This is a genomic window from Mesorhizobium sp. M0954, from assembly GCF_040319155.1.
GTDB lineage: Bacteria > Pseudomonadota > Alphaproteobacteria > Rhizobiales > Rhizobiaceae > Mesorhizobium.
Genome location: NZ_JAMYNR010000023.1, coordinates 55,903 through 97,326 on the forward strand (window position 1 = coordinate 55,903; position 41,424 = coordinate 97,326).

A 41,424-nucleotide genomic window follows, 5' to 3' on the forward strand; every position below is an offset into this window, starting at 1 on the left:
TCCAGCGCGCCGGGCTGGCGGTAGGTCAGCGGTGTGCCGCAGCGGGCGCAGAAGCCGCGATCGATGTTGACCGACGACTGAAAGTAACTCGGCTCCTCGCGCACCCATTCGACGCCGTCGCTCGGCACTGTCACCAGCGCGCCGAAAAACGACCCGAACTGTTTCTGGCACATGCGGCAATGACAAATGGACGGGCGGCCGAGCGCCCCGTGGATGCGAAAGCGCACGGCGCCGCACTGGCAGCCGCCGGTACGAACGGTTTCGGTCATGATTTTTCCTCCGGCGGCCATTGTTCGGTGTCGTGGTCGGGATGTTGGTAGGAGACGAGATCGGCGAGATAGGAGGCCGACGAGACGTCGGCCATCGTTTCCTCACCTGGCAATTCGTGGACGTGATCCACGTACGGGAGCTTGGCTTCGACACCCCATTGGATGGTCGGCGCAATCTCCTCGGGGTGGTCGAATGTGGCGATGGCGAGGGCCACCCCGTCGGGCGCTTCGAAGGTCAGCGGCGTGCCGCATTCGGCACAGAAACCGCGCAAAGCCGCGTTGGACGAGCGGAAGCGTTTGGGCTCACCGCGCGTCCAGTCCAGCCTTGCGCCGCGCACCGAGACCAGCGGCAGGTAGAAATTGCCGCTCGCCTTCTGGCACATGCGGCAATGGCATACGGAAGCATCGCCGAGAGCTCCTTCGACGCGGAAGCGCACCGCGCCGCACTGGCAGCCGCCTGTATAGACTGGTCTGTTGTCGAGGCTCATCGCGCACTACTCCGGGGCATGGCAAACCGCCTCGACATTGTTGCCGTCGGGATCGAAAACAAAAGCGCCATAATAGTTCGGATGGTAGTGCGGGCGCAGGCCCGGCCGGCCATTGTCCTTGCCGCCGGCGGCAATCGCCGCGGCGTGAAAGGCATCGACCTCGGCGCGGCTGCGAGCCGTGAAGGCGACATGCTGATGATCCTTCGGCTTGTCCTTGCCGGCATGCAGCCAAAACACTGGCCGGTCGCGGCCGTAGCCGCCGACCTTGGCGCCGCCGGTATATTCCTGCGGCACCATGTAGAGCAGCGAGGCGCCGAGCGGCGCCATCGCCTTGTCGTAAAAAGCCTTCGACGCGTCGAAATCCGAAACGGTGATGCCGAGATGATCGATCATCTTTTTACCTCCCAGGTGGTGATGCGTTCGCCGGTGACGGGGTCCTTGCCGTCCTTCAACTGGATGCCTTGCGTCAGCAACTCGTCGCGGATGCGATCGGCCTCGGCCCAGTTCTTGGCGGCGATCAGCGCGAGGCGTTTGGCGATCGCCTTGGCAATGGCGTCTTCATCCACCTTGGCTGTTGCGATGTCGAAGCCGAGGAACAGAAGCGATGCCTTCAGTGAAGCGGCAGCATCGTTGTCTTCGGCGGCTGCGTTGCCGCTACCTGCGTTGAAATCAACAGCATCACCAGCCAACTGCGTCAGCAACTGGAATGCGGCGTAGGTGGCAAGGTCATCCGACAGCGCTTCGATCACATCCGCCGGCACCGGCTTTGCCGTCGGCGGCGCCAGATCGGCCGCCCGCTTCCATTTGCGCAGCGTATTCTCCGCCTCTTCCAGCTTGCGCACGGAAAAGTCGATCGGCTCGCGATAGTGCGTCATCAGCATCGCCAGCCTGAGCACCTCGCCCGGCCATTTGCGGCCGCCAAAGGTATCCGTCTCCAGCAATTCGGTGATCGAATAGAAATTGCCCAGGCTCTTGGACATCTTCTGGCCCTCGACCTGCAGGAAACCGTTGTGCATCCAAATCTTGGCCATCGTTTCGGTGCCGTGGGCGCAACGCGATTGCGCGATCTCGTTCTCGTGGTGCGGAAAGATCAGGTCGAGACCACCGCCATGGATATCGAACACCTCGCCGAGATAGGCGGCCGACATCGCCGAGCACTCGATGTGCCAGCCCGGCCGACCCCTGCCCCACGGGCTGTCCCAGCCCGGCTCCTCGGGCGAAGACAATTTCCACAGCACGAAATCCTGCGGGTTCTTCTTGTGCTCATCGACGGCGACGCGGGCGCCGGCCTGCTGCTCATCGAGATTGCGCTTCGACAACTGCCCATAATCCGGCATGGAAGCGGTGTCGAACAAGACTTCTCCAGCCGCGACATAGGCATGGCCGCGTTCGATCAAGCGTTGAATCAAGAAGATCATGTCGACCTTGCCGTCGGGCCTGGGCTCGACGAACTCGGTGGCGCGCGGCTCGACCGTCGGTTCCAGGCAACCGAGCGCCGCAACGTCCTTGTGGAACTGACCGGCGGTCTTTTCGGTGACCCGCCTGATCGCTTCGTTCAGCGACAGCTTGCCCGATGCAATTTCGCCGCCGAAATCGCGCAGCGCGCGAGCGTTGATCTTGTCGTCGACGTCCGTAATGTTGCGGACGTAAGTGACGTGCGCTTGCCCGTAGAGATGGCGCAGCAAGCGGAACAGCACGTCGAAGACGATCACCGGCCGCGCATTGCCGATATGGGCGAAGTCATAGACCGTCGGGCCGCAGACATACATGCGCACGTTGCGCGGATCGATCGGGAAGAAATCCTCCTTGCTCCGCGTTAGCGTGTTGTAGAGGCGCAGGCTCTTCGATGCGTCAGACATACGTGCGTTCCCGGTGTGTTACTTTGGCATGACCTTTTGGGATCGTGCCTGGATGGAGTCGGTTACGCCGAGGCGCGAATCGGCTCCAGCCTGCTGGCCGGGGCGTTTGTCCAATCTGGGAGGAGATGAGGCGAAAACGTCCAGGACCAGCGCGAGGCTAGCCAATAATGCAAATGCCACAAATGGCGAAAGACGTTCTCATGGCCGGCTTTATCGCCTTGCCCGGTGTTGCCGTCAAGTCGCTACCTTCGCCAAAAATATCGTTGGCTCACAGGAATTGAGCCACTGAAACATTTTATTAAACAGGTCGGCACTGTGATGAAACATTCGCCGGCTAGATCAGCAAGCGTCACGATTTGGTCGGATTCGGCCAGCAAACGCAGACACGAAGACGTTACCAGGGAAGAGAACAATGCCTAAGCAAGAATCCAACCGCGCCAAGCAACCGGCGCTCGCCAGCCATTACCGGGCGATCGGCCCGGCAGCAATCGTCGCAGCTCTTCTGCACACCGCGAAGAAGAAGAAGCCGGCGCAAAAAATCGTTTCGCCGCGCGCTGCCTGAGAATGCCGTCGAGAAAGATTGAGGCGCTCACGGCGAACCAGTAATAGTAGCTTTTGCTAAAATAAACTCATCTGACTGTCGTTCGCGCCGGACTTCCGGCGCTTGACCTTGTCGGGCTCAAGCTCGACGACGCCCTTCTCCTGAATCTTCGGCCCGGTATTGGCGACCTTGTTGACGAGGTCGGAAATCGGGATCGCTTCGAAGAAATCGAGCTGGGCGGGTCTCAGCAGATCGGCCACGTCGCGCGGCTCGAGCGTGCGGCAATCCAGCCAGCGCGCGAAATCTTCGGGATGGATCACCACCGGCATGCGGTCGTGGATATGGGCAGTGTCGGCATTGGCGTGGGCGGTCAGAATGGCGCCGGTGTCCATTTCCGAGCCGCCCGGCTCGGCATAGGTCTCAATCAGCCCGGCGAAGGCGACAAGCCCGCCACCCCTTGGCCGCACCCAATAGGGCTGCCCTCTTCTGCCACCGGTTTGGTGCCATTCGTAGAATCCCGAAGCCGGTACCAGGGCGCGCCGATGGCGCATGGCAGCGCGAAACGACGCCTTTTCCGAAGCCCCCTCAGAACGCGCGTTGAACAGCAGCGGGAAGTTACGCGTATCCTTGACCCAGGCCGGGATCAGGCCCCAGCGCACCAGCATCGAGCGGCGGTCGGGCAGGTTCGAGCCCGGCGCCTGTGGCAATCCGGCGAACGCCATCAGCACCGGCTGCGTCGGCGCGATGTTGTAGCGGGCCGGAAACTCCTCAAGTTCCGCTAGGCTGAGAAAGGCGGCGGTCTGGTCCGGAGTGGCCGTCAAAGCAAAGCGTCCGCACATGAATTCAGCTCTCGAATTGGTGGCATGTGAAAGTGGCCATGGAATCCGCCTTTCGCAACCGCTAAAGCTGTTCGCCGGCGGCCGGTCCACAACGGGCTATGCCAATCGAGCGATCCGAAGCCCATGGAAGCACGCAAGATCATTCCGGCAGTCTCGGTCTGCGTCGTGCGCGAGAACACGGTGCTGCTGGTCAAGCGGGCCAGGCCGCCCTCGCAAGGTCTCCATGCCTTTCCCGGCGGCAAGGTCGAAGCCGGCGAGACGCTGGAACAGGCAGCACGGCGCGAATTGCTGGAAGAGACCGGATTGCAGGCGCGCAGCTACCGGCCGCTGCGGGAAATCCACATCGACGGCAGCGGCGACGGGCATCCGGTCGACTACTGGCTGACGGTGTTTGGGGCCGAGTATGCTGGCGGCGAGGCGGTGGCCAGCGACGACGCCGAGACCGCGGCTTTCTATACGCTGCCCGAAATGACAGCGATGCCGCTCGCCGATGCAGTGTTTGAAATTGCCGACGATCTACTCGGTCCCGACAAAGACGGCGAGATCTGAGCCAAAGAATCGCCTTGCAGGCGACAAATTGTTTCAGCACAAGGACCCATGAGCCGCACGTCTTCGTTTCTCGCCGCATGCCTCGCCGTCAGTGTGGTTGTCGGTGCGCGCCCGGCGATTGCCGCCGAAGCACCGTTCGAGCCCGGGCTGATGCGGCTGGCGGAAGTGCTCGGCTCGCTGCATTTCCTGCGTAATCTGTGTGGCGAGAAGGGCGATCGGTGGCGAGCCGAGATGGAAAAACTGATCGCATCGGAAAATCCGACCCCGGAGCGGCGCGCCCGCTTCATCGCCAGCTTCAACCGCGGTTACCGGTCGTTCGGCGGCACTTATACGCAATGCACCGCCTCGGCGACGGAAGCCATCAGCCGCTACATGAAGGAAGGCGAGACGCTGTCTCGCGACATCGCCTCGCGCTACGGAAACTGACGGCGGCAGCCGCTTTGCGGAAAAGCCGCATCAAGGGTCGGCGCCGTTGCGGCGGACGCGTTCGACGCTTCTCCGCTTGCCTCGAGTGAGGTCTTGGTGCAAACCTGATGTTGCACTTTTGCAACTATGTTAATGAAACGTTAGCGCGCAGATGTGAAATTAACTCAAACTGAAGGTTTCCGTCCCCTTGGCCTGCCTAATCGGCTAAGTTTGAAACGGATCGGACGCAGGTTTGCTGGACGCGACGGAATTTGTAGACGACGACCAAAAAAATGTCGCATTTACAAATACTTACTGCGCCTGCGTGTAAAGGGACAACTCAAGCTTGATCCCTGTCCAACGGATCACCGCTTGAAAGGGTGGACATCGCAATGGAACATGGCGTCAACGACATCGACGCGCTGGTCAGGGAAGAAAAGCGCCTGACCGCCGTGGAAAGCCACAGCGAAGCCTGGGCAGAAGGATTGTCGGCCGGGATCGAGCCGGAAATCATCGCCGAGGCAGCCCTCGAAACGGCATTCGGCGAAATGCTGCGCACCAATGGCGAGACCTCGGCGCTTGCCCTGCTCGATCGCATGCGTGAAAAGGTGATTGCCGGGGCCTTCGAGCCCGAAAGACTGCGGCACTGACCCCGGTTCTTTGACGACGGCGCGCCGCCGGACATCATGTCCGGGCACATGGATGGGCTGGAACCAGGGAGTAGCAGGCGGTGAATTTTTCGATATCAGGCAAGCCGCGCGGCCTGGTCCTCAGCATTTGGTTCACCGCTTCCTGCGCGATGATTCCTTCTGCACTGTTTCTTGCAAGCAGTCCCTCTCAGGCCCTCAGCGAGATCAAGCGCGAAGACCTTCCCTCACCGGTCACGCCGCCGCCCGACGCTGACATGTCGCCGCCCGGAAGTACCGTGCCGATGCCCGGCCCGCTCGGCACGACGCCACCACCGGCCAGCCAGCCGACGCCATCCGACGAGCCGGAACAAACCGAACCGAAAGGGCCGGCCAACGATGGCGGCATGGCCAATCCGCATGTCGATCCGGACGCGCCCGTGCCCGAAGTCGTCTACGACCTGGCCAAGTTGCCGGAACCGGTCAGGCGCATGCACGATCTGATAGTCGAGGCCTGCAAAAGCGGCGACATCGAAAAACTTCGGCCGCTGATCGGCAAGGGCGACACGATGACCCAATTGTCGCTGGGGGACATCGAGGGCGACCCGATCGCCTTCCTGAAGGGCCTTTCGGGCGATACGGAAGGCCAGGAGATCCTCGCCATCCTGGAAGAAGTGCTCAGTGCCGGTTTTGTCCATGTCGATGCCGGCACGCCGCAGGATCTCTATGTCTGGCCCTATTTCTTCGCCCTGCCACTGGACAAGCTCGACGCCAGACAACGGGTCGAGCTGTTCAAGATCGTCACCGCCAGCGACTATGACGACATGAAGCAGTTCGGTGCCTACATTTTCTACCGCGTCGGCATCACGCCGACCGGACAATGGACGTTCTTCGTCGCCGGCGACTAGCGCGCCAGCGCCTCGGAAAATTCCACCGCCCTGCCCTGGCTTGGCGTGACGATCTCGCCTTCCCACATCACGCGCCGGCCGCGCACGATGGTGCCGACGGGCCAGCCGGTCACCTGCCTACCGTCATAAGGCGTCCAGCCGGCCTTGGAGCCTTGCTGGGCGTTGGCGATGGTGTCGCGGCGCTTCAGATCGACGATGGTCAGATCGGCATCGTAGCCGGCGGCAATACGGCCTTTCCTGGCGATGCCGAAAATACGCTGCGGGCCGTGGCTGGTCAGGTCGACAAAGCGCTGCAACGTCAGCCGGCCGGCGTTGACATGATCCAACATGATCGGCACCAACGTCTGCACCCCGGTCATGCCGGACGGCGACGCCGGATAAGGCTTTGCCTTCTCGGCCAGCGTGTGCGGCGCATGGTCGGAGCCGAGCACATCAACGATGCCTTGCGCAACGCCGTACCAGACCCCGTCGCGATGGCGCGTGGCGCGCACCGGCGGGTTCATCTGGATCAGGGTGCCCAACTGCGCATAATCGTCGGCGCTCAGCGTCAGATGATGCGGCGTCGCCTCGCAGGTCGCGACATCCTTGTGCTGTTCGAGGAAGCCTATCTCCTCGGCGGTCGAGATGTGCAGCACATGGATCCGGGCGCTGACCTGGCGCGCGATTCGCACAAGGCGCTCCGTGCAGCGCAACGCAGCGATCTCGTCGCGCCACACCGGATGTGAGGACGGATCGCCCGCGATGCGCTCGCCAAGCCGCTCGCGCAGCCGGAACTCGTCCTCGGAGTGAAAGGCGGCGCGGCGGCGTGTGTTCCTCAGGATCGAGGCAACGCCTTCGTCGTCCTCGACCAGCAGGTCGCCGGTGGACGAGCCCATGAAAACTTTTATGCCGGCCGCACCAGGCAGCCGCTCGAGATCGCCAGCGTCTTTTGCATTGTCGCGGGTCCCGCCAACCCAGAAGGCAAAGTCGCAATGCATGCGGCCGGTGGCACGCCGCACCTTGTCGGCAAGGGTTGCCTCACTGGTGGTCAGCGGATTGGTGTTCGGCATCTCGAAGACGGCGGTGACGCCGCCGAGCACCGCTGCCCGCGAGCCCGTCTCCAGATCTTCCTTGTGCTCCAGGCCCGGCTCGCGGAAATGCACCTGGCTGTCGACGACGCCCGGCAGGATGTGCAGCCCGCGGCAGTCGATCGTCTCACCGGCCGACGCCTGGCGGAGGTCGCCGATCGCAGCGATGCGCCCACCATTGATGCCGACGTCGCGAAAACCCTGGCCGTCGTGATTGACCACGGTGCCGCCTGTCAGGATGAGATCGTAGAGGGGGGCCATACGGATCCGGTCTCTTGCGGGGGGAGTGCCAGCGGCTTACGTAATGGCCGATAGTTTTGCAAGATCAGGCTCGTTTTCCCACCATGCCCTTTGCCCCGCTCAGAGATCGCGCACTCGTTTCCGTGTCCGGGCCGGATGCCGAGCACTTTTTACAGAACATCCTGACCACCGACCTCGACGTGCTCGGCAGCAGCGAAGCAAAGCCCGGCGCGCTGCTAACGCCGCAAGGCAAGATCCTTTTCGACTTCCTGATCTCGCGCGCCGGCGAAAATGCTTTCCGACTTGAATGCCGTACCGAGACCGCCGATGATTTCATGCGCCGGCTGACGCTCTACAAATTGCGCGCCAAAGTCGAAATTGCCAAGCTGGATCAGCCGGTTGTGGCCGTCGCATGGGGAAGCGATTCAACCACTTCGCAATTTGAATCAGCACCGTTTGCTGATGCGCGGTTTGTCGATACTGCCGTCAAGCGCTTCTACGATGACACCGCAGATGGCGGCGACCTTGCCGCATGGCAAGCCTTTCGCATCGCCCATGGCATTGCCGAAAGCGGTGCGGACTACCAGCTCGGCGACGCTTTTCCGCATGACGTGTTGCTCGACGAGATCGGCGGTGTCGGCTTCAAGAAGGGCTGCTACGTCGGCCAGGAGGTCGTCTCGCGCATGCAGCATCGCGGCACTGCCAGGCGTCGGGTGTTGATTGTCTCGGCCGAACGCACCCTGCCCACTTCGCGCGCAGAGTTGACCGTGGAGGGGCGACCGGTCGGGCAGCTTGGCTCGACCGCGGCCAGGACAGGCCTTGCCATTGCCCGCATCGACCGGGTCAAGGCAGCGCTCGACGCCGGCCTGCCGATCCTTGCGGAGGACGTCGCCGTGTCGCTCGCTATCCCGTCCTGGGCGAAATTCAGCTTTCCGCGGGAAGCCATCGGCGCGGAGGACGCCTGATGGCTGCCGATCGCGCCGGGGCGCCGCCGCGCGCCTGGCAGCGCATGCTGTCCGGCCGACGGCTCGATCTGCTCGATCCCTCGCCGCTCGACATCGAGATCTCCGATATTGCCCATGGCCTTGCCCGCGTCGCACGCTGGAACGGCCAGACCAGAGGCGAGCACGCCTTTTCTGTCGCCCAGCATTCGCTGCTGGTCGAAACGCTTGTCGGCGAGCTGATGCCGGATGCCGACGCCGACGCGCGGTTGGCGGCGCTGCTGCACGACGCGCCGGAATATGTCATCGGCGACATGATCTCGCCGTTCAAATCCGTGATGGGCGGCAGCTACAGGGATTGCGAGATCAGGCTGCAGCGCGCCATCCATCTGCGCTTTTCACTGCCGGCCGAACTCGACGCGGGACTGCGCAAGGAGATCAAGCGAGCGGATCAGATCGCCGCTTATTTCGAAGCAACGCTGCTTGCGGGTTTTTCGACGGCAGAGGCGACGGAGTTCTTCGGCCGGCCGCGCGGCTTCAATGCCGAGCGCTTCGACGTCACGCCGCGCTCGGTGACTTGGGCGCAGAATGCCTTTCTCAAACGCTTTGCGGCGATCGAAAAGTCGCGACGCCAGACTGCCGTTCCAGCCGGCTGAAAACGGTAAATTAACCGGCAGGGACAACAGTGCCATGGTTAACCATGGTCCATAGGCTTGCCTCATGCCCGTTGCCGGTATCAAGGCTGGTTCGTCCGTCCGCCGACAGAGGGCCAAAGGCGTTGGTCAGCCGCAACCTATTGAAGACGAGCTGCGCGAACAGAACGAGCGTTTTTCGGCAGCGGTCGAGAACATGTCGCATGGCCTGTGCATGTTCGATGCCGATGAACGGATGATCATCTGCAACAGGAACTACATCAGTATCTTTCGCCTCGACGCCGAAGTGGTGCGGCCCGGCATCCGGTTTTTCGACATCCTCCAGCACAGCGTGGATATCGGCATCGCCTCGCAAAGCGCTGAGCAACTCTATGCCATCCGCAAGCCCTATATCGACCAGGCAAAACCTTCCACCTATGAGGAAACGCTTGCAGACGGGCGTATCGTCAACATTTCGCACCGGCCGCTGGCGTCAGGCGGTTGGGTATCGATCTACGAGGACATCACCGAGCAACGGCGCGCCGAGCAGGAGTTGAAGGAGCAGCACCGCCGTTTCGACGCGGCACTTGCCAACATGTCGCAAGGCCTTTTGATGTACGATGCGGATGGCAAGCTGATCGTGCGCAACGAACGTTTCCTGGAACTTTATCATGTCAGCCCGGCCGACTTCCCGCTTGGTATGAGCCACCGTGATGCGTTCAAGCGGCTGCTGGAACTGGGCATTTATACAAAGCTCGACCCCGACAGCGAAATCTCGCAAATCGAAGCCTGCCTGCGGGCGGGGAAAACACACGTAACGCATCGCCATCTCGCTGATGGCAGAACGCTGCTGGTTGCGCGCCGGCCGATGAGCGGCGGCGGCTGGGTCGCGACGTTCGACGACGTGACCGAGCGCAGGCGCGTGGAAGAGCGCATGACCCATCTTGCGCACCACGACACACTGACCAACCTGCCCAATCGCTCGATGCTTCGCGAACGGCTCGACCAAGCCCTGAGTGAGACGAGAGACGGATCGCTGGCGATATTCTCGCTCGACCTCGATCACTTCAAGGCAGTCAACGACACTTGGGGCCATCCTTCCGGCGACTGGCTGCTGAAATGCGTGGCCGAACGGCTGCAACGGTGCCTGCGCAATGAAACGGACGTTGTCTCCCGCTTCGGCGGCGACGAATTCGTCATCATCCAGTTCAATCTCAAAAGCCCGGGCGACGCGGAAAAGCTGGCCAAACGCATCGTCGAGATCATCGGAAAGCCGTTTCGCGACAAAAGACACGACATGCGTGTCGGCATCAGTCTCGGCATCGCGCTGTTTCCGAATGACGGCAAGGACGCCGACACTTTGCTGAAAAATGCCGATATGGCGCTCTATCGGGCAAAGAGCGAAGGGCGCAACCTGTACCGCTTCTTCGAACCAGCCATGGACGCGATGGTGCGGGCACGCCGGGCGCTCGAAATCGATCTCAGGGCAGCGCTGTCGCGCCGGGAATTCGAGCTGGATTTCCAGCCGATCATGAACATCGCCTCCGGCGAAATCGTCGGTGCCGAAGCCTTGATGCGCTGGCGTTCGCCGGTGCGCGGCCTGGTACGGCCGGACGACTTCATTCCGGCCGCCGAGGAGACCGGGCTGATCGTGCCGCTTGGAGAATGGGCGCTGCGAAAAGCCTGCACGACCGCGGCAGGCTGGGCGGCTTGGCGCATCGCCGTCAATGTCTCCGCCGTACAGATCAAAAGCGGTACCTTTGCCCGCAGCGTTATCTCGGCCCTGGCGTTCTCGGGCGTGCCGGCCAACCGGCTTGAACTGGAAATCACCGAAACGGTGCTGATGGACGAGAGCGATCTGGTGCTCAAGACACTCAGGCAGCTACGCGATCTGGGCGTCCGCATCGCGCTGGATGATTTCGGCACCGGCTATTCGTCGCTGGGCTACCTCAGGCGCTTTCCCGTCGACAAGATCAAGATCGATCGCTCTTTCACCCGTGACATCGACAGTCACGATACCGCGGCGATCGTGCGCACCATCATCGGGCTTGGCGCACAGCTGGGCATCACCGTCACCGCCGAAGGTGTCGAGACCGAAGCGCAGCTTGAATTCCTGCAAAAGGAGGGTTGTGTCGAGGCCCAGGGCTATTTGATCGGGGTGCCGTCAAAGGCGTCGGACATTAATCGGCTGCTGAAGTCGAGCGCGACGATCCGGCAGTCCGGCTAAGTGCGACAGTCTCGCGGAAGCGCGGGCAACCGGCTTAGATCTCCTTGGGATGACACTCGATCCGCGTGTTAATTCCTTGATAGAAGAAGGCGGCATTCAGCTGTGGCGAACCAGGAGGTTCCCAACGGGTCAGAGATGTCCGCTCAATGCCTCCACCATATCCTTGTTCGTCGCCACGGGAACGATCTCGAATTCGACCAGATCCGCCCATTCGATGACCCACCGCTGCAGGAGTGTGACGTCATCGGCCTCCACCACCAGGAAGCAGCGGCTCATATCCGCTGCGATCCAGCTGTGGTGCACGAGAAGCGCGTCCGGCTTCAGGCGGCCCTGGTCGCGGAAACGGCGGTAGATCTCCTTGCGGTCGCAGCCGCGAAAATCCTCGGTTACGGAGAACAGCATCTTTTTCCCCTCAGTTCGGATATTATCGCCCCGGCCGGTCCAGCCGCTCCAGGAACCACTGCGTCAGCCGCACCCAGACCTCGTCTTTTTCGCCGGAGTCTTCCCAGCCGTGGTCGAGGTTGGGGTTGTCGTTGACCTCGATGACGAAGACGCCGTCCCTGGTTTCCTTGAGGTCGACGCCGTAGAGGCCGTCGCCAATGCAGCGCGCCGCGCTCACCGCCGTCTCGACGACATGGGCCGGTGCTTCCTTCAGGGTGAAGGTCTTGATGCCGCCCTGGTCGGGCTTGCCGTTGGCCTTATGATTGACGATCTGCCAATGTTTCTTGGCCATCAGATAATGGACGGCGAACAAGGGCTGGCCGCCGAGGACACCGACGCGCCAGTCATATTCCGTCGGAATGAATTTTTGCGCGATCAGGAGGTCGGAATCCTCCAGCCATTCGGTTGCGAGCGTCTTCAACTCTTCAAAGGTGCCGCATTTCTTGACGCCGCGCGAAAACGAGGAGTCCGGGATCTTTAGCACCAGCGGGAAGCCCAGCGTCTGCGCCGCAACTTCCAGGTCCGAAGTGCCAGCAATCATCACCGTCGGCGGCACCGGTACCTTGTTGTAGGTCATCAGCTCGTTGAGATAGACCTTGTTGGTGCAGCGGATCATCGACAGCGGATCGTCGATGACCGGCATGCCTTCCTGCTGGGCGCGGCGGGCAAAGCGGTAGGTGTGGTTGGAGATCGAAGTGGTCTCCCGGATGAACAGCGCGTCGTAGTTGGCGAGCTTGGCCAGATCCCGCTTGGTGATCGGCTCGATTTCGACGCCCATCTTTTCAGCGATCTTGGCCCAGTGGCGCAGCGACGAAATCTCCGACGGCGGCAGTTCCTCATGCGGATCGACCAGCGTTGCGAAAGTGTAGCGCGCCGGCGTGCGGCCCTTGGTGTCGCGCCACTCGCGGTTGGTGTAGGTCTCCAGGCACTGGAGAAAGTGCGTTTCCTCGTCCTCGGTCATCCTGGCCAGGGGATGGAAGCCAATCTTGCGGATCGAGGCCCATTCGGCGCTGTCCCTGATGTGAACCTCAAGCGCCGGGGCACGGAACCAGTCGAACAGAAGTTTTGCGAAGCGGTCCCAGATCCTGGATGGTCCGATGCCGAAGAAGATGCAAACCTTCTGCGGAAAAGCGCCGCCCAGGTCCTTGCGGCACTTGTTGAGTGCGAGTTCGAGTTCCGGCAACGCGTGCTCATAGAGCTTGCGTTCTGACAGGTCGATCATCGTTTCGACCGTCGGGATGACCTTATGGCCGCGCGAACCGGCAAGCAGCGACGCGTAATAGCCGCGGCTCTGGTAGCCGTAATTGTTCGACAGGTTGATGACCTTCGGCCGCTGACCGCGAAACAGTGCCGGATGGGCAAGGTAGTCGCGATTGGTGATGATCTTGTGCGGCGTCGCCACTTGGTCGAGATCGTTCTGTCGGCCGGTAAGGATGACCCAGGTCATTGGCTGTCGCGCTTTCCGAGAGTGATGGCGGCGCGCAATCCGTCGCGGCCGAATTGCGCCATGTTCATGAAGATGCCGTAAGGCACGGGAATGTTGGCAGCATCGAGGATCGTCTCCTGCCGCTCGTCCTCGACCCAAGGGTCGTGGATCAGGATATGATCGCCGTCGTCACCGATGGCCAATACCCAGTGCGGAACCTTCTTGCCGAACATCAGGAAGCCGCTGATCAGGACCAGTACCAGTTTTCCCTCTGCGATCGCGGTGCGAATGTCGTCAAGCCCGAATGAACGGTAATTCACCGGGATGCCGTAAAGTTCCGCGCGGCGGCGAAAGTCGACCTGCGCCAGCTCCATCACCCGGCGCTTGTCCTCGCTGCGAACCGACTGCAGGAACAGCGCGCCGTAGAAGGAGACATAGATCTCAGCAGCAAGCCCGCTCTCATAGCCAGCGACGGCCAGCCCGAACGGTTCGCAGCCGCCCGGCCCCGACATCATGAAAACGGTCGTCGCCTCACGCCACAGCCTGATTTCCATAACCGGATCCGGCACGAATCCGGGGTCGAAGTTAGCCATCGCCATCATCAGGCAGCATGGTCCGCAGGTGAATTCGCAAGTCTGCTGATAAAACGGCACTTCGGTGGCGACCGGAATGTCGCCGCGCAAGGTCTTTTCATAGCGCAGCGCAGTGGCGCCATCCTCATAGTAGTCCGGTTCACGACCGATCTTGCGGTAGCCGCTCTGCTCGTAGATCTGGATGGCGCGCGGGTTGTCCTCGCGGACTTCCAAACGAAGCATCATGCGGCCATGCTCGAAAGCGGCGGCTTCAGCCTGTTCCAGCAGCAGGCGGCCAACGCCACGGCCGCCGAAAAATGGACCGACGGCGATCGAATAAAGCCGCGCGACGCCGCTGCCCTTGCGAAACAGCACGACCGCATAGCCGGCGACGTGGCCATCGTTCTCCCCAACCAGCAGTTCGGCGGTGTCGCGTTCGATCAGTTGGCGAAAAGAGCGGCGAGAAATGCGGTCGCTCGAGAAAACAGCTTTTTCGATGGCGGCGAGGTCATCGACGTCGGACGCGCGGGCCTTGCGAATCTCGGCAGGCATGCGGGCTCAGAAAACCTCGATTGGGTTGTGGAAACTGCCCTAGTCTAAACATCGGTCACACCAGCCGAAGTGCCAGCATTCAGCAAGCGCTATCGCACCTCGATTAGGGCCGAATTGTGACAGTTTTCAAGGCAGGCAGGTCGCGCAAAGGCTTTGAAACGACCTTCGTGTTTCGGCATCGGCGCGGCTCCGGAAAAACGAGATCCTGCTCAGCTTTTCAAGCCCGCCAGAAGCTGGCCATAGGCGCTCTTGGCCACTGCGGCCAGCTGCTCGCGCGGCAGCGATCCGACGACGGCGCAGCCATAACCCTTGTCCAGCCAGTAGACGGCCTCAGGACCATCTTCTTCCCCATAAGTGCCCTTGGCCTTGGCTGCCGATTCGGCGATGACGAAGAGCGAAATGCGCTCGCCCTTGTCGTCCTCGTAAAGCAGCATCGCGGCCTTGCCCTGGCCGGCAGGCAGCAGCCGGCCACCGACCAGTTGGAAACCTTGCGCCGCCAGATCCGGTGCGACGAGCTTCAAACCCACCTGGTTCGACAACCAGCTCTGCAAATGATCCTTATCGCTTGCCGGCACTTCCACCGCATGCCGCTTTTCGGCGGCATAGATGACATGGGCGGCGATCGCCTCTTCTGCAAGCTGGTCTTCGGCCGTGTTTTCCAGGCCGAGGCGGCCGATGCCGGCAAGGTAGCCGCCAGCGCCGCCAATCACCAGGATGGCAGCAGCGGCGGCCGCAAGCCACCAACGCGAGCGCGATGGCGACATTCTGACCACCGGCGCCTCGCCAAGCACCACCTTGGTCAGCCGCACCGGGACGGGCTCGTCCAGCACGCCGTTAAAGGCTGCGCGCAACGCTGCCCGGTCGGCGGCGTAGCGTGCGCTCCTGGCCTTCATCTCGGCATTGGCCTCGAGCCATGCCTCATAGGCCGTCCGCTCATCGCCCGGCAACTCGCCATCGAGAGCCATGTGGATGTCGCGTTCGGAGAAATCGCGTCGGCTCATTTCTCGACGATCCTTATCGACCGGCGGCGCGCGGTATCATCAAGCAGCGCGCGCAGTTCCTCGCGCCCGCGCGCGATGCGCGACATCAAGGTGCCGGCGGGAACCCCAAGGATGTTGGCGGCTTCGGCGTAGGAAAACCCTTCGATGGCGACCATCACAAGTGCCGCGCGCCGGTCAGGGCTGATCGCCTGCAGCGCGTTGACGATCTCGCGCGAGGCGATGCTCTCGACCTGCTCGGCGGGTGCTGCCTGCGCCTCGCTCGCCTCGAGCGGCAGCATCGCTGCCTCGCCGCGCCGGTTCACCTTGCGCATCTGGTCGATGAACAAATGATGCATGATCGTAAACAGCCACCTCCTGGGGCTTTCTCCTGTCTGCCAATTGTCGAGCCGCACAAGTGCCCGCTCGAGACAATCCTGGACGAGATCGTCAGCGGAATCGCGGTCGCGCAACAGCGAGCGTGCATAGCGGCGCAGACGCGGTATTTCACCAAGGATTGCTGCCTTCTTTTCGTCCATGACCGCTGGTTCTGGGGGGCCCTGTCCGTGGTGATTGAACGCGCCTTTGCAGCGCGGCGCAAGCGGCCAGCGCGAAGCGGTCCGCCGCCCCGGTCACCCAAGCAACTGAATAACGCTGCCAGTGGCAGGTTTATTCCCGGCCAAATTGAAATCGTCAGCTATTGCTCGTCTCGAGCTTTGCTTTCGCGGCCCTTGTCAGCAGCCGCTGATAGAACAGGCCGATGCCGATGAGCACCGCGCCGAGGCCGATGAAGGACAGCGCCCGCAACACGCCTTCCAGTTCCGACATGTCGAAGATGAAGACTTTGAGCACGGCGATCGAGATCAGCGCCGCCGACGCTATGCGAAGTACCTGCGACTTCAGCCAGACACCGGCGGTGAGCAGCGCCACGCCGATGACCAGCCACAGTGCCGAATAGGTATAGGTCTCGAGCTGGCCGAGACCGCTCCACAGCCCGATGAACTCGCCCTTGAACAGGCGCCTGACCGACAGCGTGGCATAGGCGAAGCCGAGCACCGCCGCCACCATCGCCAGCATCGCTGCATACCATTTCGGTCGTTTGTCGCGGGCATAGAGCGCCAGTGCGCCGGCCGCAACCGCCGGCAAGAGGTAGGCGAGGAACAGAAGGTTGAACACCGGAATGCTGCCGGTCGATTCATCCGTCAGCAGCGGGTTCAGCGCCAGAAAATGCTGGAGGACGATGAACACGACCGAGACCACGCCCGCTGCAATCGAGCCGTAGCGCAGCACCGAACTTGGCGAGCGCATGTCGATGGCGACCAGGATGGCACCGGCACCGATGGCGATCAGCGTGTAGATCGCCTGTTCGGCAAGCGTCGCAGCAGCCGTATCGATGACGCCGCCATGCATGGCATGGCGTACCAGCATGGCGACGGTGAGCAGGGCAAACAGCGCGGCGCCGGCCTCCATTGCGAGGCGCGGTCGGCCGTTGGTGGTTCGGGCAAGCTGCCAGGCGGCAAAACCGAAAGCGAGCGCCGGCACGCCATATCCAAGCAGCAGCCAGTTGAACACCGGCGTCTTCGACAGGAACTCGGCACCGACGATGGTCGGGTCGAAGGCAGCGCGACCAAGCACTGCAATCACCGCACCAACGGAAATCCAGCCAAGCACCGGATAGCTACGCCAGCGCGTCGCCAGCGCCGGCACGGCGGCGGCTGCTCCGAGCAGGATGGTTGTCCAGCCGGAACCAAAGGCCATGTGCAGCATCAGCAGGCCGGCAATCGCCGCCCCGCCGAGCGCAAAGGAGACAGCAGCGTCGCCGGTTAGCGGCGGCGCTTCGCCGCGCGCTATCCACTCGCCGCCGGCGACGAAGACTCCGACCAAAACGGCTGCGACCGCCGCATAAGCAAGGTCTCGGTCGAGATTGCCGAAGGTAGCCCAGAGCGCCAGCAGGATGACCAGTGGCGCGACAGCGCTCCAGGCCGCCCATGCGGCGGCGCGCAGCCAGCCAGAGGCCGCAAAACGGCGCGCCGCCCAAAAGCCGGCGCCGATGAAGACTAGTCCGAGAGCGATGCCGACCCTGAGCATCAAGGCATCGGACGCCACGACCGGCATGCCGTCGACGCCGAGAGCGCCACCCGAAAAATCTGAAGCGATCGTGGTCGGCGGAATGATGCCGAGATAGACCAGTACCGTCGCCAGCCCGGCGGCGTGCAGCAGTGCAAGCGCCCGCGGCCGGTAGAGAGCCACCGCCACCAGGGCTGCGACAAGGGCGGCCCCCGGCAATGCACCGCGGATGGCGAGGAAGGCCGGATCGACAAACAGGGCCAGCGCCGAAAGGCCGACGAAGAAGCCCGGCGCGATTGACGGCCAGTCGAAGCCGCTGCCGGCGCCCGCTTCGTCGCGGCGGCCAAGCCAGACGAAGGCGAGCACGGCCAGTGTCACCCCGTCGATAAAGAGGATGACGGCAAGGTTCGCCCCCGGCGCGTCGGTCATATAGAAGATGGTCCAGACGCCCGTGGCGACGAAGGCTGCGGCCATCAAAAGCCTCCAGTCGCGGATGCGAGCAATGACGCAGGTGGCGGCGAGCACGATCGCCAGATAGCCGAACAGCGCCCACGGATTGGGCGCCTGCGAGGCGACCAGCAGCGGCGTCACCATGGCACCGAGCAGGCCGACGCCGGCCAGCGCCTGACCGTGGACCAGGCTTGCCGCGATCGTCGCCACCCCGATGGCGCCGAGCAGCGTGAAAGCGAGCGTCGGGCCGATGAAGCCGTAAATGCTGTATGCGGCGTAGACGGTACCGAACAGGATGAAAGCGCCGGCCGCCGTCAGGATCGCCGGGATATAGGCACCGGCAGCACCTTGCACCGGCACCCTGAAGCCGGTGCGCCGGATGAACTCGCCGCCGGCGACCAGCACCAGCCCGAGTGCCGCCGCCATGACAAGCCGCACGCGTGGCCCGAAAATGCCGGCCTCGATGGTGTAGCGGATCAGAAACAAGCCACCCAGCGCCAGCGCGATGCCGCCGACCCAGACCGCCCAGCGGGTACCGAGCGCCGTTTCGACGTCGGACTGGCGAGCTGCCTTCGCCGCTGCCGCCGGTTGCGCCGACTCCGGCGCGGACGGCGCCGTTGTATCGGCATCGGCCTCTGTAGCTGACACGACCGCTGCGGGCCGTGGCGATACGGCCATGTCGGCTGTGACCGCAAGCGGGATTGCGGCATCCGCCGGTTTGCTGTCGTTTGCAGCCGGTTCCTTGGCTTGCGGCGGCAGCGCGGGCGTGCCCGAAAGCACAAGGCTGCGCAAGGCGCCAAGCTCGCGCTCGATCAGGCCGATGCGGCTCTGCTGGCGTGAAATGATGACGAACAGCGCGATGATGGCGACGAGGCCAATCAGGCTTTCAAACATGGCGGTTCCCCCAAACCAAGCCAGTTGTCACTGACATTCAATGTTCAGTGACATTCAAATGCGGCGGCCAAACGGCCGGTCCATTCAACGTGCCGCCAGATTGGCCGGAAAGATCGAGCATGTTTCGGTGCCGAAAGCCAGCAGCTTGCCGTTGGCGTCGTTCAGCGCCGCTTCCGAAACCGTCAGCGTGCGGCCCTTGTGCACTACTTTGCCCTTGTGCACTACTTTGCCCTTGTGCACTACTTTGCCCTCGCACACCACCTCGCCCGTCCTTGGCGTGATCGGCCGCGTCAAATTCGCTTTGAACTCGGCCGTCGCATGGCCTCGCCCACCTGCGAAATGGTGCCAAGGCCGAGCGGCGAAACGTTTTCGGGATCAGGTTCAACTTCGCTCATCTGGTGGTTTCCCCGGTGGCGGTTTCCCCGGCGCTTGCCTTGCCGGATTCATGGCCGGGTGAATGATGCCTGCGCAAAGCGGCGAGAAACCCGGCGCGGGCGCCGGGAGGCTCGATGCCGCGCGGTTCGTAGACACGGCGGGTCAAAAAGAAGCCGGTCAGCCGGAAGGCGTCCTCGATCGCCGCCGGATCGGCGCGCAGCCCGGAGCCGCGCTGCAGGAAGGCAGGCAGCGCCAGCATCTTGTCGCGCCACGGCGCGCCCGCCGCCAGCGACACGGCGCGGCCGGATTTCGGCGAGACATAGGCAAGGTCCTGCCTGGTGCCGGTCGCCGCACACTGGCTGAGATCGAGGCCGAAACCGAGTTCGTCGAGTACCAGCAGCTCGAAGCGGGCCACCAGCTCGCCGGCGGCATCGGCATCGTCGAGATGAGCGATCATCACCGCAAGCGTCTCGTAAAGGCCGCCATGGGCGTCACGCTCAGGCAGAAGACGCAAATGCGCGGCCATCGTCTGCAGGCCGTAGACGGCAACGGCGCTGTCCATCAGCCGGGCGGCGTTCATCTCGATAGCCTCGATCTGGAAGGTGCCGAGATGCTCGTCGAGCCGCGCCCGCCACAACAGGTCGACGCGATTGCCGGGCTGCAAGACAGGCTGCTGTTTGCGCGAACGGCCGCCGCGCACGAGACCGAGATGGCGGCCATGCGCGCGTGTCATCACCTCAAGAATGGCGCTGGTTTCGCCATGCTTGCGGGTGCCGAGAATGATTCCCTCGTCGCGCCATTCCATGACGAGAGCTTGTCACCGGTTGGATGGCGAAATCAAGATGAGCGACGAATCCGCCGCCAAACCAAAACGGCCCGTAGCGTATCGCTACGGGCCGTTTTTTACGAGATCGTCGTTTGATCAGAACGAGCGCTGGAAGCGGAAGATGCCGCCGATTGCGTCGGCATCGTCGGCATCGAAATTGTCGTAATAATCGACTTCGGCGGTGATCGTGTAACCAGGAACGATGGTGTGGGCGACGTTGGCCGCAACGGCGAAGTCTTGGTCGTCGGTATAGGAGACCTGGGCGTTCAAAGAGGTCTTCTTGTTGACGGCATAGCTGCCGCCGCCCCAGACGGCAAAGTTGCCAGTCCACGGCTTGTAGAAGTTCTTCGCGACGTTGTCGTCGCTGCCGTAGCCCGCCATCACGAACAGGGTCAGGTCAGTAATCGGCTTGACGTCGAGGCGAGCTTTGCCGGCCCATTCTTCCGACGTGCTGTTATAGGCGCCGACCGCGGTGATCGCACCCCAGTCGCCCTTGTATTTCACGCCGCCGACGACAAACGGAACGTAGCTGTCGATCGACTGGTCAGCGCCGGAGCCCGTTTCGACCGAGGCGACTGCCGTAAAGCCATTACCGCCGTCGAAATAGTAACTGATCAGGTTGGTGTCCTTGGTGCCGTAAGGAATGATAGTGTCCTGGACGACGTTGCCGGCGTAACCGATGAACGAATCATAGACAGTTTCATCCTTACCGACGCGGAAACCTCCAAGCTGGATCCAGGCGAAGTTCAGGGTAACCGCCTTGTTGTCCTGCACGCTGAAATCAACACCGCTCACGGTGCGTTTGGTATTGCCGAAGTTGAAACGGGTCTCGGTATAGGTCTTCAACGTGCCGAGCTCGGTTTCCTGGCCGGTCCACGTCTTCAAATTGAAGCGGGCATTCTTGTTCCAGGTCTGCTGCTCGTCACCGTCCAAAAGGTCGTGTGTCGTCGCGCCATCGAAAACGCGGCCGGCGTCGCCGAAGCTTGCGTCATAGCGGACATAGCCGCCGATGCGCAGGCAGGTCTCGGTGCCGGGAATGTAGAAGTAGCCGGCGCCGTAGACGTCGCAAATCTTGACGTATTCGGCGGGTTCCGGCTCGGCGACCACAACAGCGTCGGCGGCGCGCGCACCGGAGACCGCGACGAATGCCGCGGCTGAGCCGAGAAGAAGGCTCTTGATATTCATTTTCTGACCTCTCCAGTCAAAGTTAAAAATGGCTTTGGATTCATGGGTTGAACGGCTGAACGCCTCACCCACGTCGAAAAAGGCGCGCACCGTACCCCCTCTTCAGGCGGCGAACATATTCATCCGCATTCCAGTCTCAATGACGATTCCAAAAATAATCAATGTTTGCATAACAGAATAAATCCATGTTGCACAAATATCACTTCACATTTTCTTCACACTTGCCCCCGGCACAAACGAGACACTGTCACAATTGTACAAAAATATACTTATGCCATTAGCCGGCAAACCGATCGGAATCCGACATACATTCCTTGTGCGTGTTCTTTTTTTAGAATAGACTTCTAGCGTTGGCAGCGAGATCAAGTCGACTTCGCCATCGCTGCGTTCTGTGCGGCAAGAACGACTTCCGCCACCAGATCCCGTTTGAGCAGTTCAATGGGAATACGTCCGGCGAGGCCGGGCGCGGGGCCGATCAGCCACGACCAGGCATGCCGTGGATCGGGCATCGCGGATAGCACTTCCTTGATACCCGGCGCCGGCCTGCCGTCGATGAACTGGGCCAGGGGAAATACATGTTTGCGGCCACCGGTGCGCAACGCAACGACCGTGCCGCTGCGCTGCCAGCGATGCAGAGTCGAGCGCGATATGCCGAGATTGTGCTGCAGGAACGTCGACCCGGCGACCCGACCGGCCCAGTCCTCGACCCGCATCGAGTCGAGGTCGCCCGTTCCGGCCAGGCGTTGGATGTCTGCCCCTTGGCCGTCGTGCGCCGTCGACAGAGGCCTCCTGGCACGGCGTTCCGCAGCTTCGGCTGCCAATATCCGCACGAAACGCGACGCCATGCCGGGTAATCTTTCCCGCATGGTGTCGATCGCACTGATGTCGGTCGGCGCAAGCAACGCGACGGCGGCGGCAACGGCGCCGGCGACCCTGCCCGCTGCAACGACCGCATCGCTGTTCGTCACCTTGCCTTGCCGCGCCAGCACGCGCTCGATCTCAACAGCGACGGCGTCTGCAAACTCGGTCTGACGGATGGGGTCGATGCGATTCCAAGTCCCGGTCATGTCCTGATCTGGCTGTTTGCCTGCCGGTTCCGGTTTGCTCGGAAGCGGGTCTTTCGCACAGCCTATAGGCAGGGTGTATGACGGAGAGACGACAAACGGGAACCACGCGAGGTCGCAGTATCGGCAGGAGTTCCATTCGATCCACTGGCCGATTTTGCATGAAATATCGCAAATTTTTCAGAACCCGCTCAGGATTTCCCGTCGCGCCGGTACCAATAAGGAACGGGTCGACCCGACATGGCCGGCGCATGGTCTCCCGGAATGATTCGGTCGGCTGTTCAATATGCAAGTCGACCGATCGGGCAGCCCGGCGACCGCTCAGAAACCTGAGGCGGCCAACAGGCCGCTCTGCGGATCGCCCAAACAGGCTCAGTGCGGAAATTCGAGCCCCATTTCGCGGTAGCGCTCGGGGTCGTCACCCCAGTTCTCACGCACCTTGACGAACAGGAAGAGGTGCACCTTCTGTTCGAGTACGCCAGCTATTTCCATGCGTGCCGCCTGGCCGATGGCGCGGATCGTCTCGCCCTTATGGCCGAGCACGATCTTCTTCTGGCTGTCGCGCTCGACATAGATGGTCTGGTCGATGCGCACCGAGCCGTCCTTCTTCTCTTCCCATTTCTCCGTCTCGACATGGGAGGAATAGGGCAGTTCCTGATGCAGCCTGAGATAGAGCTTTTCGCGGGTGATCTCGGCGGCGAGCTGGCGCATCGGCAGGTCGGAGATCTGGTCTTCCGGGTAGTACCAGGGTCCGGCCGGCAGGGTCTCGGCGAGATAGTCGAGCAGGTCCTTGCAGCCGGATCCGGTCAGCGCCGAAACCATGAAGGTGCGCTTGAACGGCACCCTTTCGTTGGCTGCAGCCGACAATGCCAGCAGCGTCTCGTGCTTGACCCGATCGACTTTGTTGAGGATCAACACCATCGGCTGCCGAACATCCTTCAGCCGCTCGAGGATGGCGTCGGCATCGCCCCGGATGCCGCGCTCGGCGTCGATCAAGAGCAGCACGATATCGGCGTCCTTGGCGCCGCCCCACGCGGTCGTCACCATCGCCGTGTCCAGCCGGCGCTTCGGCTTGAATATGCCCGGCGTGTCGACGAAGACGATCTGCGCGTTGTTGTGGGTGGCAATGCCGCGCACGATCGCACGGGTGGTCTGCACCTTGTGCGTCACAATTGACACCTTGGCGCCGACCAATTGGTTGACCAGCGTCGATTTCCCCGCATTGGGCGCGCCGATCAGCGCGACGAAGCCGGAGCGGGTAGCGGGAGCTTCTGTTGCCGGAGCTTCGGTGGCGGTCATGCGGCACTCCCTTGATCGAGCCAGACGCCTTCCCGCTGCAGAAGTGCCGCGGCTGCAGCCTGCTCCGCCTCGCGCTTGGAGCGCCCGCTGCCGGTCGCCGGCGGATAGGCGCCGACCTTGACACTGACGGTGAACAGCGGATCGTGGTCCGGTCCCTCGCGGCTGTCGATTATGTAAACCGGCACTGCGCCTGCCGCCTGATGCGCCCATTCCTGCAGTTCGGTTTTCGCATCGCGACGGGCGGCGTCAATGGCTTGCGAGCGCGGCTGCCAGTATCTGTGGATGAAGGCACGGGCCGCTTCCAACCCTCCGTCGAGATAGAGCACGGCGATCAGCGATTCCAATGCATCGGCGCGCAGATTGACGCGCTTGCGCCCGTCGAGGCCGCGTACGTCCGAACCGGCGCGAACAAGTTCCGGCAGGCCGATCTCCTCGGCAATTTCCGCCAGGGCTTCAGCGTTGACCAGAGCGTTCAATCTCAGCGACAGCTCACCCTCGGCGGCGTCGGGAAATGCCGCCAGCAGCATATCGGCAACGACAAGGCCGAGAACGCGGTCGCCCAGGAATTCGAAACGTTCGTAGTCGATGCCGGCGTGACTGCCGCGAGCGCTGGCATGGGTCAGCGCCCGCTGCAGGCGCTGATGGTCGCCAAAACTGTGGCCGGTGCGCTCCCTGAGCGCCTCGGCGAGCCCATCGGCGGTCAGCCGTTTCGTCGCCGCCATGGCCCTAATTGACGAAATGGAACAGGCGCGAGGCGCGCATCAGTGACGGCCATTTCCAGATTTCGAGCGGGCTGGCGCTGCCGCCGATCGAGAAGAAAATGAGGTTGGCGCGGCCGACCAAATTCTCGTCCGGCACGAAGCCGACGGTGAAGCGGCTGTCCGACGAGTTGTCGCGATTGTCGCCCATCATGAAATAGTGACCGGGCGGCACCTTGAACTCTTTGGTATTGTCGCCGATCGAAGCCTGCGTCAGGTCGAGCGTGTCGTAGCTGACGCCGTTCGGCAGCGTCTCGCGATAGACATCGACCGGCCCGTTCTCCTCGGTGATGTCGCGGTTGTCGATCTGCCCGACCTTGACGCGCGGCACGCCCACGTCATTGATGAAGAGCTGGCCATCCTTGACCTGGATCTTGTCGCCCGGCAGGCCGACGACGCGCTTGATATAATCGACAGAAGGATCCGGCGGAAACTTGAACACCACCACGTCGCCGCGCTTCGGCTCTGAGCCCCAGATGCGGCCCGAAAAGATGTTCGGCCCGAACGGCAGTGAATAGCGGGAGAAGCCGTAGGACCACTTGGTGACGAAGAGATAGTCGCCTTCGAGCAAAGTCGGCCGCATCGACCCGGACGGGATCGAGAACGGCTGGAACAGGAGCGTGCGGATGACCAGCGCAAGCAGCAGGGCCTGGACTATGACGCTGACGGTTTCGCCAAGTCCGCCGGATTTCTTCTGGGTTTTTTCAGCCACGCTCATGTCGTCCTCGATTGTGCGTTGGATGGTATAGAGTCTCGGCGCGCGCTGGGCAACGTCATGCCGGTGGTCAGATGCAATCAATGTGGCGCTTCTTCGACCGGCAACGCTTCAATGATCACAAAGGCTTGAGCGAGCGGAAAATCATCGGTGATGGTGAGGTGGATCACCGCGCGGTGCCCTTCAGGCAGAATTTCGTCCAGCCGCGCTGCCGCCCCATTGGTCAGCGCCATGGTCGGCTTGCCGCTGGCCAGGTTGACGACCCCCATGTCGCGCCAGAACACACCCTGCGCCATACCGGTGCCCAATGCCTTGGCGCAAGCTTCCTTGGCAGCGAAACGCTTGGCGTAGGAGGCCGCACGCGCCGCGCGGTTTTCGGACCGCGCCTGTTCGATCTCGGTGTAGATGCGCTGGATGAAGCGTTGGCCATGGCGTTCCAGCGACTTCTCGATGCGTCTGATGTCGATGAGGTCGCTGCCAATACCGATAATCATTCGGCAGGAACTTCCGGCCCGGTTTTTCCAGCCTTTGCCGCTCTTTCGGCCAGCCGCTTGCGGCGCTGCTCGTGGAAAGTGACCATGCCCCAGCGGGTGATGCCGTAAAACAGCAGGCCGAAAACCAGGCCGAGCGGTATTGCGCCGATCGTCATCGGCTTCAGCACCGGTCCCCACAATTGCGCAAAGGAAAGATTATGCAGCATGTCGCCGAGATGCGCGGGCGGGCCATGCGCCGGCAGGTGTTCATGCAGGATCAGCTTGCCGACCTCCCAGGAGGCGGCCCATAGCAGTGGAAAGGTCAGGGGGTTGCCGAAGACCGTGCCGAGTGCTGCCGCGACCAGATTGCCGGCGATCAGCCAGCACAGGATGGCAGCAATGATGAAGTGAAAGCCAAGCGGGAAAAACGACGCGAATACGCCCGCCGCAACACCGGCGGCCACGGCATGCGGCGTGGCCCTAAGCCGCAGGATGCGTTTGGAGAAATACCGCAGCGAGCGCGAGAACGAGCGGCGCGGCCACAAATAAGTACGCACCCGCTCGAAAAAACCATCAGGCTTGCGCCGTCGAAAAAGCACTCTGTTCCTGTTCCTAGTTCCGTCGATGGCTTCACGCCGGCCTTTCCAGCCAGGCGCGACAGCCTATGCTGCGCTCTGCGGTCGCCGAAAAGCAACTACGACTTTGATATAGCGATGCGCTGGCCGAAGAACAACGAGGCCGAGGGCATCCGCTCGGTGGCCGGTCGCGCCAGCCTTGGGTATCGCCGTTCTGAACAGGGCATGATCGCGGCGAATTTAAGGAGCGTCACTCAGGATCGATATTCGCTGACCTCGACGAGGTTGCCGTCCGGATCGCGGAAATAGACCGACATCATCGCGCCCCGAGCGCCGACACGCTCGACCGGGCCGATCTCTATCACCACACCATTGGCGGCGAGGTTGGCACATATCTCGGCGAGCGGCCGGGCAGCAATCAAGCAGAAATCTCCGGAGCCCGGCGTCGGCGCCTTGGCCTTCGGCTCGAAGGTACGCCCGACCTGATGCACATTGATCTTCTGCATTCCAAACAGCAGCGCCGTTGGTCGGTCCGGCTCGTCGAGGCGCTTGAAGCCAAGCACGCGCTGATAGAAGGCGCAGGTATCGTCCACCGAACGAACCGTCAGCACGAAATGATCCATGCCGGCAATCACGGAAGCGCCTCTTGACTTGTTTTTATGCATGTCGTTGTCCCAAAACCGCCGCACACTTTTGGGCGACATGCATTAGATATTGCGGCTGCCGGGCTTGATCGCCGGTATGGCGGCGAGCTCGGGCGGCAGCCTGTCGGCCGGATAGGCCGGAACTTCATATTCGGCGAGCGCGATCAGCGGCACGCCGACATCGGTCTTGCCGGCCGAGCGGTCGATGATGCACGCAGCGGCAACGACATCGGCGCCAAGTGCGCGCAGACAGTCGATGGTCTCGCGGATCGACAGGCCGGTGGTGACGATGTCCTCGACAATGACGACGCGCGATCCCTTGGCGATCTCGAAGCGGCGCAGCCTGAATTCACCCCCTTCCCGCTCGACCCAGATCGCCGGCGCACCAAGATGGCGCGAGGTCTCATAGGCCGGGATCAGCCCGCCGATCGCCGGGCCGACGACGTAGTCGATCCTGCCGGGCACGTCAGTGCGGATCTTTTCGGCGAGCGCCTTGCACAAGCGCTCGGTCTTGTCGGCATGCATGAAAACACGCGCTTTCTGCAGAAAGACCGGGCTGCGCAGGCCCGACGTCAGGATGAAATGCCCTTCGAGCACGGCGCCGGCCTCGCGAAAAATACCCAGCACTTCATCGGTGTTCATCGTTCACTCCATGTCCATGGTGAATGGTGAATGGTAGTGAGAGCACCCTCTTCACTATTCACTATTCACCCATTCACGCGCCTTGCGTCACTGACGCTCGAATTGTCCTTTAGCTGCGACAGCAGCCGGTTCAAGTGCTTGAGGTCCCACACTTCGAGATCGATCAGCATTTCGGTGAAATCGGGCGCGGTGCGCACCATCGACAAAGTGTGGATGTTGGCGTCGTTGGATGCGACGACCTGTGCAATATCGGCCAGCGAACCCGGCGCGTTGATGGCGGTGACCGAGACGCGCGCCGGGAACCGCTCCTTGGTGCGCTCGTCAATGTCCCAGCGCACGTCGATCCAGCGCTCGGGCTGGTCGTCAAAGGCCTGCAGCGCCGGCGACTGGATCGGATAGATGGTGATACCGGTTCCCGGCTGCACGATGCCGACGATGCGATCGCCTGGCACTGCCCCCTCCGGCGCGAAGCGCACCGGCAGATCGCCGCGCACACCGCGGATCGGCACCGCGTCGTCGCGCGGCTGGTTCTTGTCCTTGCGTGCGGCGCGGCCCGGAATCTGGAACAGCATGCCGGCGGCGTTGCGGATCTTCGACCAGCCCTCCTCGCGCTGCTTGGGCGCTACCAGCGTGACACGCTCGTCCTTGTAGTCGGGAAACACCGCCTTCATGACATCGGTGGAGGCAACTTCGCCTCGGCCGACCGCGGCCAACACATCCTCGATGTCCTTGCGCGCCAGCCGGTGCAGCACCGGCTTCAGGCTTTCCTTGGTGAAGGTCTTGCCGGACCGTTCGAAGGCGCGCTCCAGAATGCGGATACCGAGACCTGAATATTGCTTGCGAATGGCGTTCTTGGTGGCGCGGCGGATGGCCGAGCGTGCCTTGCCGGTAACGACCACCGATTCCCACGCCGCCGGCGGGACCTGCGCCTTCGAGCGGATGATCTCGACCTCGTCGCCGTTCTTCAGCTCCGTCATCAGCGGCATGATGCGGCCATTGACCTTGGCACCGACGCAAGTGTCGCCGACGTCGGTGTGGACGGCATAGGCAAAGTCGATCGGCGTGGCGCCGCGCGGCAGCGCGATCAGCATGCCCTTCGGCGTGAAGCAGAATACCTGGTCCTGAAACAGTTCCAGCTTGGTGTTTTCGAGGAAGTCCTCGGGATTGTCGCCTTCGGCAAGCTGCTCGATGGTGCGCCGCAGCCAGGCATAGGCATTGGTTTCCTTCGAGATCGCATGGGCGGCACCATTCATCTTGCCACCGGTATCCTTATAGATCGAATGAGCAGCGACGCCGTATTCGGCGATCTTGTTCATTTGATAGGTGCGGATCTGCAATTCGACGCGCTGGCGCGACGGGCCGACGATGGTGGTGTGGATCGAGCGGTAGTCGTTCTGCTTCGGCGTGGAGATGTAGTCCTTGAAGCGGCCGGGCACCATCGACCAGGTGGTGTGGATGGCGCCGAGCGCCCGGTAGCAGTCGTCGACGGTATCGACGACGACGCGAAAGCCGAAGATGTCGGACAGCTGCTCGAAGGACAACGCCTTGGCTTCCATCTTGCGGAACACCGACCACGGCTTCTTCTGCCGGCTCTTGACCTCGGCCTTGATCGAATATTTGTCGAACAGCGCGGAGAGCGCCTTCTCGATCTCCGACAGCACGCCCTTGTTGCGCTCGAAGATTTCGGCCAGCCGTGCGGTGACGGCGCGGTAGGCTTCCGGATTGATGAAGCGGAAGGCAATCTCTTCCAGCTCCTCGCGCATGCCTTGCATGCCCATGCGGCCGGCCAGCGGCGCGTAGATGTCCATCGTCTCTTCGGCGATGCGCAGGCGCTTGGCTTCCGGCACATGGTCGAGCGTGCGCATATTGTGCAGGCGGTCGGCGAGCTTGACCAGAAGCACGCGCACGTCTTCCGAGATCGCCAGCAACAGCTTGCGCAGGTTCTCCGCCTGCTCGGCCTTCTTCGAGACGAGGTCGAGTTTCTTCAGCTTGGTCAGGCCCTCGACCAGCTTGCCCATTTCCGGGCCGAACAATTCGTCGATCTCGGCCCTGGTCGCCGTGGTGTCCTCGATCGTGTCGTGCAGCAAGGCAACGGCGATCGTCGCCTCGTCCATGTGCATTTCGGTGAGGATGGCGGCGACTTCGAGCGGATGCGAGAAATACGGGTCGCCGGAGGCGCGTTTCTGGTGGCCATGCTTCTGCATGGCGTAAACATAGGCCTTGTTGAGCAGCGCCTCGTTGACGTCAGGCTTGTAGCGCTGCACGCGCTCGACAAGCTCATACTGACGCATCATGGGCGGGATCTCGCAATGCTGAAATGAATCATGCGCCGCACTGGCGTACGGCGCATGTCATAGATAGCCACGAAACTGCCGACGCGAAAGTGTCGGCAGTTGTCGCTAAGATCAATAATCGTCGCTTTTTTCCGGCGGCACCAGGCCTTCGATGCCGGCCAACAGGTCTTCTTCGGTCATGCGATCGAAGGTGACGTTGTCCTCGGCGTCGTCGGCATCGGTGGCCGCAACGGCGCTGCCGGTCTGGTCGGCAATCGCCTCGCCATCGGCTTCCGGCTCGTCGACCTCGACATGCTTCTGCAGCGAATGGATGAGATCTTCCTTGAGGTCGTCCGGCGACAGCGTCTCTTCGGCGATTTCGCGGAGCGCAACGACCGGATTCTTGTCGTTGTCGCGCGGTACGGTGATCTGCGCGCCCTGGCTGATCTGACGGGCGCGGTGGCCGGCCAGGAGCACCAGCTCGAAGCGGTTGTCGACCTTGTCGATGCAATCTTCAACGGTTACGCGGGCCATGAGTTGCCCCTTTCATGCCTGGATTTGATGGAAAACAGGCGCGGTCCATAACCCGAACGCCGCCAAAATACAAGCTTTTATGGCGGTGCGCAGCTCTGACGCGGGCCGCCTGCGGCGACACAGCGCCGATCACAATTGCTTGCGGTGCGCCATGGTGCCTTGGATTGCCGTAAAACTGGCGTTATCTCGAACGATGAAGGCCAACAGGTCTATTATCAGACCGGCCGATAGTCGCCACGCATTTAGACGACCGCTTATTTCGAAAAAGGACATTTTTCCATGTTCGATCCTCGTGAAAAAATCGCTCTCTTTATCGACGGTGCCAATCTCTACGCCACCTCGCGCGCGCTGGGCTTTGACATCGATTACCGCAAACTTCTGGCGAGTTTCCAGAAACGCGGCTATCTGCTGCGCGCTTATTACTACACCGCGCTGGTCGAGGATCAGGAATACTCCTCGATACGGCCGCTGATCGACTGGCTTGACTATAACGGCTTCAAGGTGGTGACCAAACCGGCCAAGGAATTCACCGACTCGACCGGCCGGCGCAAGATCAAGGGCAATATGGATATCGAGCTGACCGTCGATGCGCTCGAACTTGCCGATGTCGTCGACCATTATGTCATCTTTTCGGGCGACGGCGATTTCCGCACGCTGGTCGAGGCGCTGCAGCGGCGCGGGCGCAAGGTGTCGATCGTCTCGACCATGGCTTCGCAGCCGCCGATGATCTCCGACGATCTGCGCCGCCAGGCCGACCATTTCATCGACTTGATGACGCTCAAGAATGAAGTCGGCCGCGACCCGTCGGAGCGGCCGGTGCGCCGGCCCGAACCGGCCGAAGTCGACGAGGAAGACTATTGACGGTCGTTGCCTTGACCGCTCCCCTGGTCGTCTCCCCCGAACCCGATCGCGATTGCCCGCTCTGCCCGCGGTTGCACGACTTCATCGCCGAGTGGCGGCGGCGCGAGCCGTCCTGGTTCAACGCGCCGGTGCCGACCTTTTTGCCGCCGGAAGGCGAGGACGCAGTGCGTCTGCTGATCGTCGGGCTGGCGCCTGGACTGCGCGGGGCGAACCGGACGGGGCGCCCCTTCACCGGCGATTTTGCCGGCGACCTGCTCTACAACACGCTGATCGCGCACGGCTTTGCGCGCGGCGAATTCAAAGCGCGACCGGATGACGGGCTGGAGCTTGTCGGTACGGCGATTACCAATGCGGTGCGCTGCGTGCCGCCGGACAACAAGCCGGTTGGCGCCGAGATAGCGACCTGCCGGACGTTCCTGGTGCCGACGATCGCGCGATTTCCAAATCTGCGCGCTGTGCTGGCGCTTGGCTCGATCGCGCACCAGTCGACCGTGCGGGCGCTCGGCCAACGCGTTGCCGCCTATCCGTTCCGGCATGGTGGGCAGCAGCAGGCCAATGGCATCACGCTGTTTTCCAGCTATCATTGCTCGCGCTACAACACCAATACCGGCGTGTTGACGGAAGCGATGTTCGTCAACGTCTTCAGTCAGATAGAAGCTTTTCTGAAGACATAGAGTCGGACGACGCCCGCCAGGGCACGAGCCCTAGATTCGGGCGATCGCGAACAACCAGGCCAGGAGATCCAGCAACCACAGAAACAGTGCAAGCTGCAGCGCGACGCGCAGGCGTTGGATGATCCGCCAATTGCTGGCCATGTCGGATTTGATGCGCAGCGCAAGCGCTCGGTGCATCCCGTCCAGGGTTGCGGGAGGGTGCTGATCAACGAAGTCCTGGAGCAGCTTCTCTGGATCGAAACGGAACGTATAGTTATAATACGGCCACACCATAATCGCGACCAGCAGCCCGATAAGAAAAAGCAATATCAGCGCCAGCCAGTCCCAGGGCCCCACGCCATCCAGGAGCGCCCTGCCTCCGAGGAGAGAACTCGCGAACGCGGTTGCGAAGATCAGATTGCCGGCGCGCGTATTGAGACTTTCAACCACGCCCTGCTGGTGCTGGAGGCCACGCACCGCCTCCGCATAGACAAATGCCAGGCGGGGGTCGCCGCCGTCCGTCGCAGCAGGCGGGGCGTTGCTGTCATTGGTTGATGAAGGGCGCTCCGGCATCAAATGTACTTAGCACGGCGCCGCCTGCGATATGAGAGGGTGTTTTGGTGGACGGGAATAGCATCAATCCGACGCTGTCGTTTCAGGCGCTGCGGCAAACAATGCGGCCAGCGTCGCAGGTCCGCCCTGGAGAACATTCAGGTCGACGTCGCCGCTGATGCCGTCGACGCGGCCCCGGTTGTGATACTGCCAGTAGATCCAGTTGTCATGGCCCGGCCGCAGCGCCAGCGAACGCAGCCAGCGCGGGCGGCTGGCTAGCTGCCCGGCATAGGCTTGCGCCACCTCGTCGGTCACATAGAGGATCGCCGTCTTGCCGAACGCCGCCTCGACCGGGCCGAGGAAGGCGGAGAGTTCGGCGCTCAGCTGTTCGGGAGTTGGCCGCTGCGGGCAATTGCCGCCGAACTCGATGTCTACCACCGGCGGCAGCAAAGGCTGATTGTGCGGCACCACCGAGATGAAGTTGCGTGCCTGATCCGCACCCGATCTGCAGAAGGTGAAGAAATGATAGGCACCGACGGCAAGACCGGCGGCGCGGGCCGCGCGCAAATTGGCGGCGAAGGCATCGTCGACATGATCGCCGCCTTCCGTCGCCTTGATCACGGCGAAGGCGACATCGTCGGCGGCAACACGCCGCCAGTCGATCTGCCGCTGATGATGGGAGACGTCGATGCCCCTGACCGGATATTTGCGGCGGTCCGGAGAAAACGTCTGGAAGTAGGTATAGCCGCCGGCCAGAACGAGGCCCGCCACGAGCAGACCGGCCGCGCCCCATAAGACGATCCGGTTTTTCAAACGAGACCTATCCCTTTTGGTCCGCCCTGCCCGCCGCTAAGGCTCCGGGCGTTCGTCGCTCGAAAAGCCAAATCGCTGGCTTTTCCTCCGCTTCGCGGACCGCTCCTCACCCTCGCTCCTTCAGCAGCCGGCCCTTCTCGCGCGACCAGTCGCGCTGCTTTTCGGTCTCGCGCTTGTCGTGCAGCTTCTTGCCGCGGCCAACGGCGAGCAGCAGCTTGGCACGGCCTTGGTCGTTGAAGTAGATCTTCAGCGGCACCAGCGTCATGCCTTCGCGGTCGACGCTTTGCGCCAGCTTTGCCATCTCGCGCTTGTTGAGCAGCAGTTTGCGGCGGCGGCGCGGCTCATGGTTGAAGCGGTTGGCCTGCAGATACTCCGGCAAATAAGAGTTGATCAGCCAGATCTCGCCGCCCTCGACCGAGGCGTAGCTGTCCTGGATATTGGCCTGGCCCTGGCGCAGCGATTTCACTTCCGTACCGGTCAGCACCAGGCCGGCCTCGATCGTGTCGAGCACCTCATAGGAAAACCGCGCCTTGCGGTTTTCCGCAACGGTCTTGTTGTTGGGATCGGCTTTTCTGACTTGATTCATGATGCGGAGAGGTGGCGCCTCATCCCTAGTTTATCAAGCCGGCGTGCTTCATCGCCGCGTCGATCTTCTCGGCGGTCGACGGCTCGACCGTCATTAGCGGCGAGCGCAGCACGTTCTCGACCTTGCCCAGCTTCGACAGCGCATATTTCGCGCCGGAAACGCCGGGCTCCATGAAAATCGCCTTGTGCAGCGGCAACAGACGGTCCTGCAGGTCGAGCGCCTTGGCGCTGTCGCCGGAAAGCGTTGCCTCCTGGAATTCAGCGCAAAGCCTGGGTGCGACATTTGCCGTCACAGAAATACAGCCGACGCCGCCATGCGCGTTGAAGCCGAGCGCCGAGGCGTCTTCGCCGGAGAGCTGGATGAAATCCTTGCCACAGGTGGCGCGCTGCTCCGAAACCCGCTCGACCTTGCCGGTGGCATCCTTGACGCCGACGATGTTCTTGAAGTCATGCACCAACTGGCCCATCGTCTCGGGGCTCATGTCGACCACCGAGCGCGGCGGAATGTTGTAGATGATGATCGGCAGACTGGTTGCCTTGGCGACGGCGGCGAAATGCGCATAGAGGCCGCGCTGTGTCGGTCTGTTGTAATAGGGCGTGACGACAAGGGCCGCGTCGGCACCCGCCTTCTCGGCATACTGGACCAGGCCGACCGCCTCTTCGGTGTTGTTGGAGCCGGCGCCGGCGACGACCGGAACCCGGCCCTTGGCGACCTCGATGCAAACCTTGACGACTTGGCGGTGCTCGTCATGCGACAGCGTCGGCGACTCGCCGGTGGTGCCGACCGGGACCACGCCCGTCGTGCCTTCGGCGATCTGCCAGGTGATGAACGCGCGAAAGGCTTTCTCGTCGAAACGGCCGCTCTTTTCGAACGGTGTGACGAGCGCGGTCAGCGAGCCTCTTAGCATGTCGTCCAACTCCTTGGGACTAGCGCATGACCCCGAAAATCGCAGTCGATTTCGGAAAGGGTTATGCGCCAAATTTAAATTGCTACAACGTCCTTTGCGCGTCTGAGAAGACCCGCGGCGCTGTAGGTGTTTGTCGTGCGCGCCTTCTAGCCGAAAGCGAAGCGGCGCACCATAGTCTCGACATTGTTGCGCGGCAAGCATTGCGCCAGCAATTGCAATTCGAACGACCTCGATAAGGTTTTCTTTACGGGCCCTTCATCACAGACGAATAGGCTGCAGTTCATCTGTGCCAGTGGTAGCATCGAAGAATAGGAAATGACCAAATCCATGCCGACCAGGCGGCCTCATCTTTTCGCGCTTCTCGGCGCGATCGTTGTGCTGGTCCCCGGCGCGGCGATCGGCGGCAGCGTCGATGGGCAGGTCACGTCGGCGATCCCGATGACGGAGCCGCAGAACGATGCACTGCAGCAGTCCCCTTCGCCATCCGCCAGCGTCGCGGCGCTGAAGAGCGGTCTCGATGCGCTTGCGGCAAACGACATTCAGCGCGCGCGCCAGGTGCGCGAAGCGCTGCCGGCCAAATCGCTCGATCGGCACATCCTTGCCTGGGCGATTGCGCTCTATGGCGGCGACCAGGTGCCGAGCGGCGACATCGCCGATGCCGCGAAGATGCTGCCGAACTGGCCGGGCACGATCGCCTTGCGCAAGAACAGCGAGCGCGCGCTCTATCGCGAGAACCCCGCGCCACAGGTCGTGGTGCGGGCGTTCGACGGCAGCCAGCCGCTGACCTTCGAGGGCGTGGTGATCCTTGCGCGCTCCTATGTAGCGCTAGGCAATACCAAGGCGGCGCGCTCGGTGCTGTCGCCATTCTGGCGCACCGAAAAGCTCGAAGCCGGGGACGAGGCGGCGGTCATCCGCGAGTTCGGCGCGCTGATCCCGGCCGCCGACCATCGCTTCCGCATGGAGCGCATGTTTTATGCCGACCGGGTCGCTTCGGCGCTACGCGTCGCCGGTCTCGCCGGCGCCCAGCAATTGGCCGACGCCTGGGCGGCGGTCAGCAAGGGCGACAAGAACGCGGCCAAGCTGCTGAAGGCGGTGCCGGCAGCGCAGCGGGCGGTCGGCTATCTCTTTGCCGAAGCCGAATATCTGCGCAAGCAACAGAAATTTTCCGACGCAGCCGCGCTGGTGATGAAGGCGCCGGGCGATCGTGACGCTCTGGTCGATGCGGACGCCTGGTGGGTCGAACGCCGGGTGCTGTCGCGCGAGCTGGTCGACCAGGGCGACATGAAGACCGCCTACAGAATAGTCGCCGCGCATGCCGCCGAAAGTCCCGCCAATGCCGCCGAGGCGGAATTCCATGCAGGCTGGTACGCGTTGCGCGGCCTCAACGACCCGAGCACCGCCGCCAAGCATTTTGCGCAAATCGCGGAGCTCGCCCAAGGGCCGATGTCGCTGTCGCGCGCCTATTACTGGCTCGGCCGTGCCGCCGAAGTCGGCGGGCCCGGCAATGCCAAGGATTTTTTCAGCCGTGCCGCTAGCTACGGCACGACCTTTTACGGCCAGCTCGCCGGCGAGCGTGTCGGCCGGCAGACCCTCAATATCGTCTACCCCCAGCCAAGTGCCGCCGACCGCCGGAATTTTACCACCCGCGAGGCGGTCAGCGCCATCGAGCGGCTGCAGCAGGCAGGCTATGACCGCTATGCCGAAACCCTCTACCGCGACCTTGCCGGGCAGCTGAACAGCCCCGGCGAACTGGCGCTGCTTGCGGTGTTGGCGGAAAGACAAGGCAACCATTTCATGGCGCTGAAGGTCGGCAAGATCGCCGGCGCCCGCGGCATCGACGTAGGCGCGCTGTCGCATCCGCTCGGCGTCATTCCCGACACCGCCAACGTCTCCGGCTCGGGCAAGGCGCTGGCCTATGCGATTGCCCGGCAGGAAAGCGAGTTCAACATCGGCGCCGTCTCCAGCGCCGGCGCGCGCGGACTGCTGCAGCTGATGCCAGGCACGGCCAAGCAATTGGCGAAGAAGGCCGGCATGACTTTCTCGCAGGCGCGGCTGACCACCGATGCCGGCTACAATGCAACGCTGGGCGCCGCCTTTCTGGGCGAGCAGCTCGGCCGTTTCGACGGCTCCTACGTGCTGACCTTCGCCGGCTACAATGCCGGCCCCGCCCGCGCCGCCCAGTGGGTGACGAAATACGGCGATCCGCGCGGCAAGGACGTCGACGCCGTCGTCGACTGGATAGAGCGGATTCCCTATACGGAAACAAGAAGTTACGTTCAGCGCGTGATGGAGAATTACGAGGTCTACAAGATGCGTATCTCCGGCAAATACGACATTGTCGGGGACTTGGTGAACGGCCGGGGGTGACGACCGGGCTTCAAACCGAGTCAGGCTACGAAGGAACGCGAATTTGTCGGTCACGGCGTATTTTGTTCTTGCTTTGTGCCGGCAGCTATGCTACTAATTTCGGTGTGGTGCTAATTGGCTCGAACGACCCGCCCACCGAGGCGGGTTTTTTGTTTCTGGCTATGAAGGTTCCGGACGTGGAGTTGGCGGGACAGCGGCCCGCTCTGTCCTGCCCTCCTTGCCAATCACCAGACATCTCCCCAAGCGCAGGGCAATCGCAGTTGGATTCTTACGAAGATGGACCCCCACCCTAACCCTGCCCACAAGGGGGAGGGAATGCTGCCGCGCGCCCTTACTTCCCCTTTTGGCGCCGAAAGGCAGGCAATTTGCCGAGGTCAGCGCCAACGGAAGTCTCCCTCCCCCCTTGTGGGGAGGGGTTAGGGGTGGGGGTCCGTCGTAGAGCGAAAGCCTCGACTTTCCATCTGCAATAGCCCTGCCCCCAAGTGGGAGATCGGCAGCTTCGGGGACAGTGCCTTTCTGCATCCTACGAAACCTGGCGAAAGCGACTATGGCAGCCAATCTTCCCGTTGAGGGACCTCCAACGCCGGCGCCTTCCCTATTTGACCTTACCTGCCCCTCGCCTGTAGCAATCGAAGCGATCCGGCGGTGAGAGGAACGGAGTCTACATGCCAATCGAGCAGGGTTTTTCCGATTTCTTCTACGCCGCGCCGGACGGGCTGTGCCTGCACGCCCGCATCTACGGCGAAGCGAATTCCGGCCGCTGGCCAGTCGTTTGTCTGCCTGGCCTGACCCGCAATTGCCGTGATTTTCACGATTTGGCGCTTTATCTATCGACGCAGGCGAGGCGTAGGGTTGTCGCCTTCGATTATCGCGGGCGCGGGCAGTCCGCCTACGATGCCGATATCGGCCATTACAATGTCGGTATCGAAGCGGGCGATATTCTCGCCGGGCTGGCGGCGCTGAGCATCGAGGAGGCTGCCTTCATTGGGACGTCGCGCGGCGGACTGATCATCCATGTGCTCGGGGCGATGCGGCCGGCCGTGCTGAAGGCCATCGTCCTCAACGACATCGGCCCGGTGATCGAGGCGCAAGGTCTCGCCCATATCCGCTCCTATCTCGACCCCGCACCCAGGCCAACGGCGTACGCGGAGGTGGTCCGCGGCCTGCGCGGCACCCATGGCGCGGATTTTTCGACGCTGACCGATGCGGATTGGGAGCGGATGGCATCAGCCCTCTACCGCGAGACCGAGGAGGGATTTCTGCCCGATTTCGATCCGAAACTGGTCGAGACGCTGGCGGGGCTCGATCCCAGCCGGCCGCTGCCAGATCTGTGGCCACAGTTCGACGCACTGGCGGCCATCCCGATGCTCGTCATACGCGGCGCCAATTCGAAGCTGCTGTCCGCTGAAACGCTCGAGCAGATGCGGACGCGCCATACCGATATCGAGACGATCACCGCCGACGGCCAGGGGCATGCACCGTTTTTGGACTCCGGGATCCTGCCGAGCAGGATCGCCAGTTTTCTTGACCGGGCGGAGCAGCGGGGTGGTTAGAAGTAAAGCTCGACCGAGCGAAGTAATTCACGCGCAAGTTTTGCGTCGGTCAAAGCATTCCGGCGGCCGTTGACAGTTCCGTTGGAATTAGCGGTGAAATAATTTTATCGATGTCGGCGCTGCCCCTCATCCGCCTGCCGGCACCTTCTCCCCGTATGGCGACGGGGAGAAGGGAGGTATCTGCAACGCTGGGGATTAGCGAAATCTTTCGCAAGAGCGCCTTTCTCCCCGTCGCTATACGGGGAGAAATGCCCCGCAGGGCAATGAGGGGCAGCGCAACCCTGAGCGGCTGGCTGATATCTCACGTCAGATCCGTCAGGATTTGGCGCTTCTCTTCGCTGGCTTTGGGGCCTTGCTTGCGGCCGGCTCGCCTTTTGGCCCTCGCCTTGCCGGAGGTGGAGCAGACAAAGCGCTTGCGCCGCCACTGTCCGCGCCACTGCACCGCGGCGTCTCCAGCACAGTGACGCAGCCATCGAGGTCGTTGGTGGCCAGATGCGCGTAGCGCATGGTCATCGACAGCGTCTGGTGGCCGAGCCACATCTGCACACGCCTGATATCGATGCCGCCCTGGACCAGACGCGAGGCACAAGTATGGCGCAATATATGCGGCACGACCTGATCGTCGGCGCCAAGCCCGACCTCGGCCTTGGCATCGTTCCAGATGGCGCGAAACTGCGCCTGGCTGAGCTTGGTGAACGGGCCTTTGGGCCGGCGGCCCTCGGTGGCCGGCAGCTTGATCACCTCTTTTACCCGCTCGGTCATCGGAATGGTGCGGCTGCGGCCGGATTTGGTGATCCAGAAACTGACGCGGTGCTCCTGGATATCGTTCCAGATCAAACCCAGCGCTTCGCCGAGGCGGCAACCGGTGTCGACGAGAAAGACGGAAAGCCGATAAGCGTCCTCGCTGCGGCTCTTGATGGCGGCGAACAGCCTGGCTTCCTCGTCCCTTTCGAGGAAACGAATCCGTCCCGCCCGCTCCTTCTGGCGACGGAACTCGGGCAGGCTGTGGATATCTCCCATCTTGTGAGCCTTGCGCAGCAGTTTGCTGAGGGCAGCCATCTTCCGGTTGATGGTTGCGTTGCTGTTGCCGCGCTGGCGCAAGGTGCCGATAAGATTGTCGAGGGTGCTTTGGTCAAAGGCGCTGAAACGCTCCCCAAGGAGGATCTCGTCTATTTCGCCGATGAAGGAGCTGACATTGTATTTGTGCCGCCCGTCATCCCAAAGTATGTCCCGGTATGCTGAAAACAGTTCTCCGATCCTGTGCGACTTTACTTCTCGTATCTTGTTATAACTGTATTTTATCTTGGCAGTTTGAGAAGAAAACATCAAAAAATGATCAGAGGTTCCTCCCTCTTGAATCGCATCGTTCGTCATTATTCGCCACACCCCCGAGTGGATAGGCCTAGACCTACCTGCTTGGCGGTGCCCTTTCAAGAGTTTTAAGCGCTGCGGCCGATTTCATCCACCAGTGGCGGATCCCAACGACATCGTTCCACAACCCTGTTCAGCTACCGAACCCCCTTTTCCTTCTGTTTGCTACCAGTCGCGAAAACAAAAACAGCCCGGGCGTTAAAGCGCCCGGGCTGGATTTCATTTGCCTTAAGTCCAGCCCTTAGAACGAGCGCTGGAAGCGGAGGAAGCCGCCAACGGCGTTTTTCTTGTCGCCCGGGATGCCGGTCCAGTTGTATTCATAACCGGGCAGCGAGTCGCTATCGATGTGGTGGCTGTTATGAGCCCAGTCCACTTCGGCCGTGATCGTCATGCCGGGAACGATGTCGTAGGCGATATTGGCAGCGACACCAGCTTCCTTGGCTTCGTCATACGACGCCTGCAGGTTGAACGAGGTCTTCTCGTTGATGGTGTAGGTACCACCACCCCAGACTGCCCAGTTGCCGCCCCACTGCTTGTAGAAGTTGCGCGGGACATTGTCGTCAGAGCCGTAGCCGGCCATCAAGAACAGCGCCAGATTCTGCATCGGCGTGACGTCGAGGCGAATCTTGCCGGCCCACTCTTCCAGGCTGCTGTCATAGGCAACAACACCGCTGATGGAGCCCCAGCCCTGCGTGTACTTCACGCCGCCGACGACATACGGGACATAGCTGTCGATCGAGTCGTGACCGAGGCCGCTGAAGTCGAAATTAACGAAGCCTTCACCGGTTTCCAAGGAGGCCACCGCCGAGAAGCCGTTGCCGGCATCGAAGTAATACTGGACGACGTTGGTATCGAAGCCGCCGTAGGGAACGATCGTATCCTGGATAACATTGCCGGCGTAGCCGGTGAACGTGTTGAAGGCTGTTTCGTCCTTACCGACGCGGAGACCGCCGAGCTGGATCCAGGCGAAGTTCAGCGAAACGCCTCTGCTGCCAAAGTCGGAATAGCCACTAGCGTAACCGGTTCCCCAGTTAAACCGGGTCTCGGTGTAGGTCTTCAAGGTGCCCATCTCGGTTTCCTGGCCGGTGTAGGTCCTCAGCGTGAAGCGAGCCTGCTTGTAGTAGCCGTCGTTGGTGCTGGGATCGCCATTTATACCATCCAACAGGTCCTGGTACCTGGCGCCGTCGAACGAGCCTTGCTGGCCAACGCTGATGTCATAGCGGACGTAGCCGCCGATGCGCAGGCAGATTTCGGTGCCGGGGATGTAGTAGTAACCAGCGCCGTAGACGTCGCAAATCTTGACGTATTCAGCGGGTTCCGGCTCGGCGACGACGACGGCGTCGGCGGCGCGCGCACCGGAAACTGCGATCAGTGCCGCAGCGGAGCCGAGAAGAAGGCTCTTGATGTTCATTTTCTGACCTCCAGTCA

Annotated in this window: 43 protein-coding genes (1 of these 43 only partly in view); 12 read left to right on the forward strand and 31 right to left on the reverse strand. The window is 62.2% G+C overall.

Annotated features, from left to right (window positions below):
* The 4 genes in view from NKH93_RS25515 to cysS are tightly spaced (at most 6 nt apart) and all read right to left on the reverse strand, a layout consistent with a single transcriptional unit that may run on beyond the window.
* A protein-coding gene (locus NKH93_RS25515) for a GFA family protein (RefSeq protein WP_352448982.1) crosses the window boundary here: on the reverse strand, window positions 1–269 show its 5' portion. The gene continues 208 nt to the left of window position 1, outside the view; 269 of the gene's 477 nt are visible here — the first part of the coding sequence; it begins with the start codon at window positions 267–269; the stop codon falls past the left edge of the window.
* Window positions 266–757, reverse strand: coding sequence for a GFA family protein (locus tag NKH93_RS25520; protein WP_023677742.1), 492 nt, complete (start codon window positions 755–757; stop codon window positions 266–268). Before NKH93_RS25520 ends, NKH93_RS25515 begins: the two co-directional genes overlap by 4 nt.
* A gap of 6 nt (window positions 758–763) precedes the next feature.
* On the reverse strand, window positions 764–1,150 hold the full coding sequence (locus NKH93_RS25525; protein ID WP_352448983.1) for a VOC family protein: 387 nt from the start codon (window positions 1,148–1,150) through the stop codon (window positions 764–766).
* Window positions 1,147–2,616: a cysteine--tRNA ligase gene (gene cysS, locus NKH93_RS25530; RefSeq protein WP_352615885.1), complete on the reverse strand. Its 1,470-nt coding sequence runs from the start codon at window positions 2,614–2,616 to the stop codon at window positions 1,147–1,149. The genes NKH93_RS25525 and cysS overlap by 4 nt, the downstream gene beginning before the upstream one ends.
* 412 nt (window positions 2,617–3,028) lie before the next feature.
* Between cysS and NKH93_RS25535 the strand changes: the two genes are divergently transcribed.
* On the forward strand, window positions 3,029–3,178 hold the full coding sequence (locus NKH93_RS25535; protein WP_023677745.1) for a hypothetical protein: 150 nt from the start codon (window positions 3,029–3,031) through the stop codon (window positions 3,176–3,178).
* Window positions 3,179–3,234: 56 nt separating this feature from the next.
* Here NKH93_RS25535 and NKH93_RS25540 read toward each other — a convergent pair whose 3' ends face one another.
* Window positions 3,235–3,996: an SOS response-associated peptidase gene (locus NKH93_RS25540; protein WP_352972911.1), complete on the reverse strand. Its 762-nt coding sequence runs from the start codon at window positions 3,994–3,996 to the stop codon at window positions 3,235–3,237.
* A gap of 123 nt (window positions 3,997–4,119) precedes the next feature.
* Here NKH93_RS25540 and NKH93_RS25545 point away from each other — a divergent pair, with 123 nt between their 5' ends.
* From NKH93_RS25545 to NKH93_RS25560, 4 genes are all read left to right on the forward strand, one after another.
* Window positions 4,120–4,545, forward strand: a complete 426-nt coding sequence (locus NKH93_RS25545) for an NUDIX hydrolase (protein WP_352972916.1) — start codon at window positions 4,120–4,122, stop codon at window positions 4,543–4,545.
* A gap of 48 nt (window positions 4,546–4,593) precedes the next feature.
* Window positions 4,594–4,971, forward strand: a complete 378-nt coding sequence (locus NKH93_RS25550) for a TIGR02301 family protein (protein WP_352972920.1) — start codon at window positions 4,594–4,596, stop codon at window positions 4,969–4,971.
* Window positions 4,972–5,342: 371 nt separating this feature from the next.
* Window positions 5,343–5,600: a hypothetical protein gene (locus NKH93_RS25555; RefSeq protein ID WP_023677749.1), complete on the forward strand. Its 258-nt coding sequence runs from the start codon at window positions 5,343–5,345 to the stop codon at window positions 5,598–5,600.
* A gap of 80 nt (window positions 5,601–5,680) precedes the next feature.
* Entirely contained in the window at window positions 5,681–6,484 is an 804-nt protein-coding gene (locus tag NKH93_RS25560; protein WP_352501828.1) for a hypothetical protein, read from the forward strand.
* Here the strand turns inward: NKH93_RS25560 and NKH93_RS25565 are convergent.
* On the reverse strand, window positions 6,481–7,812 hold the full coding sequence (locus tag NKH93_RS25565) for a dihydroorotase (protein WP_352972925.1): 1,332 nt from the start codon (window positions 7,810–7,812) through the stop codon (window positions 6,481–6,483). The genes NKH93_RS25560 and NKH93_RS25565 overlap by 4 nt on opposite strands.
* Before the next feature lie 83 nt (window positions 7,813–7,895).
* Here NKH93_RS25565 and ygfZ point away from each other — a divergent pair, with 83 nt between their 5' ends.
* From ygfZ to NKH93_RS25580, 3 genes are all read left to right on the forward strand, one after another.
* Window positions 7,896–8,756 (forward strand): CAF17-like 4Fe-4S cluster assembly/insertion protein YgfZ, encoded by an 861-nt coding sequence (gene ygfZ / locus NKH93_RS25570; protein WP_352871502.1) that lies wholly within the window; start codon window positions 7,896–7,898, stop codon window positions 8,754–8,756.
* Window positions 8,756–9,388, forward strand: a complete 633-nt coding sequence (locus NKH93_RS25575) for a YfbR-like 5'-deoxynucleotidase (RefSeq protein ID WP_023719870.1) — start codon at window positions 8,756–8,758, stop codon at window positions 9,386–9,388. Before ygfZ ends, NKH93_RS25575 begins: the two co-directional genes overlap by 1 nt.
* A gap of 64 nt (window positions 9,389–9,452) precedes the next feature.
* Window positions 9,453–11,591 (forward strand): putative bifunctional diguanylate cyclase/phosphodiesterase, encoded by a 2,139-nt coding sequence (locus tag NKH93_RS25580; protein ID WP_352972933.1) that lies wholly within the window; start codon window positions 9,453–9,455, stop codon window positions 11,589–11,591.
* 129 nt (window positions 11,592–11,720) lie between these two features.
* On the opposite strand, the gene NKH93_RS25585 is transcribed toward NKH93_RS25580, so the two are convergent.
* The 19 genes from NKH93_RS25585 to rpoZ form a co-directional block, all read right to left on the reverse strand.
* Complete coding sequence (locus NKH93_RS25585) at window positions 11,721–11,993, reverse strand: DUF3303 domain-containing protein (protein ID WP_352972941.1); 273 nt, start codon at window positions 11,991–11,993, stop codon at window positions 11,721–11,723.
* Between the two features lie 22 nt (window positions 11,994–12,015).
* The gene (locus NKH93_RS25590; RefSeq protein ID WP_352471056.1) at window positions 12,016–13,479 is read right to left on the reverse strand and encodes a RimK family ATP-grasp domain-containing protein; all 1,464 of its coding nucleotides are present in this window, start codon (window positions 13,477–13,479) and stop codon (window positions 12,016–12,018) included.
* The gene (locus NKH93_RS25595; protein ID WP_352471055.1) at window positions 13,476–14,582 is read right to left on the reverse strand and encodes a peptidase C39 family protein; all 1,107 of its coding nucleotides are present in this window, start codon (window positions 14,580–14,582) and stop codon (window positions 13,476–13,478) included. Before NKH93_RS25595 ends, NKH93_RS25590 begins: the two co-directional genes overlap by 4 nt.
* Window positions 14,583–14,791: 209 nt before the next feature.
* Window positions 14,792–15,583: an anti-sigma factor family protein gene (locus NKH93_RS25600; RefSeq protein ID WP_352540777.1), complete on the reverse strand. Its 792-nt coding sequence runs from the start codon at window positions 15,581–15,583 to the stop codon at window positions 14,792–14,794.
* Window positions 15,580–16,098 (reverse strand): sigma-70 family RNA polymerase sigma factor, encoded by a 519-nt coding sequence (locus NKH93_RS25605; RefSeq protein ID WP_352972951.1) that lies wholly within the window; start codon window positions 16,096–16,098, stop codon window positions 15,580–15,582. Before NKH93_RS25605 ends, NKH93_RS25600 begins: the two co-directional genes overlap by 4 nt.
* Before the next feature lie 154 nt (window positions 16,099–16,252).
* The gene (locus NKH93_RS25610) at window positions 16,253–18,970 is read right to left on the reverse strand and encodes a DUF2339 domain-containing protein (RefSeq protein WP_352972956.1); all 2,718 of its coding nucleotides are present in this window, start codon (window positions 18,968–18,970) and stop codon (window positions 16,253–16,255) included.
* Window positions 18,971–19,054: 84 nt separating this feature from the next.
* Window positions 19,055–19,264, reverse strand: a complete 210-nt coding sequence (locus tag NKH93_RS25615; protein WP_352972960.1) for a hotdog fold domain-containing protein — start codon at window positions 19,262–19,264, stop codon at window positions 19,055–19,057.
* Between the two features lie 97 nt (window positions 19,265–19,361).
* A complete protein-coding gene (gene recO, locus NKH93_RS25620; protein WP_352833216.1) occupies window positions 19,362–20,150 on the reverse strand; it encodes a DNA repair protein RecO in 789 nt (262 codons plus the stop codon).
* 117 nt (window positions 20,151–20,267) lie between these two features.
* Window positions 20,268–21,356, reverse strand: coding sequence for a porin (locus NKH93_RS25625; RefSeq protein ID WP_352972966.1), 1,089 nt, complete (start codon window positions 21,354–21,356; stop codon window positions 20,268–20,270).
* A gap of 362 nt (window positions 21,357–21,718) precedes the next feature.
* On the reverse strand, window positions 21,719–22,423 hold the full coding sequence (locus NKH93_RS25630; protein WP_352972972.1) for an antitoxin Xre/MbcA/ParS-like domain-containing protein: 705 nt from the start codon (window positions 22,421–22,423) through the stop codon (window positions 21,719–21,721).
* 369 nt (window positions 22,424–22,792) lie between these two features.
* The gene (era, locus tag NKH93_RS25635) at window positions 22,793–23,719 is read right to left on the reverse strand and encodes a GTPase Era (RefSeq protein ID WP_352501817.1); all 927 of its coding nucleotides are present in this window, start codon (window positions 23,717–23,719) and stop codon (window positions 22,793–22,795) included.
* Window positions 23,716–24,441: a ribonuclease III gene (gene rnc, locus NKH93_RS25640; RefSeq protein ID WP_352833209.1), complete on the reverse strand. Its 726-nt coding sequence runs from the start codon at window positions 24,439–24,441 to the stop codon at window positions 23,716–23,718. The genes era and rnc overlap by 4 nt, the downstream gene beginning before the upstream one ends.
* A 4-nt stretch (window positions 24,442–24,445) precedes the next feature.
* On the reverse strand, window positions 24,446–25,195 hold the full coding sequence (gene lepB, locus NKH93_RS25645) for a signal peptidase I (protein WP_352471047.1): 750 nt from the start codon (window positions 25,193–25,195) through the stop codon (window positions 24,446–24,448).
* Window positions 25,196–25,272: 77 nt separating this feature from the next.
* Window positions 25,273–25,686 carry a holo-ACP synthase gene (gene acpS / locus NKH93_RS25650; protein ID WP_352467214.1) on the reverse strand — a complete coding sequence of 138 codons (414 nt, stop codon included), beginning with the start codon at window positions 25,684–25,686 and terminating at the stop codon, window positions 25,273–25,275.
* Window positions 25,683–26,264, reverse strand: a complete 582-nt coding sequence (locus tag NKH93_RS25655) for a DUF2062 domain-containing protein (RefSeq protein WP_023677769.1) — start codon at window positions 26,262–26,264, stop codon at window positions 25,683–25,685. The genes acpS and NKH93_RS25655 overlap by 4 nt, the downstream gene beginning before the upstream one ends.
* Before the next feature lie 230 nt (window positions 26,265–26,494).
* Window positions 26,495–26,905, reverse strand: coding sequence for a VOC family protein (locus tag NKH93_RS25660; RefSeq protein ID WP_352818285.1), 411 nt, complete (start codon window positions 26,903–26,905; stop codon window positions 26,495–26,497).
* A gap of 42 nt (window positions 26,906–26,947) precedes the next feature.
* Window positions 26,948–27,526 (reverse strand): orotate phosphoribosyltransferase, encoded by a 579-nt coding sequence (gene pyrE / locus NKH93_RS25665; protein ID WP_352471045.1) that lies wholly within the window; start codon window positions 27,524–27,526, stop codon window positions 26,948–26,950.
* A 65-nt stretch (window positions 27,527–27,591) separates the two neighbouring features.
* Window positions 27,592–29,820, reverse strand: coding sequence for a RelA/SpoT family protein (locus NKH93_RS25670; RefSeq protein ID WP_352972988.1), 2,229 nt, complete (start codon window positions 29,818–29,820; stop codon window positions 27,592–27,594).
* Window positions 29,821–29,931: 111 nt separating this feature from the next.
* The gene (gene rpoZ / locus NKH93_RS25675) at window positions 29,932–30,333 is read right to left on the reverse strand and encodes a DNA-directed RNA polymerase subunit omega (protein ID WP_023677773.1); all 402 of its coding nucleotides are present in this window, start codon (window positions 30,331–30,333) and stop codon (window positions 29,932–29,934) included.
* 279 nt (window positions 30,334–30,612) lie between these two features.
* Here rpoZ and NKH93_RS25680 point away from each other — a divergent pair, with 279 nt between their 5' ends.
* A complete protein-coding gene (locus NKH93_RS25680; RefSeq protein ID WP_023677774.1) occupies window positions 30,613–31,194 on the forward strand; it encodes a LabA-like NYN domain-containing protein in 582 nt (193 codons plus the stop codon).
* Window positions 31,191–31,868: a uracil-DNA glycosylase gene (locus NKH93_RS25685; protein ID WP_245274739.1), complete on the forward strand. Its 678-nt coding sequence runs from the start codon at window positions 31,191–31,193 to the stop codon at window positions 31,866–31,868. The genes NKH93_RS25680 and NKH93_RS25685 overlap by 4 nt, the downstream gene beginning before the upstream one ends.
* A gap of 30 nt (window positions 31,869–31,898) precedes the next feature.
* Here the strand turns inward: NKH93_RS25685 and NKH93_RS25690 are convergent, their stop codons facing one another.
* The 4 genes from NKH93_RS25690 to dapA all read right to left on the reverse strand — a co-directional run bounded on the left by NKH93_RS25690 (window position 31,899) and on the right by dapA (window position 34,705).
* Window positions 31,899–32,420, reverse strand: coding sequence for a hypothetical protein (locus NKH93_RS25690; RefSeq protein WP_352471043.1), 522 nt, complete (start codon window positions 32,418–32,420; stop codon window positions 31,899–31,901).
* A 63-nt stretch (window positions 32,421–32,483) separates the two neighbouring features.
* Entirely contained in the window at window positions 32,484–33,212 is a 729-nt protein-coding gene (locus NKH93_RS25695; RefSeq protein ID WP_352471042.1) for a GH25 family lysozyme, read from the reverse strand.
* Window positions 33,213–33,318: 106 nt separating this feature from the next.
* Entirely contained in the window at window positions 33,319–33,798 is a 480-nt protein-coding gene (smpB, locus tag NKH93_RS25700) for an SsrA-binding protein SmpB (protein ID WP_023768487.1), read from the reverse strand.
* A 25-nt stretch (window positions 33,799–33,823) separates the two neighbouring features.
* Window positions 33,824–34,705 carry a 4-hydroxy-tetrahydrodipicolinate synthase gene (dapA, locus tag NKH93_RS25705; RefSeq protein ID WP_352540767.1) on the reverse strand — a complete coding sequence of 294 codons (882 nt, stop codon included), beginning with the start codon at window positions 34,703–34,705 and terminating at the stop codon, window positions 33,824–33,826.
* A gap of 327 nt (window positions 34,706–35,032) precedes the next feature.
* Here dapA and NKH93_RS25710 point away from each other — a divergent pair, with 327 nt between their 5' ends.
* The gene (locus tag NKH93_RS25710; RefSeq protein ID WP_352471113.1) at window positions 35,033–37,072 is read left to right on the forward strand and encodes a lytic transglycosylase domain-containing protein; all 2,040 of its coding nucleotides are present in this window, start codon (window positions 35,033–35,035) and stop codon (window positions 37,070–37,072) included.
* Window positions 37,073–37,737: 665 nt separating this feature from the next.
* A complete protein-coding gene (locus NKH93_RS25715) occupies window positions 37,738–38,625 on the forward strand; it encodes an alpha/beta fold hydrolase (RefSeq protein WP_352973005.1) in 888 nt (295 codons plus the stop codon).
* Between the two features lie 315 nt (window positions 38,626–38,940).
* Here NKH93_RS25715 and NKH93_RS25720 read toward each other — a convergent pair whose 3' ends face one another.
* Together NKH93_RS25720 and NKH93_RS25725 are read right to left on the reverse strand one after the other, a co-directional pair.
* Complete coding sequence (locus NKH93_RS25720) at window positions 38,941–39,999, reverse strand: tyrosine-type recombinase/integrase (protein WP_502896495.1); 1,059 nt, start codon at window positions 39,997–39,999, stop codon at window positions 38,941–38,943.
* Window positions 40,000–40,237: 238 nt separating this feature from the next.
* The gene (locus tag NKH93_RS25725) at window positions 40,238–41,407 is read right to left on the reverse strand and encodes a porin (RefSeq protein ID WP_352922548.1); all 1,170 of its coding nucleotides are present in this window, start codon (window positions 41,405–41,407) and stop codon (window positions 40,238–40,240) included.
* Window positions 41,408–41,424: the final 17 nt, after the last annotated feature.

What these genes read in the sequence shown, in the direction of transcription:
- NKH93_RS25520 (WP_023677742.1), bottom strand. Translation starts at nt 757, where the DNA reads ATGAGCCTCGACAACAGACCAGTCTATACAGGCGGCTGCCAGTGCGGC.
- NKH93_RS25525 (WP_352448983.1), bottom strand. Translation starts at nt 1,150, where the DNA reads ATGATCGATCATCTCGGCATCACCGTTTCGGATTTCGACGCGTCGAAG.
- cysS (WP_352615885.1), bottom strand. Translation starts at nt 2,616, where the DNA reads ATGTCTGACGCATCGAAGAGCCTGCGCCTCTACAACACGCTAACGCGG.
- NKH93_RS25535 (WP_023677745.1), top strand. Translation starts at nt 3,029, where the DNA reads ATGCCTAAGCAAGAATCCAACCGCGCCAAGCAACCGGCGCTCGCCAGC.
- NKH93_RS25540 (WP_352972911.1), bottom strand. Translation starts at nt 3,996, where the DNA reads ATGTGCGGACGCTTTGCTTTGACGGCCACTCCGGACCAGACCGCCGCC.
- NKH93_RS25545 (WP_352972916.1), top strand. Translation starts at nt 4,120, where the DNA reads ATGGAAGCACGCAAGATCATTCCGGCAGTCTCGGTCTGCGTCGTGCGC.
- NKH93_RS25550 (WP_352972920.1), top strand. Translation starts at nt 4,594, where the DNA reads ATGAGCCGCACGTCTTCGTTTCTCGCCGCATGCCTCGCCGTCAGTGTG.
- NKH93_RS25555 (WP_023677749.1), top strand. Translation starts at nt 5,343, where the DNA reads ATGGAACATGGCGTCAACGACATCGACGCGCTGGTCAGGGAAGAAAAG.
- NKH93_RS25565 (WP_352972925.1), bottom strand. Translation starts at nt 7,812, where the DNA reads ATGGCCCCCCTCTACGATCTCATCCTGACAGGCGGCACCGTGGTCAAT.
- ygfZ (WP_352871502.1), top strand. Translation starts at nt 7,896, where the DNA reads ATGCCCTTTGCCCCGCTCAGAGATCGCGCACTCGTTTCCGTGTCCGGG.
- NKH93_RS25575 (WP_023719870.1), top strand. Translation starts at nt 8,756, where the DNA reads ATGGCTGCCGATCGCGCCGGGGCGCCGCCGCGCGCCTGGCAGCGCATG.
- NKH93_RS25580 (WP_352972933.1), top strand. Translation starts at nt 9,453, where the DNA reads ATGCCCGTTGCCGGTATCAAGGCTGGTTCGTCCGTCCGCCGACAGAGG.
- NKH93_RS25585 (WP_352972941.1), bottom strand. Translation starts at nt 11,993, where the DNA reads ATGCTGTTCTCCGTAACCGAGGATTTTCGCGGCTGCGACCGCAAGGAG.
- NKH93_RS25590 (WP_352471056.1), bottom strand. Translation starts at nt 13,479, where the DNA reads ATGACCTGGGTCATCCTTACCGGCCGACAGAACGATCTCGACCAAGTG.
- NKH93_RS25595 (WP_352471055.1), bottom strand. Translation starts at nt 14,582, where the DNA reads ATGCCTGCCGAGATTCGCAAGGCCCGCGCGTCCGACGTCGATGACCTC.
- NKH93_RS25600 (WP_352540777.1), bottom strand. Translation starts at nt 15,583, where the DNA reads ATGAGCCGACGCGATTTCTCCGAACGCGACATCCACATGGCTCTCGAT.
- NKH93_RS25605 (WP_352972951.1), bottom strand. Translation starts at nt 16,098, where the DNA reads ATGGACGAAAAGAAGGCAGCAATCCTTGGTGAAATACCGCGTCTGCGC.
- NKH93_RS25610 (WP_352972956.1), bottom strand. Translation starts at nt 18,970, where the DNA reads ATGTTTGAAAGCCTGATTGGCCTCGTCGCCATCATCGCGCTGTTCGTC.
- recO (WP_352833216.1), bottom strand. Translation starts at nt 20,150, where the DNA reads ATGGAATGGCGCGACGAGGGAATCATTCTCGGCACCCGCAAGCATGGC.
- NKH93_RS25625 (WP_352972966.1), bottom strand. Translation starts at nt 21,356, where the DNA reads ATGAATATCAAGAGCCTTCTTCTCGGCTCAGCCGCGGCATTCGTCGCG.
- NKH93_RS25630 (WP_352972972.1), bottom strand. Translation starts at nt 22,423, where the DNA reads ATGACCGGGACTTGGAATCGCATCGACCCCATCCGTCAGACCGAGTTT.
- era (WP_352501817.1), bottom strand. Translation starts at nt 23,719, where the DNA reads ATGACCGCCACCGAAGCTCCGGCAACAGAAGCTCCCGCTACCCGCTCC.
- rnc (WP_352833209.1), bottom strand. Translation starts at nt 24,441, where the DNA reads ATGGCGGCGACGAAACGGCTGACCGCCGATGGGCTCGCCGAGGCGCTC.
- lepB (WP_352471047.1), bottom strand. Translation starts at nt 25,195, where the DNA reads ATGAGCGTGGCTGAAAAAACCCAGAAGAAATCCGGCGGACTTGGCGAA.
- acpS (WP_352467214.1), bottom strand. Translation starts at nt 25,686, where the DNA reads ATGATTATCGGTATTGGCAGCGACCTCATCGACATCAGACGCATCGAG.
- NKH93_RS25660 (WP_352818285.1), bottom strand. Translation starts at nt 26,905, where the DNA reads ATGCATAAAAACAAGTCAAGAGGCGCTTCCGTGATTGCCGGCATGGAT.
- pyrE (WP_352471045.1), bottom strand. Translation starts at nt 27,526, where the DNA reads ATGAACACCGATGAAGTGCTGGGTATTTTTCGCGAGGCCGGCGCCGTG.
- NKH93_RS25670 (WP_352972988.1), bottom strand. Translation starts at nt 29,820, where the DNA reads ATGATGCGTCAGTATGAGCTTGTCGAGCGCGTGCAGCGCTACAAGCCT.
- rpoZ (WP_023677773.1), bottom strand. Translation starts at nt 30,333, where the DNA reads ATGGCCCGCGTAACCGTTGAAGATTGCATCGACAAGGTCGACAACCGC.
- NKH93_RS25680 (WP_023677774.1), top strand. Translation starts at nt 30,613, where the DNA reads ATGTTCGATCCTCGTGAAAAAATCGCTCTCTTTATCGACGGTGCCAAT.
- NKH93_RS25690 (WP_352471043.1), bottom strand. Translation starts at nt 32,420, where the DNA reads ATGCCGGAGCGCCCTTCATCAACCAATGACAGCAACGCCCCGCCTGCT.
- smpB (WP_023768487.1), bottom strand. Translation starts at nt 33,798, where the DNA reads ATGAATCAAGTCAGAAAAGCCGATCCCAACAACAAGACCGTTGCGGAA.
- dapA (WP_352540767.1), bottom strand. Translation starts at nt 34,705, where the DNA reads ATGCTAAGAGGCTCGCTGACCGCGCTCGTCACACCGTTCGAAAAGAGC.
- NKH93_RS25710 (WP_352471113.1), top strand. Translation starts at nt 35,033, where the DNA reads ATGCCGACCAGGCGGCCTCATCTTTTCGCGCTTCTCGGCGCGATCGTT.
- NKH93_RS25715 (WP_352973005.1), top strand. Translation starts at nt 37,738, where the DNA reads ATGCCAATCGAGCAGGGTTTTTCCGATTTCTTCTACGCCGCGCCGGAC.
- NKH93_RS25720 (WP_502896495.1), bottom strand. Translation starts at nt 39,999, where the DNA reads ATGACGAACGATGCGATTCAAGAGGGAGGAACCTCTGATCATTTTTTG.
- NKH93_RS25725 (WP_352922548.1), bottom strand. Translation starts at nt 41,407, where the DNA reads ATGAACATCAAGAGCCTTCTTCTCGGCTCCGCTGCGGCACTGATCGCA.